Here is a 55,706-nt window from a genome sequence, read left to right on the forward strand (position 1 = left end):
TTATTTTTTTACTGTCCTTCGAGCGAATACCGTTGCGGCCCTGCAAACGCTGCGGATTGTGGCATGGGGCTTATGGCGCAGAATGTGAAATCTTTGTCATGTGGTGATGAAAAAACCGTCATGAAAAGGCCGTAAAAGACGGCCTTTTTTGAGGCTTGAGTGCCCGTGAGTGGTATGACGACTGCTAGAGCGCTGCGCGCTGATCAGGCTGAAGTCGGCTGCGAAAATGCGAAAATTGGTAGGCAACTGCCAGCCACACAAACCACGCAGGCATCACGCAAAGGGCCAGCCGCGTGTCTGGTCGCAGTGCCAGCAGGCAAAGTACAAACGCCATGAACCCAAGTGAAACCCAGGCCATCGGTACGCCACCGGGCATTTTGTAGAGGGATTTTGCGTGCAGCTCCGGTCGTTTTTTACGATAGGCAATGTAGGACGCCAGGATGGTCGACCAGGTAAAAATCACTAGGATCGCCGAAACGGTGGAGACGATGGTAAAGGCCGTCATCACTTCCGGGACTATAAAGAGCAGCAACAAGCCCAGCAACATCAGGAAGGTGGTAAACGCCAGGCTGATAAACGGCACGCTGTGTTTCGACAGGCGCCGGAAGATTCCCGGTGCATCACCCAGGTCCGCCAAACCAAACAGCATCCGACTGGCCGAAAACACCCCGCTGTTGGCCGACGACGCCGCTGACGTCAGCACCACAAAATTCACAATCCCGGCGGCGGCGGGAAAGCCGGCCACCAGGAACAGCTCGACAAACGGACTCTTGCTCGGCGACACCTGCTGCCAGGACGTCACCGCGATGATGCACGCCAGGGCCAGCACGTAGAACAGGATGATCCGCAGCGGAATCGAGTTGATCGCCTTGGGCAGCGTCTTCTCCGGCGAGCGGGTTTCCGCCGCCGCCGTACCGATCAACTCAGTGCCGGCAAACGAAAAGATCGCCATCTGAAACCCGGCAAAGAACCCGAACAAGCCATTAGGAAACGCCGCCTGCTTATCCAGCAAATGGTTGAGGGAAGCCGTGACGCCAGTGGGCGAAACAAACGAGCTGGCAATCAGCACCACGCTCACGCTGATCAAGGTCACCACGGCGATGATCTTGATGATCGCGAACCAGAACTCCACCTCACCAAACAGCCGTACCGTCAGCACATTCAGCGCAAACAGGGTCAGCAGCATGGCGATCGCCGGGATCCAGGCCGGCACATCCGGAAACCAGTACTGGAAAAAGCCCCCGACCACCACCGCATCCCCCACCACCGCTACGCTCCAGCTCAGCCAATACGACCAGCCGAGAAAAAACGCCGCACGCGGCCCCAGATAGGCACCGGCAAAGTCGGCGAAGCTCTTGAAGTTCAGGTTGGATAACAGCAGCTCGCCCATGGCGCGCATCACGAAATACACAAACAGCCCGATGATCATGTAGATCAGGATGATCGAGGTGCCGGACAGCGCAATAATCTTGCCCGAGCCCATAAACAGGCCGGTGCCAATCGCACCGCCCATGGCCATCAGTTGGATATGTCGGTTATTGAGGGTGCGTTGCAAAGCGGGCTTTTCAATAAGCCCGGGCGCGGTTGTTTTCATCACAAAACCTCTTGTTATGTTTTTGAGTTTTGGCAGAAAAAAGTCAGGCGTTTTTTATTGTTGAAATGGCATCGGGATCAGGCTTGTTTGTTCTCGAAACCATGCAGCACGTTGACGGCATTGATGCCGATTTCATCGACCATGTAGCCGCCTTCCATCACAAACAGGGTGGGCACGCCGACGCTGGCGATGATCTCGCCAATGCCCAGGAAGTCGCGGCTTTCGAGGAGGAAATGGCTGATGGGATCGTCCTTGAAGGTGTCGACGCCGAGGGAGATCACCAACACTTCCGGCGAGAACTTTCGCAGTTGGATGCAGGCGTCGAGCAACGCGTCTCTATAGGTGCTCCAACCGGTGTTTTTTACCAGCGGATAGTTGAGGTTGAACCCCTCGCCCGCCCCTGCGCCGTGCTCGGCACTGAAGCCCGAATAGTAGGGATACGACACGGACGGTTCGCCATGCAGCGAGACGAACATCACGTCACTACGGTCGTAGAAAATGTTCTGCGTGCCATTGCCGTGGTGGAAATCCACGTCCAGCACCGCAACACGCTTGGCGCCTTGAGTGATCGCCTGTTGCGCTGCGATGGCCGCGTTATTCAGGTAGCAATAACCGCCCATGTATTCCCGCGCCGCATGGTGGCCCGGTGGACGGCACAGGGCGAAGGCACTGTTGTGGCCTTCATCGATCAACGCCAGGCCGGTGAGCGCGATATCGGCGCTGGTCTTCACCGCTTCCCAGGTGGTGCTGGTGATGGGCGAACCGGCGTCCATTGCGAAGAATCCGAGCTTGCCGTCAATAAATTCCGGCACCTGCTCATTGGCCAAGTCACGCACCGGCCACACCAGCGGCAACGCATCATGGGCCCGGCCGATGGCGGTCCATTCAGCCCAGGCGGTTTCCAGGAAAGACACGTAGCGTTCACTGTGGGCGTTGACGTAACAGGCCCGGTCAAACTTGCGCGGGACGATAATATCGCCCAGGCCCACATGCTTGACCCGGTCACGCACGGTGTCGGCCCGGCTGGGTTGTTCGAAGGACGGCTTGAGCACGCCATCCTTGAGTTCGGTGCCATGGTGCAAACGATGAGAGTCGCTAAAAACAGTCAACATAAAAGACATCCACCCGTGAAAGACAGGTGATTATTTTGTTCTGGCTGCGGTGGGCTTTCTTTGCTTTTACGTGCGCCGATGCTAGCGTAATCGGGTATTTTTACCCCAAAGAGCCGTCATGAAGAAAAATAAAACCAAACAGGTCGCACTTGACGACACCGATCTCGCCATCCTCGCATTGCTGCAGGAAGACGCGAGTATCTCCAACGCCGAACTCAGCGAGCGCCTGTCCCTTAGCCTCACGCCGTGCTGGCGACGGCGTAAGCGACTGGAAGAAGAAGGCGTGATCAAGGACTACCAGGCCAACCTCGATCGGAAGATGCTGGGCCTGGAAATCATGGCGTTTGTGCACGTGCGGTTTGCGGTGCATTCCGACCACACGCCGGAAGATTTTGAAGCAGTGATCAAGGAACTGCCGCAGGTGCAGGCGTGCCACAAGATCACCGGGGATGCGGATTATCTGTTGCAGGTGTTGGCGGAGGATCTGGATGCGTACAGCGATTTTGTGGAGAGCGTGTTGCGGCGACAGTTGGGGATTGCGTCGATTCAGTCGAGTTTGGCGTTAAGGGAGGTCAAGGCGACGAGTCGGGTGGCGATTCCTGGGCGGGTGGGAAAGTGATCCAGTGGGAAATCAGCTTTTGTTTTCTATGCCGGCGACCCTAGGCCAGAGCCGCGATGGATGTGATTGGCCAGCGCTTGCAGGAAACGGTTGAGGCCGCAACCGAGTCGGCAACCCAGCAACACAAAACGACTGTGGCGAGGGGGCTTGTCCCCCGTTGGGCTGCGTAGCAGTCCTGTTTTTGGGGGCGCTTCGCACCCCAGCGGGAGCAAGCTCCCTCGCCACGGGGTAAGTGGTTTTATGCCAGGGCATGATGTTGGACGGATTGCCGGGGCTGCTGCGCAGCCCAACGGGGGACAAGCCCCCTCGCCACAGGTTGTGTGTTGTCCGAAGATATGTGACGGCTAGCGCAGGGATTGCTGCAAAAACTCGCTGATTAAGCTGAGTATCTGTTGCTGAATCTGCGGCTTGGGACGGGCGCCCTTGGCATCCAGGCAGATGAAGCCTTCGCCGGGGTCGCTCTGTTCAATTCGCTCCACCGCGCCCGGCTTGCACAGGGGCAGGAAGCTGAAGTGCGTGGCGTCGCTGATTTCCACGTAGCGCGAAGTCTTCTGCGGCAGGCGTTTGGCCAAGTCGGCCGACTCCAGCGCTGCGGGCAATTCCGGGGACGGCGTGCCCGCCGCAATCACCAGCGTGGGGCGGTTAAGCGCCGCCAGGCTTTCGTCGCTGAAGCCGCGGGCGAAGCCCAGGTCCAGGGAGACGATGGCGGCCACACGCTTGTCGCTCAAGTCCTCGGCCAGGCGCTGTTTGGCCTGCTCCGTGCGACCCACCTCGATCAGGTCGTACGCTTTGCAAGGGGCGATCTCGGGATGCACTTTGCAATCCTCGGTGAAGCGCTGCGGGTCGAAGCGTGCGCCGCCAACTTCCATCGCGGTCCAGCCACCGAGGGAATGCCCCACTACCGCGATCCTGTGGTCGGCCACCGCGCCAAAACGCTTGGGCTGGGCGATCACGGCATCAATCACCCGATGGATATCCAGGGGACGTTTCCATAGCTCGGAGGCCGCAGGCTGGGTGCGGTCCTTGCTGGTGGTGCCGGGGTGGTTGGGTGAGGCGACGATGTAACCCTGCCCGGCCAACGCACTGGCGAGCCACGATTGGTTGATCCAGTTGCCAAAGATGCCGTGGGAGATCACCACCAGCGGATGCTCACCGGCAGCCGGCGTGGCGTCCTTCAAGGCGGGTGCGCCGACAAACACCGGATTGTCAGCAATCAGTTCTGGTGTGCCGGAAGCATGGGTCGGGTACCACACCGCCACCTGCAACGGCCTGCCGTGCTCCGCGTCGGGAATCACTATTTCCTGGAAACCGATCCGAACCTCATTGGCCTGGGCCAGACCGGTTACAACCGTCAACAACAGCGCAGCACACAGCGTTTTCATCCTTGAGTTCCCTAAGTGGCTAAGCGCCATATTCTTGCACAGTATCGACAGCCCTGCGTCCATGACAGTAACCTGCCTCACTGATGAGGAAAGCCACGTATCCAGGGAGCGCAGCATGGGCATTTTTGATCGTCTGTTTGGTGGGCGCTTTACCATGCCGCCGCCCGAGGAAACCAACGCCAGCCATGCCGCAATCATGCGAGAGATGCGCCCTCCCGAATTCGCGCAGCAGAAGCAGGCGCTCAAAACACTGACCCAAACGCTGCTGGCCCGTGCACCGGAAGAGGAAAGCGCCAGGCTGGTCAGGCGAGTGCTGCGCCAGTACGCCGTCCGGCAAGACGCAGCCACGGCACTGTCGTTGGGTTTGCTTGAAGACACCCGCGGACAGAAACTCGACTACCTGACGCTGCTGGCGGTCGATTGGCGTGGGTATGACAGCTTTGAATACCTCGCGCCCTACCTGGCAAGTGCCAGCGGCGTGCAAGAACCTTACGTCTACGTGCATGACGGCAAGTCATCAATGGCTGAGGTGCTGGGCCGTTTCGACCAATGGCTGGCTCGATTCGGCAAGCGTTACGTCCACCTGGACTCGGGAGATGACGACTTCCAGGGCTTTATCATCGATGCTGAACAGGTCGAAGCAACCATTGAGTTGGCGCGTGTAGCGGGTATCAACACCCGTCTCGAGAGCTTCTGATTTCAGGTAACTATCCATGTCCATCACCGATAACCTGCTGGCCTTTACCTTCGCCGCCACACTGCTGACGCTGACTCCAGGGCTGGACACGGCCCTGGTGCTGCGCACTGCAACCGTCGAGGGCAAGCAGCAAGCGCTGCGCGCCACCCTGGGCATCAACGCCGGTTGTTTGTTGTGGGGTGCAGCGGTGGCCTTTGGGCTGGGGGCGCTGATTGCCGTGTCCGAGGTGGCCTTCAACGTCTTGAAGTATTGCGGCGCCGCTTACCTGGCCTGGCTGGGCCTGAACATGCTGATGCGTCCGCGCAGCTCGCTGGCGCCCGTCGAGGCCGACGGAAAACCCGGTGCCAACTGGTTCTTGAAGGGCATGATGGGCAACGTGCTCAACCCCAAGATCGGGATTTTCTACGTGTCTTTCCTGCCGCAGTTCATTCCCCAGGGGCATTCCCTGGTGGCCTGGACGTTCGGCCTGGTGAGCATCCATGTGGTGATCAGCCTGATCTGGGCACTGATACTGATCGGCGCCACGCAGCCACTCGCCGGCGTGCTGCGGCGCGAAAAGGTGATCAAGTGGATGGACCGCACCACCGGCATGATTTTTGTGCTGTTCGCAGTCCGGCTGGCGTTCAGCAAGCGCTGAGGTCAGCGTGTGGCGAGGGGGGCTTGTCCCCGGCTGGGCTGCGCAGCGGCCCCAAAAAAAGGACTGCTACGCAGTCCAACGGGGGACAAGCCCCCTCGCCACAACAAGCCCTCTCACCACAGGTACGGTGTTAGCTTTTAATTGGCCGTATTGGCCCGCGCCGCGTGCAGCTTCTTGTAGCTGTCGACCAACCGCAGATGCCGATCCAGCCCTTCCAGCTTCATGCTCGTCGGCGTCAAACCATAGAACCGCACGCTACCGTTCACCGAACCAATCGCCGCATCCATCCGCTCGTTGCCAAACATCCGGCGGAAATTCACTTCGTAATCCGCCAGTTCCAGATCTTCGTCCAGCTCCATCTCCAACACTGCATTCACGGCCTGGTAGAACAAGCCACGCTCGACCGTGTTGTCGTTGTACTGCTGGAACATCTCCACCAGTTCTTTCGCTTCCTCGAACTGCTGCAAGGCCAGGTAAATCAGCAGCTTCAGTTCCAGAATGGTCAGTTGACCCCACGCCGTGTTGTCATCAAATTCGATGCCGATCAAGGAGGTGATGTCGGTGTAATCGTCCAGCTCACTTTCCACCAGACGCTCAACCAGGCCCTTCAATTCGGCTTCGTCGAGGCGATGCAGGTTCAAGATGTCTTCGCGGAAAAACAGCGCCTTGTTGGTGTTGTCCCAGATCAGATCGTCGATCGGATAGATCTCCGAATAATCCGGCACCAGGATGCGGCAGGCGGTCGCGCCGATGTGCTCGTACACCGCCATGTAGACTTCCTTGCCCATGCCTTCGAGGATGCCGAACAAGGTTGCAGCTTCTTCGGCGTTGGAGTTTTCACCCTGGCCGGAGAAGTCCCATTCGACGAACTCGTAATCCGACTTGGAGCTGAAGAAGCGCCACGACACCACGCCGCTGGAGTCGATGAAGTGCTCGACAAAGTTGTTCGGCTCGGTCACTGCGTGGCCTTCAAACGTCGGCTGCGGCAAGTCGTTCAGGCCTTCGAAGCTGCGGCCTTGCAGCAGTTCCGTCAGGCTGCGTTCCAGCGCCACTTCCAGGCTCGGGTGGGCGCCGAACGAGGCGAATACACCGCCGGTGCGCGGGTTCATCAACGTCACGCACATCACCGGGAATTCGCCGCCCAGGGACGCATCCTTCACCAGTACCGGAAAGCCTTGGGCTTCCAGGCCCTGAATACCGGCGAGGATGCCCGGGAACTTCGCCAGCACTTCCTGCGGCACATCCGGCAGCGCGAATTCGCCTTCGATGATTTCGCGTTTTACCGCGCGCTCGAAAATCTCCGACAGGCACTGCACCTGCGCTTCAGCCAGGGTGTTACCGGCACTCATGCCGTTGCTGAGGTACAGGTTCTCGATCAGGTTGGACGGGAAATACACCACCTCACCATCGGACTGGCGCACGAACGGCAGCGAAACAATGCCGCGCTCTTCATTGCCGGAGTTGGTGTCGTACAGGTGCGAGCCACGCAGCTCGCCGTCGCGGTTGTAGATATGCAGGCAGTGCGCGTCGAGGATTTCCGGCGGCAGTTCGTCTTTACGGCCCGGCTTGAACCAGCGCTCGTCCGGGTAATGCACAAACGCCGCGTTGGCGATGTCTTCACCCCAGAACTGGTCGTTGTAGAAGAAGTTGCAGTTCAGTCGTTCGATAAACTCGCCCAACGCCGACGCCAGCGCGCCTTCCTTGGTCGCGCCCTTGCCGTTGGTAAAGCACATCGGCGAGTGCGCATCGCGAATATGCAGCGACCACACGTTGGGCACGATATTGCGCCACGACGCGATTTCAATCTTCATGCCCAGGCCCGCCAGGATGGCCGACATGTTGGCAATGGTTGTTTCCAGCGGCAGGTCCTTGCCCGCGATGTAGGTGCCTGCATCCGACGCCGCGCTCGGCATCAGCAATGCCTGGGCATCGGCATCCAGGTTTTCCACTTCCTCGATCACAAACTCCGGCCCGGCCTGCACCACTTTTTTCACGGTGCAACGGTCGATGGAACGCAGGATGCCCTGGCGGTCTTTGTCGGAGATGTCCGCCGGCAACTCGACCTGGATCTTGAATATCTGGTTGTAGCGGTTTTCCGGATCGACAATGTTGTTCTGGGACAGGCGAATGTTGTCAGTGGGGATGTTGCGGGTTTCGCAGTACAACTTCACAAAGTAAGCCGCACACAACGCCGACGAAGCCAGGAAGTAATCGAACGGACCCGGGGCCGAGCCATCGCCCTTGTAGCGAATAGGCTGGTCGGCCACCACGGTGAAGTCGTCGAACTTGGCTTCAAGTCGAAGGTTGTCGAGAAAGTTGACCTTGATTTCCATGCGGGTTTACCAGAATAGCGAGCAAAATATGGCCGCCATTATCCGGGTTTCGAGGCGTAAGTCTTGTGCTTTCGGGCTTGTCTGATCGCTGGTGGTTGAGATCAGCTGTGCTGAAAGTCCGCAATCTGCTGCCACATCGCGATCGGGTTGGAGTACATCGGGAAGTGCCCGCACTGGGCAATCGGTGCCAGCCGCACGCCCTGCGCCTGGATATGCGCCAGGTACGACAGGTGTGCATTCTGCTCGCCGTACATGAACAGGCGCGGGCATTCCAGGCCGAGAAACTTGCCCATCAGGTCGGCGTTATCGGACAGCTCGACCATGGACTGGAAAATCCCCCGCACCGCACCGGCGCGCACCTTGTGCCTCAGGCTCGCCGAGTACAGCGCGCTGGCGTAGGCCGGTGCCTGGCGAGTGCGCTCGATAAAAGCGCTGAAGAACGCCTCGGGATCATCTGCCGGGTAGTCGACGATCTGCCGGCTGAGGAAGCAGTCTTCCGGAGCGATATTGCCTTCGATATCGACAAAGCCCAGCACCCTGCCCGGGAACTGGTGCGCCAGCATCAGAGCGGTGAGCCCGCCCATGGAGTGGCCTACCAGATGGAAGCGCTCGATGTTGAAGTGGTCAAGCACTTGCTTGGCGGTTTGCAGCAGGAACGGGATTGAGATCTTCGACAGGTCGCTGCACTGGCTTTCACCGCAACCGGGGGCGTCGTAGGCCACAAACGGGTGACCATCGAATGCAGGTTGCTGGACGATGTCGGCGTAGTCTTCCTTGGTGGAGCCAAAGCCATGCAGGAACACGATTGGCGCCAGGCCGCCCGCGCGGTGGATCGTTGCGATGTTCAACGGCACACCGTCGACCGTCATGGGGAGCTGTGCATGGGTGAACGGTTCGGGTAGGGGCATATGGCTGACTCCTTGAAAAAAACGACCGCGCTAAGCGGATTGGCGGCCCAAAGCCGCCAATCTCAAGGAGATTCAGACCGGTGTAAATTCCTGAGTCAGTAAGGCACTCATAGCCCAATCGTATGATTCAGCGCGTCATGGTCAAGGACAACGCATTACTTCTTAACCGGCGCATCCCAGCACTCCGGGTTACGTGCGCACACGTTGTATTGTCGGTCCATCAAGGCCATACGATTGATATGCGTATCGGCAGCGGCGCGCAACGATTGCTCACTGGTCTTTATGTACTGCGACAGTCTATCGGCCATGCGGGCGTTCCACTGACGCCGCGTCTGCTCATCCAGCGTCGTGGGCGCCGTGGCCATGACTTGCAGCGTGCTGTCGTCGACTCGGCCCAACTCATCACGATAAGTCTGCTCGTACTGCACGCGGGCGGCGTCATGCTGGTGATTGAGGTCGTACTGCATCGCTTCAAGGTTTTGCTTATAGAGTGCCCAGTAACCGTCAGGCAGTGCGCCGCCGTCTGCTTTGCGTAGTTTGGCGATGCGCGCATCGTTATCAGAGGGCGCGAGAACCGGCTTTTGCGCTGAGATCACCACTGGGTCCTTGACGATGATCTGGTCGATCAGCGCAGTACGGACGCTGGTCTGCGCCATCGGCTGGCCCAGGGGTTCAAGATCAAAGGGCGCCGCCGGTGCGACAGCGACCTGAGGGTTTGCACAGCCTGAAAGCAACAGCGCTACGGCGAGATGGGTAAAAACGGGGACGTTACGAAATGGCATAAGCTCTCCATGAGCAGGTCAGGTTCAGGGTTGAAACGTGTTTACTCAATGATCGCCACCGCCTCGGCAAACTGCGCATCGCTGACATCCGCGTTACCGCCAGCACCGCGAAAATCCCGCAACGCCTGCTCAAAATATGCACCCCGGATCTTGCCCTCGGACCCTACAAACGCCAATGCGTCATTCTTGGCTGAAAAAAAACTACCTGGACGTGTGGTCAGTTCCGAAGTCAGCAAGGTGAAGGTGGAGAACTTCAGGCATGACCACCCAAGCGGATCGTCGCCAAAGGAGACACCGTCTTTAGCCTCGGCAACGCTGCAACCGAGCAACAGGCCTAATCCCGCCAACCCGGTCACTCCTCGAAAAATCTTCACGCGCGCTTCCTTCCTTGAAATGGCTAGTTACATCGGGGCGCAAGGCTACCCGTCCCGCCCTGAACACACAACTTAAAGGCGGCTACCCCGCACTCAACCCCCACAACACATCCAGCACATGTTGCGTTGGCCGCTCGATGTCCCCGGCGCGGTGGGCAATCCCCAGTTGGCGCCACAGCAAGGGCTGGATTGGGCGCATCACGATCCGGCTGTCAGGCAAAGGCGTGGACGCCTCATGGGGCAACAACGTAGCGCCATAACCGGCAGCCACCAGGCTTTTGATTGCGTCGTTATAGTTGAGTTGAATACGCGGCGTGGGCTGATGCCCGTCACTGGCGAACCACTCCGAAGTCAGGCGTGAAAGCCGGGTGGTGGTGTCATTCAGAATCAACGGCTGGGCGGCCAGCCAAGCAGGTGTCACCACCTCCGGGCATTCCCGGCGCGCTGGCAAAAACGCCATGACCGGATCCCGCCGCCAGGGCTCGATCCGCAAACCCTTCACTGGCGCCTGCGGCAGCGCCACCAGGCCGATTTCGAGTGCGCCTTCGGCAAGTTTCTTCAGCGTGTCCTGCGAGGTGAGCACTGCAACCTGCACATCGATGGCTGGGTGGTGTTGGCTCAAGGTCTCGAGGGCCTGCGGCAGCAACTGTGCGATGGCCCCGGTGGATGCGCCCAGCCGCACGCGACCGGCCAGGCCCAGCACCTGACGCTCCACGTCTTCAAGCGCCTGTTCCGCATCCGCCAACAACCGGCGTGCGCGCTCCACCAGGGTTTCGCCAATCGCCGAAGGCTGAACCCGCCCACGGGCACGCGATAACAGCTTGCCGCCCACTCGCGACTCAAGATCAGCAATGTGCAGGCTGACGGTGGGTGGCGCCAGGTTGAGCATGCGGGCCGCCTCGGCGAACGAACCAAGGTCGGCAATCGCCACGAGTGTGCGCAGGCGGTCCAGGCTGATTTCGCGCAAGGCTAATTCCTCATTCAGAAAATCTGAATTTCATCGTTTGGAAATTCAACTTTTCCTATCCTAGCGGCTCGCCGAAGATTGGAACACCTGATTTCCTCTGCGAGTGCATCCCATGGCAAATCCTCTTGTATTTATCGACGGCGACCAAGGCACCACCGGGTTGCAGATCCATCAGCGCCTGCGCGACCGCACCGATCTGCAACTGATCACCCTGAGCCCGGAACACCGCAAGGACCCGCAGCAGCGCGCCGAGATGATCAACGCTTGCGACATCGCGATTCTCTGCCTGCCCGACGACGCCGCACGCGACGCCGTCGCGAGCATCCAGAACCCGGCTGTGCGGGTGATCGACGCGAGTTCGGCCCACCGTACTCATCCTGACTGGACCTACGGTTTCGCCGAGATGAGCCCGCAACAGGCGCAACGCATTGCCACGGCGCAGCGGGTCAGCAATCCCGGTTGCTACCCCACCGGAGCGATTGGACTGTTGCGCCCCTTGCTTGAGGCCGGGTTGCTGCCCAAGGATTACCCAACGACCATTCATGCCGTGTCGGGCTATTCCGGCAAGGGCCGCGCCGGGGTGCAGGAGCATGAGGGCGCCGACGCCTCACAAGCGCCCGCCTTCCTGGTGTATGGGCTTGGGCTGGCACACAAGCATGTGCCGGAGATTCAGTTGCAAAGCGGGCTGACGGAGCGGCCGACCTTTGTGCCGGCCTACGGAGCTTTTCGCCAGGGAATCGTATTGACCATCCCGCTGCAACGTCGGTTATTGGCGCCGGGTGTGGATGGCTCGCGGTTGCATGACTGTTTGACTCAGCACTACCGCGATACGAATCACGTCCAGGTGCTGTCGATGCAGGCCGCCAAGGAGCTGACCTACCTTGACCCTCAAGCGCTGAACGGCACGGACGATGTGCGCCTGATCGTGTGTGAAAACCACGAGACGGGCCAGGTCCTGCTGGCGGCGGTGTTCGACAACCTCGGCAAGGGCGCTGCGGGTGCTGCTGTGCAGAACCTGGATTTGATGATCAGGGCAAAACAATAGCGGGCGCCGATTTTTCCGGGGCCCTGCGGTCGTAATCCGTCACGACTGTGCAACAAGCTCGACGTAGCTGGACTCCCCGCCGCCCTCCGCGCCCGACAGCCAACCCCACACGAAGGTCAGAGTGGTATGCCCGGCGTCATCAACGCCTACGGTGCCCCTTGACCAGCCGGCAAGAATCTCGCCCTCGGTAGTCAGGCACTGATACAGCAACTCGATGGTATCGGGGCCTGTAGCGCGCCCGACTTGATTGCCCATGCGAATCCGGCCGCCCTGGTAAGTGCCCCAGATGGCGTCTTCATCGACGTGATATTCAAACACGGTGCCCGTACCGGACAGCCCGTGGGTGTTGCCCGCTACGATAAACCGGCGATTGTTCAGGCGTTCGCTGATTTGGGGAAAGGCGGTTGGCATATGAAGGCGCTTCCTTGGTCGACAGGGTCCGTTCCCTGGGTGGTCAACCTACCGCAAATGGCTTTAACCGGTCATGCAAAACCTGCACAATTCCCGTCGGCTTTAGCGATAAGCTCGACCGCTTGCCCGCAGCGGCTGAAGGCGGCCTTGAATAGATGGAGCGGGATATGAAGGAGCAAGGAGAAAAGCGCATCGTGGTCATTGGCGCAGGCATCGTCGGCGCTTCCCTGGCGTATCACCTTGCCGTCAAAGGCGCTAGCGTGACCCTGCTCGAGGCTGCAGAAGTCGCCTCCGGCGTGACGGCCACTTCATTTGCCTGGATCACCACTTCACACCGAGGGCCGGACCCGATCGCCGCCCTGCGTGGCGAGGCCATCAACGACTATCACCGTCTTGAAACCCAACTGCCGGGCCTGAACATTCGTTGGACAGGCGCCCTGTCTTACGGCGCGAACTCAAGGGCGTTGCAGCAGCCTTCGGCGCACCGGTTGTCGCGCTCGCAGATTCTCGACCTTGAGCCAAACCTGAAAAACCCTCCTGAACATGCCCTGTATGTGGCCGAAGAAGGCGCCCTGGATGCGGTGCACGTCACCCATACGTTGGTCGCTGGCGCCCAGGAGCTGGGCGCGAAGGTACACACACAGACCCGGGTTCTCGGCTTCAAAACCGCGAATGGCCGGGTGACGGGCGTCGAAACCGCCAAGGGCATCATCGATGCCGACGTTGTGGTAATGGCCGCCGGGACAGGCATCTCGACGCTGGCAGACATGCTTGGGGCGACCCTTCCCATACACGCCTCGCCGTCCATTTTCATCCGCTACACCGCGCAATCCAACCTGGTGCAGACACTTATCTCCAGCCCGGAAATGGAAGTCAGGCAAGCGGCCGACGGTACGTTGCTGGCGGCAGAGGATTACCTGGGCGATGCCGTGGAAAACCAGCCGATGGCGATCGCGCTACGCACGGCCAACACCATTCGGCACGAGTTCCATGGCGTTGATTCGATTGAGCCGGAGTTGGCGTGTATCGGCCTCAGGCCCATCCCCGCAGACAACATCCCCATCATCGGTTATCTACCCAACGTCGAGGGCGTGTACATATGTGTGATGCACCCTGGGGTTGCGTTGGCCGCAATAGTGGGACGTCTTGCCAGTGAAGAAATCACTGATGGCAAGACCTCCGCCGCTTTCGGGCCATGCCGTCCTGAAAGGTTTTTTCAACGGTAGGGGCTTGTTGGCACCCGCTCCCGCGTGCGACCTGAAGAAGCCCCTATCCAGATCTCAAGTACCGATAGAGCGTCTGCCGACTGATTTCAAAATCACGCGCCAACTTGGATTTACTTTCTCCTGCACCGGCCCGGTCAATTAAGTTTACAACCTGATTGTCAGACAGTTTCTTCTTGCGACCTCTATAAGTCCCACGATGCTTTGCGCTGGCAATTCCCGCCGCCTGTCTTTCCCTCATCGCAGCGCGCTCGAACTCTGCAATCAGCTCCATTACCGCAATGATGGACTCCACGACTTCAAGACAGTCATGCCGGAACACCAGGTTTTCGTTCAAACACTCCAGCGTGACCTGCTTTTCAATCAACCGGCGAATGATGGTGCACAACTGGTCCGTGTTGGAGGTGAGCGCTGCCATGCTGTCCACCACCACGGTATCCCCGCACTGCAGGTGGCGGAGTAGCCTCTCCAGGCCTGCAGGATTCGCGGCATTGTCTGCCGGCTCATCGCAAAACACGGCATCAAATACATCATCGCTTGTTATTTTCTCTACGGCGATCTCGGGCTCTTGTAGAGCGCGCCGGAAATATTTGATGCGATGCAATCTCATGGTGCCTCCTTGGCAATACTTGTACAGCGTCATTTTATACCTGTACAAACTGTAACTAAATCATCAATTCCTTACACCAACACTTGTAACATTGAACCCACCCAAAATACACAGTTGCAAAGAGTTGAACTTGCCCTATCATTTTGAAGCATGGAATTCTAACAAGCTTTTCGCAAAAAAGTCGATTTCGTATTTCTTGAATGACCCGCGCAATTCAAGCAACCCATATGAGCAACTACTGTTTTATAGCCTCAACAATTGACTTGACCGACTTGACGCGCTGGTATTTATCGATGCAATCAGAGGATGAATGGATGAAGGTCATGGAAAACACCATCGAAATTGATCACCCAACTACCGATCAGCAAAAGATTGACAAGGTAACTCGGAGTATTACGGATCATGGGAACTACCTGCGAAAGCGTTATCCGATCCTGCAGCACCAGGATGCTCTGGGCGCGAGTGTCATGGCGTTTTCCCTGCTAGGGATGGTCATTACGGGAGGGCTCTATATAAAGGGTTTTATCCCCGCATGGACGTGTATTTTGGTCAATGCGCTGCTGACTTCGTTCATTCATGAAATCGAACATGACCTGATTCATCGCCTTTATTTTAGAAAGCAGCCGCTTGCCCATAATGCCATGATGCTCTTCTGCTGGCTGGCTCGGCCGGGAATGCCCAGTCCGTGGCTAAGGCGCAATCTGCACTTTCATCACCATAAGGAGTCCGGAACTGATTCGGATGTCGAGGCCTGGATCACCACGAGCGGCAGCCCTTGGGGAATACTGCGATTATTAAAACTGGTGGACGGATTTGTATTTGGTTTTCTAAATGCGGTTTTTGCCCCGGGATGGGGGCAAAAGGTAAAATTGTTAGGCAAGATTATTCGGCTCAATACACCATTCGGGCTTCTGTATTGGGGGTGCTGGTATGTGTTCCTCGGCTACCACCTGTATGTCTGGTTTGGGTCAATGATTGGGATGGAGGTTCACAGCTCTGCCACGACGCTGGAATTAATGGGCATCATCAATAGCGCAGTAGTTATTCTTATAGCGCCCAATATGATACGGCAGTTCTGCCTATTCTTTATAAGCTCAAATATGCACTACTACGGCGATGTTGCCCCGCGTAACGCATTACAACAAACCCAAGTGATGAACCCTTGGTGGCTGTGGCCGTTCCAGTTGTTCTGTTTTAACTTTGGCAGCACCCACAGCATCCATCACTTCGTGGTGAGAGACCCGTTTTATCTGCGCCAGATGACGGCACCGTATGCTCATAAAGTCATGGCCCAGGCCGGTGTCAGGTTCAATGACTTCGGCACCTACAAGCGAGCGAACCGCTTCTCCATGGAGCACTCCCAAACTCGGTCTCGTGGGTGAAGTCCCCCACGACCATTATCGGTGTTCGGCAAGTATCAAGGGCCGCACTTCAAATAGAGGACATTGAGGTATGAAAGCGCAAGGGATGTGTGCGAAGCCGTTTGAAGCGGTCAAGCAGGCCTTCGAGGACATGTTTGATGATCCGCAGGAACGTGGGGCCGGCCTATGCGTGCAGGTAGGCGCAGAGACAGTTGTCGACCTCTGGGCGGGCATGGCGGATCTGGCAGGCACGAAGCCCTGGACCCGCGATACGCTGGCCAATACCTTTTGCGTTATAAAACCCTATGTCGCGGTGGCCGTCCTGATGTTGGTCGAGGACGGCAAATTGGAGCTGGATGCGCCCGTGGCCCGTTACTGGCCTGAATTCGCCCAGAGCGGGAAAGCACGGGTCACCTTGCGCCAAGTGATGAACCACACCGCAGGCCTGCCGGCGCTGCGAGCACCCGACCATAACCCCATGATGTATGACTGGGAACATATGCTGCGGGTCCTGGAAGCCGAGCCGCTTTGGTGGGAAGCGGGAACAGACCTGGGGTACGGCACCACCACGTTTGGCTGGATTCTCGGTGAATTGATTCGTCGGGTGGACGGGCGAGATCCTTGTGTGTTTATCCACGAAGAGATTCTGGATCCCCATGAGTTGGACGTGCACCTTGGCGTGGACGCAGAACACTTTCATCGTATCGCGCGTTTCGACAGTGCCACGGGACGGGTCGGTGATCCTTACTCGCAGGCATTGCGAACCGTGGTGAAAAACGAGCCGTCACATATCGCGACACTCGCCTTCACCAATCCCGGAATGGTGCCAAGACGAACCAGTGACCCGCGCTGGTGGGCCTACCGGCAACCCGCCGTGTGTGGACACGGTTCGGCTCACGGCTTGGCCGGTTTCTACAGCGCACTGATGGCGGGAAACTTTATCGGTCCCGAACTGCTTAGTGAGTTCACTCGAGAGCACAGTCACGGCATGGATCGGGTATGGATGCGCCCCATGCGTTATGGATTGGGTTGCATGCTGGAGCAGCAACGAGACCCGACGGCTTCCCATGCGATGGGCCCAAACACCTTCGGCCATATCGGGCTTGGCGGCCCGATCAGTTTCGCCGATCCCGAAAGGCAAGTGAGCTTTGGCTTTGTCACCACCACCTCGGGCAGCCATTCGATGATTGATCCCCGTCCCGGCCTGCTTTCATCCCTTGTCTATGCGGCTCTTTGAAGGTAAGGGGCGGATCTATGCATCTGAGGCTTTCAACAGTGCGCAAGATTGCATAATGCAACGCAGCAGGTTTATGGCAAGATGCGGCCTTGTGCCACCCACCTGTTGAACCTGCAGAATTAGGCTTTAATTGCCGATATGGATTCACCCAGGAAACTAATCGACTACGGAGCGCGGATGCGCCGTTACAAGCCTTAACTGAATGGGTAATCACTTGCCGCGATTTTCAATTTACAGCGGGACGGTTCTAGCCGGGTACTCGGCACTCGATGAGGGCGACCCTCCTATGGGTGTCGCATTCGGCAGATTCGAGCCAGTCGATGGATACCGATTGATCCAAAACGAGTGCCGTACGAACCACCGTGATCAGTCGGCTCTGGGGCTTTCGGTTCAAACCGAAACGGGCCAAGTCATTCAGTGTGCAGGCGTTAGTATCCTGGATTACTCGGAAGCGCTTCTACCTGACTTAATTGAGGTTAACGTTCTTGGCATTTCCCACCCCCCTTATGGTGAGCTGTTTCCTGAACAGGTCGCCCGATATGCAAGGCAACTAAGCTAAGCCAGTTATTCACCGGTACCTTGCAACCAGCTTCCGGTCACAAGTGACTGATGGCAAACCGAAACCTATCCCTCCCGGCTCACAATGAGCCGTTGGTTTATGAACGAGGGTGGGTAAAACGACGACATGATTTATTTATAAATAAATTCATACGCCTCAATATAAGAACCTATCTTGTTTGAATGAGCAGTCACCCACACTGCATTCATGCCTTTCTTTCTTTGATCGTTGAGTTCCGACTGAGTGGTACAAAGCTCAACCCAGCGCTCAGTCTTTAAATCCTTAATCCGCAGACCCGCCTCACAACGACTGAACTTTCCAACGTAGGGCCCCGGAGTATCCAGCTCGTAAGGTGACGCATACTGAACAATGTCGCCGGGCAACAGGTACGTAACGACGTCATAACTGTGTAAGGACAAAATCAGACCCAGGCAAAAACCACCAAAAAAAGATTCTCCAACACGGTTCGGGTTTCTTACAGCCGGACGATAGTAGGTGGCCCTTGCAGCAAAAAAGAGTCCAACCAGACAACCAACGACTATATAGGTCGTCCACTCGGGAATCGATGGCATTAAAACCGTTCGCATTCCAATACGAGCGGCCCAGAGCATATAAGCAATCCATGCTCCAAATACCAGACACACCACCAACAACAAGGTTCTTTTCTTTGATTTGTTTTCAAATGAAGGATATTCCATTCCCTGCCTACTCTATTTTTAAATTCCCGGGAAAAGCACTTCGTGCTTCACGCCAACTTCCTTTACCCGATTGGCATGCCGGGCATATTAACGAATGAGCGTCACGGGTAACGGCCTATTTATCCGCGACTCACAGACATGGGCAGAGCGCCATCGGTTCTACCCATTAGCGCAAATTGTTCAACCGCCTCACATCCCTTATCCTCGTGGCCTTACCTGCCAACGCCCGCCGGAGCCCTCATGGACCTCGCCACCCTAACCCTCTTCCTCCCGGCCTGCTTCGCCCTGAACATGGCGCCCGGCCCGAACAACCTGCTGTCCGTGAGCAACTCCACCCGCTACGGCTACCGTACTTCGTGCCTGGCGGGCGTCGGGCGCTTGCTGGCCTTCGCCGGGATGATCGCCCTCGCGTCCGCCGGGCTGGCGGTGGTGTTGCAAACTTCAGAATTGCTGTTCTACGGGATCAAGATCCTGGGCGCCGCGTATCTGTTTTATCTGGCGTATCAACTGTGGCGGGCCAACCCGCAAGCGGAGGCTGAGTCGACAGCGCCCAAGGCCGGTTTGTGGGCATTGGCAAGACAGGAGTTCCTGGTGGCCGCCGGCAATCCCAAGGCAATCCTGATTTTTACCGCCTTCCTACCGCAATTCGTCGACCCGGCACAGCCGATCACACCGCAATTCGCCCTGCTGGGTGTGATGTTCCTGGCCCTGGAATGGATCGCCATCAGCGCCTACGCCTATATGGGTTTGCATATGCGCCGCTGGTTTTCGCAGGCTCGGGGCAAGCGGATTTTCAACCGCTGCTGTGCGGGGTTGTTGTCGGCCGCCGCGACGGTGTTGCTGATGGCACGCAGAGCCTGAAAAAGAGGATAAAGGATGAGTTTCACCGTCAATGTAAGGGTGGCAGTCGTAGCAGATGCACCCGCCATCCAGGCGATTTATGCACCCATGGTTGAACGCACGGCGATCTCTTTCGAGCAGGAAGCTCCGAGCATCGAAGAGATGGCCCAGCGGATCACTACCACGCTGGATCTTTATCCCTACCTGGTAGCCGAGCGCGACGGTCAGGTCGTGGGCTACGCCTATGCCAGCCCGCATCGCGCCCGGCAAGCGTATCGCTGGTCGGTGGATGTCACGGTGTATATCGATCCTGCGGCACATCGCAACGGAATCGGCCGAGCGTTATACCAACAGTTATTGCCCCTGCTCGTGCGCCAGGGCTACCACGCGGCCTATGCCGGGATCGCCCTGCCGAACGCCGGGAGTGTGGGGTTGCATGAAGCGTTGGGCTTCACGCATATCGGGACGTATCCTGAAGTCGGATTCAAGCATGGTCAGTGGCATGACGTAGGTTATTGGCGCAAGGCACTGGATGGATCAACACCGCCCAGGTCGATCATTCCATTCAACGAGTTGCCGGGGAAATAGGTTGGGCGGTGACGAGTTTGTGATCCTGCTTAACAACACCTCGAACGAGCGCACCGTCGCGCTGGGCCGCGTCGGCTTGATTGAACAAAGTGATGCGGCGCTGTATGAATCCAAGCGTGGCGGACGCGTTCAGCCGCTCAACCTTTAAGCGCCGCCTCAATCCCCGCGACATCGATCTTGGTCATCCCCATCATCGCCTCAAACGCCCGCTTGGCCGCTGCCGGATCGGGATGGGTGATCGCCGTGCTCAGCACCCTCGGGGTAATCTGCCACCTCACACCCCATTTATCCTGACACCAGCCGCAGACATTTTCCTGGCCGCCATGGCTGACAATTGCGTGCCACAAGCGATCGGTTTCCGCCTGATCGTCGGTGGCCACCTGGAACGAGAATGCCTCGTTGTGCTGCACGCCAGAGCCGCCGTTCAGGCCAAGGCAAGGAATGCCCATGACCGTGAATTCCACGGTCAACACATCGCCCTGCTTGCCCGCCGGGTAATCCCCGGGCGCGTGATGGACAGCGGTCACCGCACTGTCCGGGAAGGTCTTGGCGTAGAAGTTGGCAGCGTCCAGTGCGCTGCCGTCGTACCAAAGGCACACCGTGTTTTTGCTGAGCATGAGTGTTCTCCAGCGTGGAGGTTCGGACTTGCAGTGTAGTACCGCTACCGACAAGAATGCGTTCGCGTCCTGGCACGCCCCCCGCTTTAACCCCACGGTGCAGATAATGAGTAACGGTGTAAGGATCGACCCGCGAACACTCCCGGTCCCGCAATCCATCAGCCCCGAGGCCCAGGCGATGCTGCGTCGCTCGGTGAATGACGAGGGCGTGCCGCTGAACAGCCTGTACGCCATGCCCGCCGCCGATGACCACGATGGCTGGCGTCGCATGCAAGCCGCCGTCGCCCAAAACTACGCCGCGTCACAGGTGGGGCAAGCGGCGAGCCTGCGCGCCCTCGTCGAGACGATCACCGTCGCAAGCGCCACCGTGTACCGGGCAACCCCAGCCGACGGCGCCGAGTTCGCTTATATCGACCTGCACGGCGGCGCCCTGGTGTTCGGTGGCGGCGAAAACGCCCGCCTCGCCGCCGGCAGACATGCCGACCTGCATGGCATGACCTGCTACGGCGTGGACTACCGCATGCCGCCTGACTATCCGTACCCGGCGGCACTCGATGACTGCATGGCCACCTACCGGCACGTACTGGCGCACCACACCCCGGACAAGATCGTGATCGGCGGCCGCTCGGCCGGAGGCAACCTTGCCGCCGCAACGGTGCTGCGGGCCCGCGACGAAGGCTTGCCGCTGCCGGCCGCGCTGGTATTGCTGTCACCCGAAGTGGACCTGACCGAATCGGGCGACAGCTTCCAGGTCAACCGCACCGTCGACGTGGTGCTGCCCAACCCGCTGATGAGCACCAACCTGCTGTACGCCGCCGGCGCGGAGTTGTCTCACCCGTACCTGTCGCCATTGTTCGGAGATTTCGCAAAGGGCTTCCCGCCGACGTTCGTGCAAAGCGGCACCCGTGACCTGTTCCTCTCCAACGCCGTGCGCCTGCATCGCGCGCTGCGAAGGGCCGAGGTGCCGGTGGATCTGCATATTTTTGAAGCGATGCCCCACGGCGGTTTCATGGGCGCGCCGGAAGACGCAGAACTGTCGGCGGAACAGGTGCGTTTTGTGCGCCACTGGTTGAACCGCGCCTGATCGCTGCGAGTTGACACACCCTGTAATAATCCATAAAGATGAGCGTCTTATTCAGGGTGTGTCCTCAATGTCTGCAACGACCTTCAACTTTTCCGTCATTGGCTTGATTGCCAAGGCGCAAGGTTGCGTTGCGCACGCCCTCAAATCGAAGAAACAGTCGCTCATGTGACCGGGGCGCGCTGTCCCGTCAGATGAGCTGACAGGACATTGAGCGCGAAGGCCCCCTCCTCTTGCTTACTTCCCTCTGCCCTTCTGACGGTGACGAAATCGGTCAACCATCAGGAGAAAGCGCATGTCATCATTTCAAGGTATCTGGGTTCCCGTGGTTACACCGTTTCATAACGGCGCCATCGACTTCATTGGCTTGCGCCGCCTGGTCTGCCATCTGCTGGAAGAAGGCGTGGCCGGGATCATGGTCTGTACCACCACCGGCGAAGCTGCCTCGTTGAGCCGCCATGAGCAGTTGGCGATGCTGGATGCAGTACTAGAACTGGTACCGGCGCAGCAAGTGGTGATGGGTCTGGCCGGGTATAACCAGATTGAGCTGTTGCAGTTCCAGGCCGAAATCCTGAAGCGCCCGGTGGCCGGCTTGCTGGTGCCGCCGCCGAGCTACATACGCCCGTCCCAGGCGGGCCTTGAGGCGTTCTTCCGCACCGTGGCCGATGCCTCCAGTGTGCCGATCATTCTGTATGACATTCCCTATCGCACCGGCATTGCCTTCGAACAGGCGACGCTGCTGAACATCGTTGCCCATGAACGGATCGTCGCGATCAAGGATTGCGGCGGCAACCTGGCCAACACCCTGGCGTTGTTGGCCAGTGGGAAGGTTGATGTGTTGTGTGGCGAGGATGTGCAGATATTCAACGCACTGTGCCTGGGAGCGACCGGTGCGATTGCCGCGTCGGCGCATGTGCGGACCGAGGATTTTGTGACGCTGCATCGGCAGGTTCGGGATAACCAATTGATGGCGGCTCGTAAGACGTTTTTCGGTTTGCTGCCGTTGATTCACACAATGTTCGTGGAGCCCAATCCGGCGCCGGTGAAGGCGGCACTGGCGATGGAAGGGTTGATCGGCAGTGAGTTGCGGGCGCCGATGCTGGCGGCGAGTGAGACGGTGGTGAATCAATTGCAGCAAGTCTTGGCCACGCTCGAATAACCTGTGGCGAGGGAGCTTGCTCCCGCTGGGGTGCGAAGCGCCCCCAAAACCAGACACCCCATTTTATCTGCCGAAAAGAGGTGTCTGGACTAGGGCTGCTGCGCAGCCCAGCGGGAGCAAGCTCCCTCGCCACAGGGGTGCGGTTTATCCTCTCGCCACCGCCAATCTGTGCAACGTGATCTTGCGCACTTCCTGCTTGCTCACCTCAATGTGGGTCTTGAGCAGTTGCTGCGCCTGGTCGCTTTGCCGTTGCAAGATCGCATCGAGGATTCTTCCGTGCTCCTCATACGTCGCCGCAATTCGCGATTGCTGAGTGAAATCCAGCCGCCGAATGATGCGGATTTTCTCGGTAATCTCGTAATGCATGCGCGCCATTTCTGCGTTGCCCGTGGCCTGCACCAGCCCGCAGTGGAACGCCTCATCCAGCGCCGAAACGAGCTGAGCGTCATCCAGCCGGGCACTTTCGTCCACCTGCCAAATCGCCTCAAGCCCTTCAAGGCCCTGCTCCGCCATGCCACACAAGCGATTGACGGCGGCTAACTCCAGCACGATCCGAACGTCGTAAAGCTCTTCGAAATAGTTGAAGTCGAACGGCCGCACCTGCCAGCCGCTCCTGAAAAAAACTTCCAGGTACCCTTCCCGCGCCAGCCGATACAGCGCCTGGCGCACCGGCGTGCGGCTGGCCTGCATGCGTTCGGCCACGTCACCTTCGCTGAAGCGATCACCCGGTAACAAACGAAAGTCGAAGATGTCGTCCTTCAACTGCTGGTAGACCCGCTCTGCCAGGCTGTCCGGGCGTTCGCTGGGTTTTCTCGTGGTTGAGAGCTGCATGCCTATTTCCTGCTCGCCATGTAGGCGCGCCAGCCGCCGAATTCGGTGATGTCGGTGGCGCCTGCCAGGGCCCAGGGCTCGCAGATAAACCCTTTCACACTGCGCCCGTCCGCCAGGGTCAGGTTGCCGATGCCCAGTGGCGCGGGAATCTCCGCGACGAACTCGCCAAAGCGAGCGATGGGCATGTCCCACAGCTCGACGATGATCGCGCTGCCCGAATCGTCCTTGACCAGCCCAGGCTTGGGCGGAACCGTGCCAGGCAGTGCATGCAAGCGGTAGTGGCTCGCCGTCAGGGTTTGCTCCACAAGCACAGCGTTGCGGGTGGTCAGTTGGAAATTCAGCGGCATCCCGGTGAGGTGCGCACCCACCACCGCCACCCGCACGCTGCCCGGAGCCTGCCGTGCAGGGGCCGGTTGTGGCAGGTGGCGTCCGGTGGCGCCCAACGGCAGATCGAGGCCGGCCTGCCAGCGTTTGCCCAGGTGCGCCAGGGCCGTGTCGTGCCAGGCAGGCGCGATAAGCGTGACGCCGCACGGCAGGCCATCGCTGCGCAGCCCGGCGGGCACGGCCAGCGCCGAGAGATCGGCCAGGTTGGTGAAGTTGGTGTAGAAGCCAAACTGCGAGTTGTACAGCACCGGCTCCAAGGCCATTTCCGCCAGGGTACGAATCGTCGGCGAGGTCGGCACCAGCAAGGCGTCGAAACCGGCCAGGCTGTCGTTGATGCGTCGGCTCAGTTCGGCGCGCAGGTATTCGGCTTTATAGGCATCGCAGGCGCTGTACTGGTGGCCGTTTTCAACGATGCCGCGCACCACCGGGTTGATTGCTCCGGGGTTGCTGGCGAGCATGCCTTCCAGCGCCACCGTACGCTCCGCGACCCAGGAGCCGTAATAGAGTTGCTCGGCGAGTTGCTGGAACGGGCTGAAATCCACCTCCGTTATCTCGGCACCGAGTGCCTGAAACCTGAGCAGCGCCTGTTCGAACACGGCCTGGTTCTGCGCGTCGCCAAAAAACTCCAGGCTGGCCGGCACCGCCAGCTTGATTGTGGCGCCGACCGCTACGGGAGCGGTGTTGGGGTTGACGCGTGAATAGGCGTCGCTGGCGTCGTAAGCAGCAGCGACGCCCGCAACCGTCTCGGCATCTTCAACCGTCAGCGCAAACACCGAAATACAGTCCACAGTACGGCACGCAGGCACCAACCCGGAGTTAGACAAACGCCCCTTGGTCGGCTTCAACCCGACGATATTGTTGAAGCCCGCCGGCACCCGGCCGGAACCGGCGGTGTCGGTGCCCAGGGAGAACGCTACCAGGCCACGGGCAACCACCGACGCAGAACCTGAGCTGGAGCCGCCGCTGACGTAATCCGGATTGAAACTGTTGCCCACTGCACCGTAGGGCGAGCGCGTACCGACTAGGCCGGTGGCGAACTGATCCAGGTTGGTCTTGCCCATCAGGATCGCCCCGGCCGCCCGCAGCCGGGCCACCACCGTGGCATCCGCCGCAGCGCGATAGGCAAACTCCGGACACGCCGCCGTGGTCTCCCAACCCGCCGCATCGATGTTGTCCTTGATGGCAAACGGCACGCCATACAACGGCAGCTTGTCGATATCGCCACCGACCGCCGCAAGCCGCTCGGCCAGTTGCGCCAACTGGTCACGCAGTTGCTGCGGCTGCACCCGGCTGATCCAGGCGTTGTCCTCGGCGGGAAACGTGCCCGCGAGGGTCAACAGGATTTCGGGGGTCAGCGCCTGGCTGCGGTAAGCGGCCTGCCATTCGCCAAGGGTCCAGCCAAGTTGTTCGTTGCGCATTGAGGATTCCATCTTGTATCCAAGTTTGGATTTCTTTTAGCAAGCGCTGGGCCAATCAGCTGCAAGCCAATGAATACGTGGCGTTGGCAGAAAACCGCCGGATTGGCCGCCCTCAACCGTGCTCCGTGATGAAGCAGCAATGCGCCAAAAAAAGACATTCAGGCGGCCGCGCGGTTGCGAGCGGGTCGATACCGGCCTATGTTCGAAACCATGCTTTAAAAACTGCTGTCCATCCCATACGCCCATTCCGTAGCCAGGTGACGACATGCCCACCGCTTCCCGCCCCGCCGTGCTCGAACTGATCGGCAACACCCCGCTGGTGCGGGTCAGCCGCTTCGATACCGGCCCATGCACGCTGTTCCTCAAGCTTGAATCCCAGAACCCCGGCGGCTCGATCAAGGACCGCATCGGCCTGGCCATGATCGACGCCGCCGAACGCGACGGCCGCCTGCGCCCCGGTGGCACCATCATCGAAGCCACCGCCGGCAATACTGGCCTCGGCCTGGCGCTGGTGGGTCGCGCCAAAGGTTACCGTGTGGTGTTGGTTGTGCCGGACAAGATGTCCACCGAAAAGGTCTTGCACCTGAAAGCCATGGGCGCCGAGGTGCACATCACCCGCTCCGACGTCGGCAAGGGCCACCCCGAGTATTACCAGGACGTCGCCGCGCGGCTGGCCAAGGACATTCCCGATTCGTTCTTCGCCGACCAGTTCAACAACCCGGCCAATCCCCTGGCCCACGAGACCAGCACTGCGCCGGAAATCTGGGCTCAGACCCAGCATGATCTCGACGCCATCGTGGTCGGCGTCGGCTCGGCCGGCACCCTCACCGGCCTGACCCGTTTCTTCAAGCGCGTACAACCCGACCTGGCCATGGTGCTGGCCGATCCGGTCGGCTCGGTAATGGCTGAGTACAGCCGCAGCGGCACCATGACCGAACCCGGCTCATGGGCCGTGGAAGGGATCGGCGAAGACTTCATCCCCTCCATCGCCGACCTCTCCAGCGTGCGCCACGCCTATTCCATCAGCGACGAAGAAAGCTTCGACCACGCCCGCCAACTGCTGCGGGCCGAAGGCATTCTCGGCGGCTCTTCAACCGGCACCCTGCTCGCCGCCGCCCTGCACTATTGCCGCGAACAGACCGAGCCCAAGCGCGTCGTCACCTTCGTCTGCGACACCGGTACCCGCTACCTGTCGAAGGTCTACAACGACCAATGGATGAACGACGCCGGCCTGCTGCAATACAAACACTACGGCGACCTGCGCGACCTGATCGCCCGCCGTTTCGAGGACGGCAGAGTGATCAGCGTCGGCCCCGACGACAGCCTGCTCACCGCCTTCCAGCGTATGCGCCTGGCGGACGTGTCGCAATTGCCGGTGCTGGTGGACGGCCAAAAACTGGTGGGGGTGCTCGACGAGTCAGATGTATTGCTCGGCCTGCATCAGAACGCCGCGCACTTTTCCATGACCGTGGCCAGCGCCATGACCAACGCCCTGCACACCCTTGCGCCCAGCGCCAGCCTTGCGCAATTGCAGGCCGAACTGGATCGCGGACTGGTGGCAATCATTGCTGACGCGTCGGGCTTTCACGGCCTGATCACCCGCGTCGACCTGCTTAATCACCTACGGAGATCCCTTGCATGACCCAGCACGATAAGAGCGCCTTCGCCACCCGCGTGATCCATGCCGGGCAATCCCCCGACCCGACCACCGGGGCGCTGATGCCGCCGATCTACGCCAACTCCACCTACCTGCAGGAAAGCCCCGGCGTTCACAAAGGCTTCGACTACGGGCGCTCCCATAACCCGACGCGCTTCGCCCTGGAACGCTGCGTGGCCGACCTGGAAGGCGGCACCCAGGCCTTCGCGTTCGCCTCCGGCCTGGCGGCGATTTCCACCGTGCTGGAACTGCTCGACGCCGGTTCCCACGTGGTCTCCGGCAACGACTTGTACGGCGGCACCTTCCGCCTGTTCGACAAAGTTCGCCAACGCAGCGCCGGGCATCGTTTCAGCTTCGTCGACCTGACCGACCTGTCGGCTTTCGAAGCCGCGTTGCAGGACGACACGCGGATGGTCTGGGTCGAAACCCCGAGCAACCCGCTGCTGAGCCTGACCGACCTCAGTGCCATCTCCCGTATCTGCAAAGCCCGGGGCATCATCTGCGTGGCCGACAACACCTTCGCCAGCCCATGGATCCAGCGCCCGCTGGAACTGGGTTTCGACATCGTGGTGCACTCCACCACCAAGTACCTCAACGGCCACTCCGATGTGATTGGCGGTATTGCCGTGGTGGGCCAGAATCCTGAGCTGGCCGAGCGCGTGGGCTTCCTGCAAAACTCCGTGGGTGCGATTGCCGGGCCGTTTGACGCGTTCCTGACCCTGCGTGGGGTGAAGACATTGGCGCTGCGCATGGAGCGCCATTGCAGCAATGCGCTGGAGCTGGCGACATGGCTGGAGCACCAGCCGCAGGTGGCACGGGTTTACTACCCCGGCCTGGCATCGCATCCGCAGCATGAGCTGGCACGCCGGCAAATGCGTGGGTTTGGCGGGATGATTTCGGTGGACCTGAAAAGCGACCTGGCGGGTGCGACGCGCTTCCTGGAAAGCGTGAAGATCTTTGCGTTGGCTGAAAGCCTGGGGGGCGTTGAAAGTTTGATCGAACACCCGGCGATCATGACCCATGCGAGCATTCCGGCAGCGACGCGGGCGCAGTTGGGGATTGGAGATGGGTTGGTGCGGTTGTCGGTGGGAGTTGAGGACGTGGAAGACCTGCGGGCGGATCTGGCGCAGGCGTTGGCGCGGATCTAAAAAAACTGCCTCCCTGTAGGAGCGAGCTTGCTCGCGAAGGTCGCTAACGATGACGCTCGCACCCTGTTTCAACGCGGCGCCCTCCGGTTCTTCGCGAGCAAGCTCGCTCCTACAGTGGGTTGTCATCGCCACATGAATCTCAATCCAATGGCACCCGCAAGTCCCAATAAACAGATCAGGCCCACGCCATAAGCGACCGTACGCCATGGCTGGCGGCCGCTCAGCTACATCACCGTATGCATCACCCGCGCGACGGTGAACGTGCAGAACAGCCAAGTCGTGGCAACGCCGGTCGCCTCCACTGCAATGCACAGCCCACCCAAAACGAAAAACAACGGAATATTTTCCAGGTCATTGGCCCAGGCTCTCGCGGCCCGGGAGACTTGCGGTAATTCCCGGGGATTCGCATCGCGATGGAAGAAACCGGCGTCCTCGGGGTTGGTGAATGCACGGTATCTGAGCCGAAAGAAACCCTGGTAACAGGAGATCGCCAGCATCTTCAAGAACAGCACCAGCACGCACAGCGCATAAACCTCCATCACCGGCCCCTTGAAGGTTCGCGGAACCCGTTGACCACGATATACAGCAGCGGCCCGATGGATACGAAAACCGCCGTTACCAGTAAATAGGGCAACACCGACGCCAGGGATTTGCCCCTGGCCCGCGCATCCCGGTACATCCATACGCCCGCCAAGGCCGCCATCAGATACAAGTCAATCACCACCTGGGCAGTGTCCGGCCTCGATATCAATTCAAGTCCGAACGCCATGAGCGATTGATCGGCGATAAGCATCGTGATCAATGTGTACAGGGCAAAAGCCAACAACCCGGCCAGGGCAATCCAGGGTCTGCGCATGTTCTCCTCCTTGGAGACAACGGTTCGGGAAGCTGCACATTAGTGATAACGTCGCTCCCCTCTCAATGACCTCAAAGGTCATCGACACCATCGACCCGCCCGGCCAGAGTCAGCCTATGAGCAGCCAACCCTTCCCCCGCGCCAACCCCGACACCAGCGCCGGCATGCAACTGCGCGTGCTGCGTCGGCACGCCAGATTGAGCCAGCTGGAACTGGCGCTGATCACCGGGGTTTCCCAACGCCACCTGAGCTGCATCGAGACCGGGCGCGCCAAGCCGAGCCCGGGCACCCTGCATAATTTGCTGATGGCGCTGGAGGTTCCGCTGGAGCAATGCAACAGCGTGTTCCTCGCCGCCGGCTTCGCCCCGCGTTATGAGGCAACCCCGCTTTCCTCGCCGTCGATGGAGGCCATTCGCGAGGCGATCAGCCATGTGCTCCATGCGAATAATCCTGCGCCGGCGATCGTGCTGGGCAGCCACTGGGAAGTGCTCGCCGCCAACGCCAGTACGCAGGTGCTGTTCGAGCTGGTGGGGATCAAGCCGGAGGCGGCTGATGGATTGAATTTGCTGGTCACCCTGCTTCAGCCTGGCGGCCTGGGTGATCATTTGATCAACGCTGAAGAAATCCGCACCATCGCCTGGCAACGGGCGACGCGCGAGGCGTTGGGCAATCCCGAACTTGCCAGGCTTCTGGACAGCCTGCCGGCACCGCAAAGTACCGAAGCCTTGGTCAATGAACCGCCGCCACTGGTGCTGACACGGGTCAACTCGCGTGAAGGTGAGCTGAACTTCATGTCGACCTTCACCACCTTCGGCATGCCTCAGGACATTACGGTAACGTCGTTGCGCATCGAGCATTTGATTCCGGCAGATGCGCAGACGTGGCAGGTGATGACCGCCGCGTATGAGCGGTCATTGGTGAGGTAGAAAGCCGCGTCGGGGCCATTAGTTATTTGTCGTATTTTGCCCGCCATAGCTATTGGCGCGGCTCTTGGAGGAGGAGCCGTTGCTGTATTGGGTGTCTTGCCCGCCGTAGCTATTGGAGCGGCTCTTGGCTGAGGTGCCGTCGCTGTATTGRGTGTCTTGCCCACCATAGCTGTTGGAACGGGTCTTGGCCGAGGTGCCGTCGCCGTATTGGATATCCTGCCCGCCATAACTATTGGAGCGGCTCTTGGAGGAAGTACCATCGCTGTATTGGGTGTCTTGCCCACCGTAGCTATTGGCGCGACTCTTGGAAGAGGTGCCATTGTCGTATTCGCAATCGGACCCACCATAACTGTTCGCCCTGCACGTCTCGGCAACCGCTTGGTAAAGCGGCGCAGCCAACAAAACCGTGCCCAGCAAAACGACCTTAAGCTTCATGTTAATTCCTTGTAGGGGTGGCGATACGCTATTACAGACTGGAGATTCTGAACTTAGTTTCCAACGTTCTGAAATGCGCTCGCGCGAGCCGACGTGGCAACCCTTTGCCAGCCCCGGCAACTCCTGGCCTGCGCCCTGCCCCGGCAATACCACCCAGCCCACGCCGCACAGAGCATGCAGCACATGGCCCGGGTTTTGCTCTGTTGCTGCTACCAATAAGGGAGCGGCACCATGATAGGAAGCACGATAAGTCTGTTAGCGCTGGGACAGAGGGCTTTTACACAATCCATGGAAAACGGCACCCTGCGGGCCGGGAGGATTGAAGTCACCAACGCCACGCCCGAGATCAAGGCCACGCTGGAAGCCAGCTATCAGGAGCAAGTGCGCTCGACCGCGCAAACCGTTGCCACCGCCAGGGCCAGCCCTTCCTGGGCGACCTTCGACGATAAAAGCAACGACGTCGAACTGCCCGATGTTCAGTCACTCAGCAAAAGCGACGCCACCCATGTGGCCAATGGTCTTCAGTACCTGCTCGATATCGGGCGCCTGGACGGCAGGACTGTCACCGCGAAAAATGGCGACCAGTCGACCGATAACATCGCGGTCTACAAGGACTGGCTCCAGGCCCACATCGGCGTTGATGTACAGGCCTGAGACGGCTCACACCATCGGCACGGCAATCAGCAAGATCGCCGTGCCATGGGTGGCCGTCGCCGCCACCACGCCGTAACGCATCCGCACCAGCCCGAAGGCCACGCCTTCAATCAGGGTAAAGGCCAACACTGGCCAGCCCAGTTGCGTCACGCTCAACGCCAGAAATGAATGGCACGCGGCGAACGCCAACCCGCTGAGCAACGCCGCACGCAGCGGCGTAACGTGCTGTTCGAGATAACCCTGCAAGAAGCCGCGAAACAACACCTCTTCCAGCGCATTGGCGCAGTAGGCAAGCACTAGCATGCCCATCATCCAGGTCCAGTAAGCCGCGATCGCCGCCGGTTCGATGCCTTGATACAGCCGCAATGGCAAGCCAATCAAACAACCGGCCACCAGCCCCACTGCCAGGCCTGCACCGCGATTACCCTTGAACAGCACCGTCAGTTGCCATAACTCCGGAGCCAGGCGCGCGAGCAGTGCAATCAGCCCAAGGGACAAGCCGCCGAGCGCAGCCAGCACGAAGGGGTTGGCCGTAAACTGGATCTGCACCTCAGTGCTCAGCGACCACATGCCCAGCGGCGTCATCGCATCGCGCATCAGCACGAACGCCAACAGCAGAACAACGATGCGCACGCCCGGCATTGTTTTCGGGGTGAGGCCGAACCACAGGCCAAACAGGATCAGCCCTGGCAGCAGATAAATCCCATAGTGAATCAGCACTGTAAAAGCGTCGGCGATCACTCGGCGTCAGCCCTGTGCCACAGCGATCATGTCGACTTCCACGGCGGCACCCTTGGGCAGTTGCAGCACGCCCACCGAGGTGCGCGTGTGAGAACCGGCAGCCCCCAGGATCTCGTTCAACAGGTCTGACGCACCGTTGGCCACTTCGCTTTGCTGGTCAAAGTCATCCGCACTGCGCACGTACACATTGATCTTCAGGATCGCCTTGACCTGATCCAGGGAGCCCAGTGCCTGCTTGAGCAAGCCCAGGCAACGCAGCGCGCTGACGCCGGCGGCGATTTGGGCGTCGGCCAGGCTGAGGCTTTCGCCGACCTTGCCGGGCAACACGATCGTGTCACCCACCCGCGGGATCTGGCCGCTGATGTAAACATGGTTGCCGTCCCTCAGCAGCGGCGTGTAGTTACCGCCGATCTTGAACTCGTTGAGTTGATAACCCAGGCGCACCATGGCCGCCGCGTACTTTTGATCTGGTGTCATTTTGTTGTTGTCCTCACTGGCTGTTGCGAATCCACACCATGAAGTCGCCGGCCACAGCATAGCCATGTGCCATTTCCACGGGAAGTGCCGACCGTTATTTCACCAGTGATACGACGACCAATACTGGCAAGCAGCGCTTATATTCGGGCAATTTACAAATTTCACTTTCCTTGATCCCGCGAAATACGGCATGGTTGTACGACGACTCAGGCATACCTCCTGATTCGTCCAAGTACCCACAACAACAAGGAAACACCCATGCAAAACGTCAAGGTTCTGATTGGTTTTCTGTGCCTGTTCAGCGGTTATGCAGCGGCCGCCGCGCCTGCCGCAGCCGACAAGGATGTAGCCGTCGCGGTCGATCACCTGACCCAAGCCATGCTGCACAAGGACATCCCGCAGCTGCAGGCCCTCACCGCGAACAACCTCACCTACGGCCATTCCAGCGGCAAGGTCCAGAACAAGCAGGAATTTATCGCCGACATTGAAACCGGCAGAAGCGGTTTCAAGACCCTGGAAATGCAGAAACAGACCATCACCCTCAATGGCGACACCGCCTTGGTGCGCAACCACTTTTCCGCCCAGGCGGTGAACAGCGGCGTCGAGGTGCCCACCGAAATTGAAAACTTCCAGGTCTGGCAGAAGCAGAAAGGCAAGTGGCTGCTGATTGGGCGTCAGGCGTACAAATTCTGATAACACACGAATGCTTCTCCTGTGGCGAGGGAGCTTGCTCCCGCTGGGCTGCGCAGCGGCCCCAAAATCTTTGGGAGCGCTGCGCACTCCAGCGGGAGCAAGCTCCCTCGCCACGATTAGCTCGATCTAGTACGCCTCCACCGCCCAGCGCACTTTCAGCAGCGCCTCGCGCAACACCTCCCGGTCCACCGACCCCAGCGCCACTCGCAAGGCATGGGGCACGTGGGCCGAGACGGCAAACGGCTCGGCGGTGGACACCGAGATATTCTGCCGTGCCAGCGCCATGGTGATCTGGTCGGCGCGGGCATCTTCCGGCAAGGGCAGCCACAGAAAATACGAAGACGGATGGCGGATCACATTCAACCCTGCCAACACCTCATCGGCCACCGCCTGGCGCGCCTGGGCGTCTTCACGCTTTCGCGCTTCCAGCTGCAGCACCGTGCCGTCGTCGATCCACGCGGCAGCCACCGCAGTCATCACCCCCGGAGTGTTCCAGGTGGTGGCCATGACCGTACGTTCCAGCGCCGCCATCCACTGCTGCGGAGCAGCCACGAACCCCACCCGCAGGCCAGTGGCAACGCTCTTGGACAGCCCCGACACATACACCGTGCGCTCCGGTGCCAGCTCGGCCACAGGCGGCGGCGCGTCCTCGGCTAAAAACGCGTAGGCCGCGTCCTCAATCACAATCAGATCGTGCCTGCGGGCAATCGCCACCAGGTGCTCGCGCTGCTCCCTGCTCATCACCCAGCCCAACGGATTATGCAGGGTCGGCATGCTGTACACGGCGCGTACCGGGCGCCGGGCGCAGAGTTTTTCGAGGAAGACCAAGTCTGGGCCCGTCGCGGTCACCGGGATTGCAACGATTTCCAGGTGCAACGTCTCGGCCAGCACCTTGAACCCGGAATAGGTCAATGCATCCACCGCCACCACATCGCCGGGCTTGAGCAGCGACATCATGGTCACCGCCAGCCCGTGCTGGGCACCGCTGACGATCAGTACCTGCTCGGCCTGCACCGTCAACCCACGACTCGCCAAGTGGCGCGCCACCGCCGCCCGCTCGTGCAACCGACCGGCGTGGGGCTGGTAGCGCAGCAGTGCGGCCAGATCGCCGGACAACGCCAGTTGACGCAACGCAGTGCGCAGCAGGTCAGTCTGGCCCGGCAGCGATGGGTAGTTGAAGTTGAGATCGATCATGCCCGCCGCCACCGCGATCTGGCCTACGCCCTGCCCCGGCGACAACGCGATTTCCCGCACAAAGGTCCCGCGCCCGGTTTCACCGCTGACCAGGCCCATGGCCTCAAGTTCGGTGTACACCCGGCTGGCCGTGACCAGCGCCAGGCCGTGGCTGGCGGCCAACTGGCGGTGAGTCGGCAAACGGGTGCCCGCCGACAGGGTGCCGGAGCGGATATCCCGGGCGAAGGTGTCCACCAGTGTCTTGTAGCGGGCGCGAGGCATAGGCGATGTATCCATGACAATTTTTTGATTGTCTTAATGGTGAATCATAGGATGCGGGAGACGCAACTTATCCTTATCGAGCCAACACCCATGGAACGCACCACGCACCTGAACACCCAGGAACACAACCCCAGCGGCTGGATCAATGGCTTGATCGGCGTGGTGATCTTCAGCGGCTCGCTGCCCGCCACACGCCTGGCGGTGCTGGAATTTGATCCGGTGTTCCTGACCGTCGCCCGCGCCACCATCGCCGCCCTGCTGGGCCTGTGCCTGCTGTGGCTGTTCAAGGAAAAGCGCCCGGCCCGCAGCCAGTTGTTGCCCTTGGCAATCGTCGCGCTGGGCGTGGTGATCGGCTTCCCGCTACTCACCGCCCTGGCCTTGCAGTACGTCACCAGCGCCCACTCCATCGTGTTTGTCGGCCTGCTGCCGCTGACCACCGCCGTGTTCGGCGTGGTGCGTGGCGGCGAGCGGCCCAAGCCGGTGTTCTGGCTGTTTTCGATCCTGGGCAGCCTGCTGGTGGTGGGCTACGCCATCGCCCAGGGCCTGAGCGCCGCGCCCGCCGGGGATTTGCTGATGCTGCTGGCGATACTGGCGTGCGGCCTGGGTTATGCCGAAGGGGCCAAACTTTCGCGCACCCTGGGTGGCTGGCAGGTGATCTGCTGGGCGCTGGTGATCTCGCTGCCGATTGTGGCGCCTCTGACGGCGATCCTCGCGCCAAGCTCTTTCGTTAACATCAGCCTGCCGGCCTGGCTGAGCCTGGCCTATGTGTCGCTGTTCAGCATGCTGATCGGGTTTGTGTTCTGGTACCGCGGGCTGGCCCAGGGCGGTATCGCCGCCGTCGGGCAATTGCAGTTGCTGCAACCGTTTTTCGGCCTGGCACTGGCCGCCACGCTGCTGCATGAACCGGTGAGCCTGGGCATGCTGGTGGTGACGGTCGCGGTAATTGCGTGTGTGGCGGGGGCCAAGAAGTTTGCCCGCTAGCCATCAGCGCTCAGGCGCAACCATCTTGAACTTGATGACAATCACATTGGACACCACGCTGTCCGCCCACTCCCCTGCGCCGATCTTGAAGTCGTCGCGCTTGAGCACCAGCTCGCCATCGAACACACCAATGCCGCTCTGCTCCTTGAGCGCCACCTTGACCTCCACCGGCCGGGTCTGGCCCTTGAGGGTCAGGTTGCCGCTGAACAGGTAGCGGTTGCCACCCAGGTCAGTGATGTGGGTCGAGGTAAAGGTGCCCAACGGGTAAGTCGTCATGTCGAACCAGCCGGGCTTGGGCAGTTCGGTGTTGGCGTCGTCGCTGCCGGCATTGATGCTCGGCAGCTGGATGGTCAGTACGGTGCTGGCGGCGGCCGGGTTTTGCGTGTCGAAATTCAGGGTCGCCGAATAGGTGCCAAACGTGCCGTACACCTGCTGGCCCATCTGGTCATAGGTAAAGCTAAGGGTGCTGGCCGCCGGATTCACGTCGGTGTATTCCACGGCATACGCGTTGGACAAGGTGCCGAGGGTAAGGAAGGCCGCTAGCAATCGAGGTTTCATGGGATTCTCAACCGGGAATGAACACGCTGTGCACTGCTAACAGCGTAGGTGCTGGATTTATTCACGTGCCTGGCATTAGGCTCGTGCCCCGACGGAACTCAAACAACAAGGAGCCACGATGCCCGCGCTTTCCCTGCAAGACACCACCGCCCCCGAAGGCGTCTGTTATGGCTGCGGCAGCCGCAACCCCCACGGGCTGCACATCAAGAGCCGCTGGGACGCCGACGGCATCCACGTGATCGCCGAGCACCAACCCGACGCCCAATACTGCGGCTGGCCAGACCTGGTCTACGGCGGCTTGATCGCAATGCTGGTGGACTGTCACTCGAACTGGACCGCCATGGCCTACCACTACCGGGCCGAGCAACGCGAACCCGGCAGCCTGCCGCGTATCGACTGCGTGACCGGCAACCTCGGGATCAAATTCATCAAGCCGACCCCGATGGGCGTACCGCTGACCTTGCGCGCAAAAGTCGAAGGTGACGTGGGCCGCAAAAGCCGCGTGGTGTGTGAGGTGTACGCCGATGGCGTGCTGACGGCCATTGGCGATTCGGTCTTCGTGCGGGTCGACACCGGGCAGTTGGCAGCCGCAGCCCATGGCCGGGAAGCCTGATACTGGTCTACATTCAGTCCCACCGCTAATCGAGGACGCTACCGATGACTCGTCTGACCGCCAAAGATTTCGCCCCTGAACTGCTGGAGCTTTACGACGGCTACGCCCACGGCAAGATCAACCGCCGGGAGTTTCTCGACCGCGCGGCGCTGTTCACCTTTGGCGGGCTCACGGCCTCGGCCCTGCTCGCCGCCCTGAGCCCCAACTACGCCCTGGCCGAACAGGTGAAATTCACCGACCCGGAGATCGTCGCCGACTACATCACCTACCCGTCACCCAAGGGCAACGGCACGGTACGCGGCTACCTGGTGCGCCCGGCCAAAGCCAGCGGCAAGGTGCCGGCGGTGGTGGTGGTGCATGAGAACCGTGGGTTGAACCCATATATCGAAGACGTCGCCCGCCGGTTGGCCAAGGCCGGGTTTATTGCCCTGGCACCGGATGGCTTGACCTCCGTGGGCGGCTATCCCGGCAACGATGAGAAAGGTGTAGAGCTGCAGCAGAAAGTCGATCCCGAAAAGCTGATGAACGACTTTTTCGCGGCCATCGAATGGTTGATGCACCACGATGCAAGCACCGGCAAGGTGGGGATCACCGGGTTCTGTTATGGCGGTGGCGTGACGAATGCGGCGGCGGTGGCGTATCCGGAATTGGGTGCGGCGGTGTCGTTTTATGGGCGCCAGCCGGAAGCCAAGGACGTGCCACGGATCAAGGCGCCGATCATGCTGCATTACGGTGAGCTGGATACGCGGATCAATGAGGGCTGGCCGGCGTATGAGCAGGCGTTGAAGGCCGCGGGTACAACGTATGAGGCGTTTATCTACAAGGGCGCCAACCATGGCTTTCACAATGATTCGACGCCGAGGTATGACGAGGCGGCGGCGAATCTGGCGTGGGAGCGGACCTTGGGTTGGTTCCGCAAATACCTGGCCTGATGCCAACCTCATTGTAGGAGCGAGCTTGCTCGCGAAGAACGTCAACGATAACGCAGCGTATCTGGTTTATCGCAGCGCTCTCGGTTTTTTCGCGAGCAAGCTCGCTCCTACAGTGGGATCGTCATCAGTGCTCCAACGCATACCGCCGACAGTGGTTGAGATACCCTTCCTCATGGTTCCCCACCAACTGCACCACACTGGTCCACAACCACGACGGCGCATCCAGCTGCTTCGACCGGTTCTCCTGCAACACCGCCATCCAGTCCTTGCGCGTATCCCGGTCCATCTGCCGTGCATGCGCCACGCCGACCACCCGCGCCAGGTACCCGGCCGCGTGCATTGCATCAATCTCGCTCAACTCATCCAGTTCCAGCTTCATGTCCTGGGGCAACAACTCGCGGACAAAAAACCCGTGATCCAGAAACCGCGTCGCCAGCATCCGCTCCCCCAACGCCGGTGACAGGTGCCTGGCGCCATCCACCACTCGCCGTCCGTTATCCCGAGGCATTTTCGCCCGTGCCGCACGCGGTGCCGCCGCACCCACCGCTTGCTTGATATCGAGCAGGCAGTATTCCTGATCGTCCTGGTTCCCTACCCCCAACAACACTGCATACCGCAACAACCCAAGGGAGCTGCAACCCTTGACCCAATAAGCGGAGTCCAGCAGCTCGACCTGGTCATCGTTGGACCGGCCTTTAAGCGAAGTCACCAGCCGGTGGATATCATCCGAGGCGCACAACGTTTCAAGGGCCGACTTTTCCGCCCGCGACAACGACCAGAAATGCTTGCCCATCGGAATCGTCGGCCGGGTGTTTTCAATACGTTCGCGGGCCAGATTCTTCCAGGTACGCTCCACCGCACTGCGCATTCCGGCCTTGACCTGGGATGGACGCGGCGGCGCCTCGTCAGGCTTGTCCTTAAACGCCTGCGCGTAGCCCACCATCATCTCTTCAAGCATGCGGGCGGTGGTCACCCCCGGCAGGTCCGAACCCCGGGCGGCGGTGGCCAGGGACAGCGCCAGGCGCACCAAGTCATGGGTGGGGTTACCGATCACCGCCTGGTCAAGGTCACGGATATGCATGTCGATCCGGCCCTTGGTATCGCCCGTGGGCCCGAGGTTACCGGCGTGGCAGTCGCCGCAGATCCAGATCGCCGGCCCATGGGGCAAGCGCCGCCCGCGCTGGCTGTGCAGCCACTCATAAAACTGAACCGTACTGCCCCGCACGTAGGCGTGGGCGGAGCGCGCCATCTTCAGGTTGCGCAGTTGTGTGAGGTGGGGCATTCGCGAAGAGGGACGCGGCGTTTTCATAGAGGTACTCGTCGTGGAGATACGGTAGAGGCTGGGCCGCGACAAATGTTTCATTTTGTTTCAGAGGTTTCCATTAATGAGCCACATCGGCGCCATCACTGCCGGGGTTACACTCGGCGTCGGCGTGCCGCAGTGGTTGTTTTCGCTGCGCACGCGCCTTAACAATGGCACCGCCGCCTTCTCCGATGTTTTGCCACCTTCAAGGAGCTTCCCGATGTTTGAACAGGCCAGTTGGCTCAATCAACCCCAGCACTGGAGCCGAGAAGGCGAGCGTCTCAAGGTGCGCACCGACGCCAGTACCGATTTCTGGCGTGAAACCCACTATGGTTTTATTCGCGATAACGGGCATTTCCTGTTTGTCGAAACCGACGGCGACTTTACCGCTCAGGTCAAAATCCACAGTGAATTCACCCACCTGTATGACCAGGCCGGGTTGATGGTACGAGTGGATGAAGCGCGTTGGGTGAAGATCGGTGCGGAACTGTCCGACGGCGCGACGCTGCTGAGCAGCGTATTGACCGATGGCGTGTCGGACTGGGCTACCGGCGTGTTCCCGGGTGATCCCGAAGCCTTCTGGATTCGCGTCACCGTGGCCAAGGGTGTGTTGCGCGTGCAGGTATCAGTGGATGGCGCGAGCTGGCCGTTGGTGCGCCTGGCGCCGTTCCCGGTGGCGCTGTCGTATCAGGTCGGGCCTTATTGCTGCACGCCAGAGCGTGGCGGGCTGGAGGTGGAGTTTTCCGAACTGTGGGTGGGGGCGCCCAACGGTAAATCCCTGCACGACCTGTCCTGACTAACGCCGGCTGCTCACCACTTCACGCAACCACACCTTGAACGCCAGCATCGCCGGTGTCTCGGCTCGCGACTGCAAGCGCGTCAGCCAATAACTGCCGGTGGTGATGCCCACCTCGAACGGCTGCCGGATCACATCCGTCGCCAACTGTCGGCTGAACATCATCGCCGGTGCCAGGGCCACGCCCGCCCCTTGCAGCGCCGCCTCCATCATCGCCAGGGATGAATCAAACACAATGCTGCGCGGCACCAGCGTATCGGCTGGCAAGCCGGCGGCCTGGAACCATTGCGTCCACTCATCCGCGCGGTAGGAGCGCAGCAACGTGTGCTTCAACAGGTCCGCCGGCGTCTGCAATTGCCGAGCGAGTTGCGGCACGCACAACACCGTCAGCGGCGCTTCCAGCAACTGGCACGCCTCGGTGCCGTGCCACGCGCCGGCACCAAAACGAATCGCGTAATCCAGGCCTTCGGCAGCCACATCGACCCGGTTGTTGTTGGTGGACAGGCGCAAGTCGATAAACGGGTAGCGCGCCTGGAAGTCCGCAAGCCGCGGCAACAGCCAGCCCACCGCAAAGGTGCCCACCGCGCCCACCGTCAAGACTTCGCGGTAATGCCCAGCTTCAAACTGGCCTAAAGTTTGAGCAATCCGGTCGAAGGATTCGCGCAGTACCGGCAGCAAGGTCTCGCCTTCGCTGGTGAGCATCAGGCCCCGGGGCAAGCGTTTGAACAGCGTGACATTGAGCTGCGCCTCCAGGCTTTTCACCTGGTGACTGACCGCCGCCTGGGTGACGCACAATTCAATCGCCGCCCGGGTAAAACTCAAATGCCGCGCGGAAGCCTCGAAGGCCCGCAGTGCGTTGAGAGGCAAATGGGAACGGAGCATGGCTTGACCTTAATTTTTCTAATGGCTGTTGCGAGATATCATCGTTTGCCGCCGGATCACAAACTGCCTAAATTTGCGGCGCCTGCGCAGGCAACGGTATTCACCCGATCACCTTCATGGAAGTCACGTCATCATGTACCCATCCATTTTCCCAACCGTGCGCAACACCACGATATTCGCCTTATTGCTCGGCGCCGGCAACTGCATGGCCGCCACCGATATTCGCCAGATAGTCGACAGTACCGTCGAACCCCTGATGCAGCAACAGGACATCCCCGGCCTGTCGGTCGCGGTGATACAGAACGGCAAGGCGCAATACTTTAACTACGGCGTCGCCAACAAGGACAGCCAGCAGCCGGTCACCGAAAACACCCTGTTTGAAATCGGCTCGGTGAGCAAGACCTTCACCGCCACCCTCGCAGGCTATGCCCTGGCCAACGGCAAGCTGAAACTGTCAGACCCGGCCAGCCAATACCTGCCGGCATTGCGCGGCGACAAGTTTGACCACATCAGCCTGCTCAACCTCGGCACCTACACCGCGGGTGGCTTGCCGCTGCAATTCCCCGATGAGTCCGATAACACCGGCAAGATGATCAGCTACTACCAGCACTGGAAACCGGCTTTTGCACCCGGCACCCAACGCCTCTACTCCAACCCGAGTATCGGCCTGTTCGGCCACCTGGCGGCGCAAAGCCTGGGCCAGCCGTTTAACCGCGTGATGGAGCAGACCGTGCTGCCGAAACTCGGCCTCAAGCACACCTTTATCAGCGTGCCCGAGACGCAAATGAGCCTGTACGCCCAGGGTTACGACAAGGCCGGCAAACCGGTGCGCGTCAGTCCTGGCGCCCTGGACGCCGAGGCTTACGGCATCAAGACCAGCACCTCGGACCTGATTCACTACGTTGAAGTGAACATGCACCCGGCGAAGCTGGAAAAGCCGCTGCAACAGGCGATTGCCGCGACCCACACCGGGTACTACACGGTTGATGGCATGACCCAGGGCCTCGGCTGGGAGATGTACCCCTACCCGATCAAAGTGGATGCCCTGGTGGAAGGCAACTCGACACAAATGGCCATGGAGCCCCACAAGGTCAATTGGCTGACACCACCGCAGGCACCCCACGCCGACACGCTGGTGAACAAGACAGGCTCGACCGGTGGCTTTGGGGCGTACGTGGCTTATATACCGGGTAAAGACCTGGGGGTGGTGATCCTGGCGAACAAAAACTACCCGAATGCCGAACGGGTGAAGGCGGCCCATACGATCCTGAGTGCGATGGACCAATAGCGTCTGCCCTGTAGGAGCGAGCTTGCTCGCGAAAAACCGTCAAACAACGCGTTCATTCAGGATGCACGCGTCATCGTTGACGACCATCGCGAGCAAGCTCGCTCCTACAGAAAGCCACAGGTGCTTACATCCCCAACCAGTGCGGCAAGGCCAGCGAGATGAACGGCAGGTAGGTCACCATGATCAGGAACACCAGCAAAATCATCAGCCACGGCAACGCCGCGCGGATGGTCTGCCCCAGGGTCAGCCCGGTCACCGCCGAGGTCACAAACAGGTTCAGCCCCACCGGTGGGTGCACCAGGCCAATCTCCATGTTGACCACCATCACAATCCCCAGGTGAATCGGGTCGATCCCCAGCTTCATCGCAATCGGGAAGAAGATCGGCGCCAGGATCAGCACGATCGCCGACGGCTCCATAAAGCTGCCCGCCACCAACAACACCACGTTGACCATGATCAAAAAGCCAATCGGCGTCAGCCCTTCGGAGATCACCCAAGCAGTGATTTCCTGGGGGATTTGCTCCGTGGTCAGCACGTGGGCGAAGAGCATGGCGTTGGCGATGATAAACATCAGCATGATCGCCAGGCGCCCGGACTCCAGCAGCACCTTGGGGCAATCCTTGATCTTCATGTCCTTGTAGACAAACAGCGCGACAAACGCTGAGTACACCGCCGCCACCGCCGCCGCTTCGGTCGGGGTGAACATGCCGCTGTAGATGCCGCCAAGGATGATCACCAACAGCAACAAGCCCCAGAATGCCCGGCGCGCGCAGGTCAGCCACTCGCGAAAGGTCGCCCGAGGCTGGGCCGGCAGCTTCTTGATGCGCGCGACGATGTAGATCGCGACCATCAACATCAAGCCCAGCAGCAGGCCAGGAATCACCCCGGCCATAAACAGCTTGCCTACCGACGTTTCAGTCGCCGCCGAGTACACCACCATCACAATCGACGGCGGAATCAGGATGCCCAGGGTACCGGCGTTGCAGATGATCCCGGCGCCGAATTCCTTCGGATAGCCCGAGCGCACCATGCCCGCCACGGCAATCGAACCCACCGCCGCCACGGTTGCAGGCGATGAGCCCGACAGCGCGGCAAACAGCATGCACGCCAACACCGCCGCAATTGCCAGGCCGCCACGGATATGCCCGACGCAGGCGTTGGCAAAGTCGATCAACCGTTGCGCCACGCCGCCGGTGGTCATGAACGCACCCGACAACAGGAAGAACGGAATCGCCAGGAAGGTGTAGGCGTCCGAGGTTTCAAACAGCTTGATCGCCAGGGAACTCACCGAGTCCGGGCTGAACATCAGGATCGACACCGCGCCCGACAACCCCAGGGAAATCGCGATGGGCACACCGAGGAACATGAACACGAACAGCAGCAAAAACAAACACAGAACGGCCATCAGTGACGCTCCTCATGGCTGCCGGCCAACTTGCTGGCTTCACCGGCTTCGTCGGCCAGGCCCAGCCCGGTTTGGCGGTGGGTGAAGATGCGGTAGAAAATTTCCAGGTAGCGGATGAACACCAAGGCAAAACCGACGGGCACAATCACCACGATGTCGCCGACGTCGATGCCGAACTTGTCGAGGTCTTCGGCGCCGATGCCGGCGGTCATCACCGCGCTCAGCCACTTGTAGCTGGCGACCATGAACAACCCGGCGTAGGCCAGGCAGCACAGGCAAGCGAGCATGCCCAGCAGGCGCTGCACACGGCGCGGGGTCAGCTTGACCAAGGCGTCTACGCCGAGGTGGCCGGCGGTGCGTACGCCGTAGGAAATACCGAAGAAAATCAGCCAGCCGAACATGGCCTTGGTCAGCGCCACGCTCCAGGTCATGTCCTGGGCCCAGCCCATGGTGTGGTCACCCAGGGCGTTGAAGAAACCGCTGCTCCACGCCCACTTATCAGCGAGGGCAAAGAACAGGGTGTAGATGTTGTTGAGCATGACGTAGACAAAAGTCACCAGGGTCATGGCGGCCAGCAGGATGGCGATAAAGCCTTCCTCCAGGTGCTCCCAGATGCGCCTTAGCGTTTGCATGGCAAAACCTCGCGAAGCGGAGATAGGTGTGTGCAAGGCTTGGAGGCGGGAACCGGATCAAAATGTGGGAGCGGGCTTGCTCGCGAAGAGGGTGTGTCAGTCACTGAATGCATAAACTGAAAGACCGCATTCGCGAGCAAGCCCGCTCCCACATTTTGATCTCGGTGCCCTCCAAATTACTGGTTCGACGCGTCGGCCGCCTTGATCAGGTCGGCACCGATTTCACCTTCGAACTTCTGCCACACCGGGCGCATGGCTTCGCGCCAGAGCTGGCGTTGCTCGGGGGTCAGTTCGATGATTTCGCTGGTCTTCGCGTCGATGATCTTCTGCTTGGCCGACTGGTTCAGCGCTTCGGCCTGCTTGTTCACCTCGACGGTGACTTCAACCATGACCTGGTCGAGGGTGGTGCGCACATCCGGCGGCAGGCCGTTCCAGAACTTGGCGTTGGTGATCACCATGTAGTCGATCAGGCCATGGTTGGATTCGGTGAAGTACTTCTGCACTTCGTTGACCTTCTGGCTTTCATAGTTCGACCAGGTGTTCTCGGTGCCGTTGACGGTGCCGGTCTGCAAGCCCTGGTACACCTCGGCGAAGCTCATCTTGCGCGGGTTGGCGCGGATCGCCTTGAACTGCTCTTCCAGCACGCTGGAGGCCTGCACGCGGAACTTCAGGCCACGGGCATCCTTGGGCTCACGCAATGCCTTGTTCGATGACAGTTGCTTGAGGCCGTTGTGCCAATAAGCCAGGCCGAGGATGTTCTTGTCTTGCATGGAGGTCAGCAACGCCTTGCCCTGGGCGGCCTGGAAACGGTCCACCGCCGCCAGGTCGTTGAACAGGAACGGCAGGTCGTAGATCTGTACTTGCTTGGTGTATTGCTCAAACTTGGCCAGGGATGGCGCCAGCATCTGCACGTCGCCCAGCAGCAGCGCTTCCATTTCCTTGCCGTCGCCGAACAGTGAGGAGTTGGGGTACACCTCGACTTTCACCCGACCGGGCAGGCGCTCTTCAGCGAGCTTCTTGAACAGCAATGCGCCCTGACCTTTCGGGGTGTTTTCAGCGACGACGTGGGCGAACTTGATCACAATGGGGTCGGCCGCCTGGGCCAGGCCCGCGGCAAACAAGGTGGCGGCGCAGAACAGCGCCCGAGAAAGCTTGAGCATGGAAAATCACCTTCTTATTGTTGTGTTATAGGGCAAGGTGCCTGATGTCACGCGTATAGAGAATTTCGAATTTTAGATACCTGCGTTCGGCGTGGACGAACGCCGACTTCTCAAATAACAGAGATCCAATGTGGGAGCGGGCTTGCTCGCGAAAGCGGTGTGCCAGTCACCAGATGCACTGGCTGACCCACCGCTTTCGCGAGCAAGTCGAACCGTCGCACCGCCGCTCCCACATTTCTACGGTTGCGCGGCTAATAATCGTTGGGCCCGCAGCAGCACCGGTGCATCCACCATTTGCCCATCCAGTTGATAGGCCCCTGCCCCATGGGCACCGGCGTCCACCACCCGTTTGGCCCACGCCAGGTCTTCGGTGCTGGGGGCCAACGCCTGGTGAATCACCGCCACTTGCTTGGGATGGATACACAGCGCGCCGGCAAAGCCCATTTCATAGGCATGCCGAATCGCGCGGCGCAGGCCTTCGGGGTCGTCGATGGCCGGGTGCACGCCATCCAGTGGCGCCACCAGCCCGGCGGCGCGGGAATGCACGATCAAGGCAAGGCGGGCCTGGTCCAGGGCAAATTGCGCGGCAGGGGAGCCGCTGCTCAGGTTCAAGTCCAGCGCCAGGTCCAGGCCGCCGAATGACAAGCGCTCCACCAACGGTGCATGGGCGATTTCCGCCACCGCCAGCAAGCCCCGCGCACTTTCGATAATCGGCCAAATGGCCTTGCCCGTGGCAGCTACCACCGCCACCTGGGCCGCGCTTTCAACCTTGGGCAGCAACACCCCCGCCACCCCGGCGTGGGCCTGACAGAACGCTACATCGGCAAAATGCTCGGGGTGCTCCGGCGCATTGATCCGCACCCACACCCGTGCATCCGGCGTTGCCTGCAAAAACACCCCGAGGTTGTCCCGTGCCTGACGCTTGAGCGGCTCTTCCACCGCGTCTTCAAAATCCACAATCACCGCATCGGCACCACTGGCCAAGGCCTTGGCAAAACGTTCCGGCCGGCTGCCCGGTACAAACAGCGCAGAGCGCACAAGAGAAGTTGGCATCGCTCAATTCCTTATCAGATAACGCCGCGTGCACGCAGGCTGTCGATGGCTTCAGCGGAGTAACCCAACTGGTCCAGAATTCCCTGGCTGTGCTGCCCCAGCCCCGGCACCGCGTCCATGCGCGGGGTAAACGCGGCATTGCGCGCCGGCGGCAGCAACGACGGCAACTTGCCCGCCGGGCTGTCGACTTCCCGCCAGCTGTTGCGGGCCTTGAGCTGCGGGTGGTCCCACACGCCTTGCATATCGTTGACCCGGGCGCTGGCGATTTGCGCGTCTTCCAGGCGCTGGATCACGGCCTCGGCACTCATCTGCGCGAAGCGGTCGACGATGATCTGGCGCAGCACGTCGCGGTTTTCCGAGCGTTTGAAGTTGGCCGAGAAACGGCCGTCGGTGGCGAGCTCTGGCGTGAGCAGCACCTTGTCGCAAAACGCCGCCCACTCCCGTTCGTTCTGCAAACCGAGCATTACCGTGCCGCCGTCGCCGGTGGGAAACGGCCCATAGGGGTAGATCGTGGAATGCGCCGCACCCGCGCGCGGTGGCTGGGGCGCGCCGTCGAAGGCGTAATACATCGGGTAGCCCATCCACTCCACCAGGCTTTCCAGCATGCTGACGTCAATGCGACTGCCCTGCCCGGTCTTGCCCCGCAGCAGCAGCGCCGAGAGGATGCCGCTGTAGGCATACATCCCGGCGGAGATATCGGCGATGGAACAACCGGCCTTGGCCATCTGGTCCTCGCCCGGGCCGCCGGTAACCGAGAGAAAGCCGCCTTCACTCTGGATCAGCAGGTCGTAGGCTTTCTTTTTCTCGTAAGGCCCACCCTCACCGTATCCGGAGATATCGCAGACGATCAGCCGCGGGAAGCGCTCATGCAGCGCTTCGAATGACAGACCCATGCGCGCCGCGGCGCCCGGTGCCAGGTTCTGCACCAGCACGTCGGCGTCGGCCAGCAGGGTTTCCAGGATGTCCCCGGCATCGTCGTGCTTGAGGTCCAGGGTCAGGCTTTCCTTGGAGCGGTTGGTCCACACAAAATGCGACGCCAGGCCGCGCACGCGCTCGTCGTAGCCTCGGGCAAAGTCACCGGCGCCCGGGCGTTCGATCTTGATCACACGGGCGCCCAGGTCGGCCAACTGGCGGGTGCAAAACGGTGCGGCAATCGCGTGTTCCAGGCTGACGACGGTGATGCCGTCCAGCGGTCGTTGATTAGCTGTCATGACGACTCCTTAAAGCCAGTGAGCCAGGGACGTGGCGTTGCGTAGGTCCCAAACCTTTTCGATCAGCCCAGTGGTTTGCGCGGGCGTGCGGGCGCCGCTGAATTGGGTCAGGCGCTGGAATTTTTCGGCCAGCTCTGCACGGTTCAGGGTGTTGCCGGGATCGCCCTTGGGCTCGTCGATGGCGCCGTGCAGCACGCGGCCGTCGACCGTGGTGACAATCACCCGGCCCAGCCAGCGCTGGGGATAGGCCCCGTCGACCTCGGCGTCGAGGGTCATGCTGACCTTTTCACGAAACGCCGCCACGTCTGCGTCGTTGAGCGCCAGTTCATGAAATTCAGTCAGCCCGGCCTTGCCGTGCACGGCAATCAACCCCAGCACGGTGCCCATGGAAAACTTGGCCTGGTGCACGGTCTGCGGCAGCGTTACCCGGCCCAATACGTCGATGGCACCTTGGTGAACGCGGGTTTCCACACGGGTGATGTGCTCATGGCTGATGCCCTCGCGCTGCATCAGGTCCAGCAGCGCATCGGCGGCCGGATGGGTGTGGCGGCACGAAGCGTGGAACTTGAACGAGGTTTCCAGCAGCGCCCAACGGCTTCCGAGGCGATCCGACAGTTTGCTTGGGTCTGCGTCGGTGGACATGCCGGCCGCCATCCCCTGATCACCTTCCAGAATATTGCGCGCACCGGTCAGCCCGTCCGCCGTCAAATACGCGGCCAACAAACCATCGGCGGCCGCCTTGGCGGTGTGCAGTTGCTTGGAGTCGGCGGCATCCCGCAGGAACTCCCAAAGACCGGCCGCCTGAGTGCCTGCACTGCCCAGCAGATTGATGAATTGCTCTTGATTGAAGTCGAGCAATTTACCCACCGCGACAGCCGCCGCGAGGGTACCGACGGTGGCCGTGGTGTGGAAGATTCGGTAGTGGGAACGGCCCATGAATTCACCGATGCGAATCCCGGCCTCGTAACCGGCCACCGAAGCCAGCAGCAGTTCGCGACCGGACTTGCCAAGGTCTTGCGCTGCCGCGAAGGCAGCCGGAAAGACCACGGTGGCTGGGTGCAAGACGGAGCTATTGTGCAAGTCATCCTGCTCCACGAGGTGCGACGATGCGCCGTTCACCAGCGCGGCGAAATAGGCACTGCTGCTGCCCCCGTTGACGATGATCTGCGCCGGGCCATTGGCCGGGCCCATCGCGCGGGCATAACGCTCGAACAGCGGGATCGGATGTGCGCCTTGGCTGGCCAGCGCCGAGGCGAGCCAGTCGAGGAACAGGTCTTCGGTGCGGGCGAGTACGTCGTCCGGCAATTGCTCGTAACTCAACTCGGCGAGGAACCGGCACAGCGCTTGGGTATGGCTCATGGTCGGGCCCTCAGAAGCTGCGTGGCAGTTCGAGCAAATGCTCGGCCACGTAGGACAGGATCAGGTTGGTGGAAATCGGCGCGACCTGGTACAGGCGGGTCTCGCGGAACTTGCGCTCCACGTCGTATTCACAGGCAAACCCGAAGCCGCCGTGGGTTTGCAGGCAGGCGTTGGCGGCTTCCCAGGAAGCCTTGGCCGCCAGGTACTTGGCCATGTTCGCGCTGGCCCCGGCGTTGGCGCCGCTGTCGTATTCCTCACAGGCACGCCAGCGCATCAAGTCGGCCGCTTCGATCTCGATATGCGCTTCGGCAATCGGGAACTGCACGCCCTGGTTCTGCCCGATGGGCCGGCCAAACACCACGCGGTCACGGGCATAGGCGCTGGCTTTCTCGATAAACCAGCGGCCGTCACCAATGCACTCGGCGGCAATCAGGGTGCGCTCGGCATTCAGGCCGTCGAGGATGTAGCGGAAACCCTTGCCCTCCTCGCCAATCAGGCTGTCGAGGGGCAATTCCAGGTTGTCGAAGAACAGTTCGTTGGTCTCGTGGTTGACCATGTTGGCGATGGGCTGCACGGTCAGGCCATTGCCGATGGCTTCCCGCAGGTCCACCAGGAAGATCGACATGCCTTCGGATTTTTTCTTCACCTCGGCCAGCGGCGTGGTGCGGGCCAGCAGGATCATCAGGTCGGAATGCTGCACCCGCGAGATCCAGACTTTCTGGCCGTTGACCACGTACTTGTCGCCACGCTTGACGGCGGTGGTCTTGATCTTGGTGGTGTCAGTGCCGGTGGTGGGCTCGGTCACGGCCATCGACTGCAGGCGCAGTTCGCCGCTGGCGAGCTTTGGCAGGTAGAAGCTCTTTTGCGCTTCGCTGCCGTGGCGCAGCAAGGTGAACATGTTGTACATCTGGCCATGGACGGTGCCGGAGTTGCCGCCGCAGCGGTTCACTTCCTCAAGAATCACCGAGGCTTCCGCCAGCCCAAGCCCCGAGCCGCCGTAGGCTTCCGGGATCATCGCCGACAGCCAGCCGGCGTCGGTCAGGGCCTTGACAAAGGCTTCCGGGAAACCTTTTTCCTCATCGACCTTGCGCCAGTAGGCAGCGTCGAATTCGGCGCAGAGTGCGCGGACGCCTTCGCGGATGGCATTCAGTTCTTCGTTGTCATTCGGGTTCATTAACGGCTCTCCGCCTGTTGTTCTTGGAGGTTTATTCGAAATGCAGTTCGGCGCGCTGGGCCAGGCCGTCAGCGTTGCCCGCCCACAGTTCGGCGACGCCCGGCGCGGTGATGCGCCCACCGACTTCAAAGCGTTGCGGGGCAATCAATGGCCGCACGCCGCGATACGAGAAACGGCGCAACGTGGCCACAGGATTTGCGCGGCAAAATGCGCGCAGGCTCAAAGTGGCGATCAGCGGCCCGTGCACCACCAGCCCCGAATAACCTTCGGTGCCGGTGACATAGGGGTAGTCGTAGTGAATGCGGTGGCCGTTGAAGGTCACGGCGCTGTAGCGGAACAACAGGGTTGGCGTCGGGTCGACCGCTTCGCGCCAGTCACCTTCGGGTAATACATCACCACTGCCCTGCTTGGGCGGCGTGGGTTCGCGATAGACGATGTCCTGTTCCTCGCGGATGGCCAGGCGGCCGTCCTGGGAGTAGTCGTGGCGTACGGTGACGAACAGCAGCGAGCCGGTGCGGCCGGTTTTTTCTTCCACTTGAGTGATGGTCGAAACGCGGGTGGCGGACTCACCGGCACGCAACCCATGGAAAAACTCGATACGCCCGCCGGCCCACATGCGATTGCGGTTATCCGCCGGCGGCAGGAACCCGCCACGGGCCGGATGGCCGTCACCGCCCAGGGCGGATTCGGGCAGCGGGTCCTGGAAAAAGCACCATTGCCACAAAGGCGGAACCGCCTCGCCATCTGCCGGTGCCGCTTCGCCAAAGGTGGCGGCGATGCGTTTGAGCAGGTTGTGGCTCAAGTGGTCGTGGGCTGTTTCGCTACGGCCGATCCAGTCTGTGGCGCTCATCAGGTGCATGTCCTCGGGCAGGGAATCTGAGCCGGATCATGCTGGGCCTTGGCCGTTCTGAGAATTTGCATTTCAATAAAGCAGCGTTCGGCTATGCTGAACGCCGCTGACCTGTCCGAACAGAGCACAGCCCCCGAATTGATCATGAGGCTTTCTGTGGTGATGGCGCGTGCCTGTGGCGAGGGGGCTTGTCCCCCGTTGGAGTGCGAAGCGCTCCCGCTTTTTTTGGGCCCGCTACGCAGGCCAACGGGGGACAAGCCCCCTCGCCACAAGAGTTCGTCCACCTGGAGCCTTGCATGCACTTTGATCTGGCTGACTTACGCCTGTTTATCCATATCGCCGAATCCCCCAGCCTGACCCAGGGCGCCAGGCGCGCGTTCCTCTCGCCGGCCGCCGCCAGTGCGCGGATCAAAGCCCTGGAAGGCCAGCTCGACACGCGCCTGCTGTATCGCGACAGCCGTGGCGTGGAAATCACCCCGGCGGGCGAACGGCTGGTGCACCACGCGCGGTTGATCATGCGCCAGGTGGATTACCTGAAGAGTGAGTTCACCCAATACGGCATCGATTCGGCCGGGCATATCCGCATTTTTGCCAACACCACCGCCGTGACCGAGTTTCTCCCGGAAGTGCTGGCTGGCTTTCTTTCAGCGCGTCCTGGCGTCACCGTGGACCTTCAGGAGCGTCTGTCACGAGACATCGTGCGAGGCGTGCTCGACGGTACCAGCGACATGGGCATCATCGCCGGGCCCGTGGAAGCATCGGGGCTACAGGTGCTGCATTTCAGCACCGACCACCTGGTGCTGACGGTACCCGTGGGGCATCCGCTGGCGAGCCTGCCTTCGGTGACGTTGGAGCAAACCCTCGCCTACCAACATATCGGTTTGCATGACGGCAGCACGTTGCTGAGTTTCCTGCGTGAGCATGTGGAGCGGTTGGGCAAGCACCTGTCGTTGCGGATCCAGATGTCGAGTTTCGAGGCGATCTGCCGGATGGTCGAGGCTGGCGTCGGGATCGGCATCATTCCAGAGTCGGCGGCGGTGCGCCACAGCCGGACCATGCAGTTGGTGACGGTCAAGCTGGATGAGGTTTGGGCGGTACGCGAGCGCAGTATTCTGGTGCGGGAACTGGAGGCGTTGCCCGGCACCATTCGTGCGTTGATAGCCACGTTGATGCCGCAGACGGTCAGTTAAGGGTGATGTTGCGCTGGCTGCCATTGGCAACGTTGATATGGGACAGGCGGCCTTGTTCATCGAACAGCAGCCAGTCATCGCCCTGTTGACGCACATTGGCGTCATCGAGTGGCCACGTCCAAGCAGCGCAGAGACGGTCGCTGGCGCGGTGAATCATATGCCAACGGCTCTGGTTGTCTGCGACGGCATAATGGAACAGCAGCCACTCCGGCTCCAGATGGACGCTCACCGGGTATTCCTCGATCAGTTCGGCCGCGGCGCCCGGCAAACGATAGCCCCGGTGATTACCGGCAACGTTGACCACCAGAATCAGTTCCTCGGCGTACAGGTCCTTGATCCAGCACTCGGTGATCATGCTGACCGCGCAAAGCAACTGGTTGTGGTCCGGATTGATGGCCGGCACAACCTCGCGCCCCATCAGGCGCCGCTCCGGCAACCGGTAATGCCAGCGCTCGATGCCCACCCCCGGCACAGAAAACAGCCATAAGTATTCGTTGCACTCATCGCTCTGCAGTCGGTGGACCCGGCCAGGCAGATCACTCACGTGCCATAGGGTGGCAAACCCTCGATCAACATCCACCACCCGCATCTGTTTCTCACGGCCGATACTCCAGGCGGTGCCATCGAAGACTTTGGCAAACACGTCCACTACCAGCACCCCAAGGTCCGTGGCGGTACGATTGACCAGGTCCAACTTGCTGATCCGCCAGGCGTCATTACGCCGAATCAGCACCAGCGCCACTTGCCGGCCGTGGGCCAGGACAATCTCCTGCGCCGGCACGGCGAAATGGAACAGCGTGTTGCCAAACTCATCAATTACCACCGCGCCGGCTTCACCGAGGGCCAACAGGTAGCGGCTATCTTCAAGCGCAACCGCATCGCGGATCCCTCGATTGCCTCGGGCAGGGACCCACCACTCCTGGGTCTCGCCCGCCTGGCTCAGGGGGACGACAGCAGAGCGCTTCAACGCCTGGCCGGGCAGGTCCGCCAAGAGCAATTTGTCCTTGCTCATTTTCACCAGCGCCTGCAACTGCTGGTGGGTCAAGCCACCCTCGCCGCCGAGCTGGTCCGCCACGATCGCATGCACCGTCGCCCCTGTGAGCCAGGCCAGCGCACCCGCCTCGGCCTTATGGGCCAACAGCGCCTGGGCAAGGGCCGCGCGTTCACGGCCGCGCTGCGGATCATTGCGCAATTGCTCGACCCATGGCCCGTAGGCATGCAGCGTCTCAGGCAGCAGGATGGCGCGCTTGACCAGCGCATCAATCGCCAACCGCCCGCCTGCCGCTTCGGCATTCAGCAGCCATTGCGCCGCTCGCCCACGCTCGGCAGGCAAACTCCAGATCACTTCCACGGCTTGCAGCCACAGGCCTTTTTCGGTCAGCGATTGCGCCCATTCAAGACGCAAGCGGTTGGCGCTTTCAGGCGACTTGGCCTGAAGTGCCAACACCGCATCGCCGAACGCGTTATCCCGGCGCGCTACCGACAAGGCCTGCTCCCACTGCTCTGCCAGGCACAGCAAGCGCACGATCACGGCAGCGGGCATGTCCCAGGCAAGGGCAAGGTCGGCGGCCTGCTGATAGCGACCGTGTTTTTCCAGGTAATCAAGCGCTTCCTGGCGCACTTTCAGCAATTCCGCCAGCACAAACACCGCTTCCTCGATGCGCCCTTCACGGTCCAGTCGCGTGAAAGTCTGGCGGTAGACCAGCCGCAAGTGGGCCTCCAGGCCCTCCTCGAACAGCATCGCGCGCCGGGGCCCGCTTTGCTCGCTCAGGCGCAGGTCCTGCCGGCGCTCCGGGGTGCCGAACATCTGCTCGCTACTGCCGTGCTCGCCGCCCAGCGGGATGGCGTGGCGCAGGGCTTCGGCAAAGTCGCCGTCTTCGAACATCTCCAGCATGCGTTGCATATAGGCGGCCTGACGCTTGCCGTACAACGCCGAAAGCTTTGAATGCTGGGTCAGGCGGGTCAGCCAGCGGCGCCAGGCGGCAGGTTTGTGCCCCACCGGCGTGGCACGCGGTGCGATACCTTGGGCCGCTTTTGCTGGGGGCGGCGCCGCCACGCCAGGCGAGCCACGACGCAAAAACTTGTTCAAGCCCATCAGCAGCGCGGTAAAGACAATCGCGCCCACCAGCGTGCCTAGGATCACCCCGCTGAAGTCCTCGCGGACGGGGGGCGGCAACGGAGAGAAAGCCTGCTGCTTGCCATAGCTGGCCATCCAGATCAGTGCCCCCACCAAGGCAAAGGTGGCGCCGAGTTTCAAGGCGGGAAACGAGACAGGCTCCGTGGGATTCCATGCGCTTTTGCCGGGAGCCGTGGCTCTGGCGGCAGGCTGTTGGGGAGCGGCGCGCTGACGTTCAATCAAGGCCTGCATGACCCCTTCCCGCTCCGGACTGACTGCCCCCAACGGCCCGCCGATGATGGTCCGCACGTCGGTGACCCGCGCCTCCAACACCGGCTCGGCCAGGGTGGCGTTGCAGTCGTAGGTGTCGAGCAGCGCATAGCCGCTGATATCGAGCCACTGCCCCGGCGACAACGCCTGGGCATCGCGCAACAGCAAGGCCTGCACCTGACTGCCACGCACCAGCCACACATCCGCCGCCGGCAGGGTGTGCAGTTCTTCCGGGGCCAGCAGCGCCGAACACAAACCAGCACCCTGGCGAATCAGCGGCCAACCCGCGAGGGTTTCGCATTGCACCGACAATGCAGTGCAGAAGCGCAACAAGTCACCTTCGGCAAACCGGTAGGCACCGGCACCTAACTGCCAGTGTTCGAGGATCAAGCGTTCGCGCTCTGACGCGTCGAAGCGTTCACAGGAGAACCACAGCCCTTCAATCTGTTGGTGGCCGGCCAGTACCGGGCGGCGAATCAACGCCTCATTGCGTTCAAGCATCGCCGCCTTCCTTGGTGTGTTCGGGCTCTTTGTCGCATGTGACCTGCAGGCGCAAGTCACCGGACGCCACGTGATACACCAGCAGTTCGCGGGAGCTGGTGAGGACCGCAAGCAGACCACTCATGGGGCAAAAGCTGTACCGGGAAATAACATCCGAGGTGGTGAAAAGCAGTTTCTGCTGCCCGTTGCTGTAAAGGCCGATAGCGCGCTGGCCGGCGTTGACCAGCAGCAGTGACGGTTGGTCCTTGCCCACGTCCAGCAGCAAGCCGATGGCTTTCCAGCCAGAGGCCAGGTCGATGTATTCCTTGATGACCGGCACAGTTTTGGGAGTGATCACCTGCCAGCTTTCATTCCCACTCTTGGACGTGAGCAGCGCGCAGCCGCCGAAATGACGCCGCCACAACGAGTTGCCGGCAAACAGCACCTGGCTCACGCCTTCTGCCACACTCAGCGCGTAACTCTCAGTCCTGGCCTCATCTGCCGCCGCCGACTGTGCAAACAATCGCCCGCCGGCGTTACGGACATAGGCCAGTGTAAATTGATCGACCCTGGCCAGGCCCAAAACGCCGCTGGCAAGTTCATGGGTCTGGCGCGGCTTTGAACGGTCCAGCGCCTTGGCCCGGTCCGACTCCCAGTAAGCCAGCCGGCCCTGGCTATCGAGCAAGTAAACGCGCTCGGCGTTGGGATTGCGCAGCCAGGCGGCAGGCAGAAACGTCGCGGTACCCGGCGGCAGCAGCAGTTGTTCGCGACTTGGTTTTTTTACCGGGGCCAGGCCGGGAATATTCCAGAAAGCCAAGGCCTCCTCGCTGCTCAACACCGCGCCGAGTTCGCGACTCAGGAAGGTCACCGCCAGCGCATGCTGATAAGAGGACCAGAGTTGAGTGCGTACACTCAAAGGCTTTTTCTGATTCGGCGACGGCAGC

55 protein-coding genes and 2 pseudogenes (1 of these 57 only partly in view) are annotated in these 55,706 nt (G+C 60.7%); 24 read left to right on the forward strand and 33 right to left on the reverse strand.

The window, feature by feature from the left end; all coding sequences use genetic code 11:
- Window positions 1-184 precede the first annotated feature (184 nt).
- Both AU074_RS04340 and AU074_RS04345 read right to left on the reverse strand, forming a co-directional pair.
- Window positions 185-1,594, reverse strand: a complete 1,410-nt coding sequence (locus AU074_RS04340; RefSeq protein WP_076013655.1) for an amino acid permease — start codon at window positions 1,592-1,594, stop codon at window positions 185-187.
- Between the two features lie 77 nt (window positions 1,595-1,671).
- The gene (locus tag AU074_RS04345; protein WP_076013656.1) at window positions 1,672-2,706 is read right to left on the reverse strand and encodes a histone deacetylase family protein; all 1,035 of its coding nucleotides are present in this window, start codon (window positions 2,704-2,706) and stop codon (window positions 1,672-1,674) included.
- Between the two features lie 118 nt (window positions 2,707-2,824).
- Here AU074_RS04345 and AU074_RS04350 point away from each other — a divergent pair, with 118 nt between their 5' ends.
- Complete coding sequence (locus AU074_RS04350; protein WP_017475545.1) at window positions 2,825-3,325, forward strand: Lrp/AsnC family transcriptional regulator; 501 nt, start codon at window positions 2,825-2,827, stop codon at window positions 3,323-3,325.
- Window positions 3,326-3,669: 344 nt separating this feature from the next.
- Here the strand turns inward: AU074_RS04350 and AU074_RS04355 are convergent, their stop codons facing one another.
- Window positions 3,670-4,707 (reverse strand): alpha/beta fold hydrolase, encoded by a 1,038-nt coding sequence (locus AU074_RS04355; protein WP_076013657.1) that lies wholly within the window; start codon window positions 4,705-4,707, stop codon window positions 3,670-3,672.
- 115 nt (window positions 4,708-4,822) lie between these two features.
- Here AU074_RS04355 and AU074_RS04360 point away from each other — a divergent pair, with 115 nt between their 5' ends.
- Window positions 4,823-5,404 carry a hypothetical protein gene (locus AU074_RS04360; RefSeq protein WP_076013658.1) on the forward strand — a complete coding sequence of 194 codons (582 nt, stop codon included), beginning with the start codon at window positions 4,823-4,825 and terminating at the stop codon, window positions 5,402-5,404.
- Window positions 5,405-5,420: 16 nt separating this feature from the next.
- Window positions 5,421-6,041, forward strand: coding sequence for a LysE family translocator (locus AU074_RS04365; protein WP_076013659.1), 621 nt, complete (start codon window positions 5,421-5,423; stop codon window positions 6,039-6,041).
- 137 nt (window positions 6,042-6,178) lie between these two features.
- Here AU074_RS04365 and AU074_RS04370 read toward each other — a convergent pair whose 3' ends face one another.
- The 5 genes from AU074_RS04370 to AU074_RS04390 form a co-directional block, all read right to left on the reverse strand.
- Complete coding sequence (locus AU074_RS04370; protein ID WP_076013660.1) at window positions 6,179-8,374, reverse strand: OsmC domain/YcaO domain-containing protein; 2,196 nt, start codon at window positions 8,372-8,374, stop codon at window positions 6,179-6,181.
- A gap of 101 nt (window positions 8,375-8,475) precedes the next feature.
- Entirely contained in the window at window positions 8,476-9,282 is an 807-nt protein-coding gene (locus tag AU074_RS04375) for an alpha/beta fold hydrolase (protein ID WP_076013661.1), read from the reverse strand.
- Window positions 9,283-9,437: 155 nt separating this feature from the next.
- On the reverse strand, window positions 9,438-10,064 hold the full coding sequence (locus AU074_RS04380) for a hypothetical protein (RefSeq protein ID WP_076013662.1): 627 nt from the start codon (window positions 10,062-10,064) through the stop codon (window positions 9,438-9,440).
- Window positions 10,065-10,105: 41 nt separating this feature from the next.
- Window positions 10,106-10,438, reverse strand: coding sequence for a DUF2388 domain-containing protein (locus AU074_RS04385; protein WP_076013663.1), 333 nt, complete (start codon window positions 10,436-10,438; stop codon window positions 10,106-10,108).
- An 82-nt stretch (window positions 10,439-10,520) separates the two neighbouring features.
- Entirely contained in the window at window positions 10,521-11,405 is an 885-nt protein-coding gene (locus tag AU074_RS04390; RefSeq protein ID WP_076013664.1) for a LysR family transcriptional regulator, read from the reverse strand.
- A gap of 112 nt (window positions 11,406-11,517) precedes the next feature.
- Here AU074_RS04390 and argC point away from each other — a divergent pair, with 112 nt between their 5' ends.
- Window positions 11,518-12,450 carry an N-acetyl-gamma-glutamyl-phosphate reductase gene (argC, locus tag AU074_RS04395; protein WP_076013665.1) on the forward strand — a complete coding sequence of 311 codons (933 nt, stop codon included), beginning with the start codon at window positions 11,518-11,520 and terminating at the stop codon, window positions 12,448-12,450.
- 39 nt (window positions 12,451-12,489) lie between these two features.
- On the opposite strand, the gene AU074_RS04400 is transcribed toward argC, so the two are convergent.
- Window positions 12,490-12,861, reverse strand: a complete 372-nt coding sequence (locus tag AU074_RS04400; protein ID WP_076013666.1) for a hypothetical protein — start codon at window positions 12,859-12,861, stop codon at window positions 12,490-12,492.
- A 167-nt stretch (window positions 12,862-13,028) separates the two neighbouring features.
- Here AU074_RS04400 and AU074_RS04405 point away from each other — a divergent pair, with 167 nt between their 5' ends.
- Complete coding sequence (locus AU074_RS04405; protein WP_076013667.1) at window positions 13,029-14,087, forward strand: FAD-binding oxidoreductase; 1,059 nt, start codon at window positions 13,029-13,031, stop codon at window positions 14,085-14,087.
- A 43-nt stretch (window positions 14,088-14,130) separates the two neighbouring features.
- Here AU074_RS04405 and AU074_RS04410 read toward each other — a convergent pair whose 3' ends face one another.
- Window positions 14,131-14,694, reverse strand: a complete 564-nt coding sequence (locus tag AU074_RS04410) for a recombinase family protein (protein WP_076013668.1) — start codon at window positions 14,692-14,694, stop codon at window positions 14,131-14,133.
- Between the two features lie 314 nt (window positions 14,695-15,008).
- On the opposite strand from AU074_RS04410, the gene AU074_RS04415 reads away from it, so the two are divergent.
- Complete coding sequence (locus AU074_RS04415; RefSeq protein WP_076013722.1) at window positions 15,009-16,076, forward strand: fatty acid desaturase; 1,068 nt, start codon at window positions 15,009-15,011, stop codon at window positions 16,074-16,076.
- Between the two features lie 70 nt (window positions 16,077-16,146).
- A complete protein-coding gene (locus AU074_RS04420) occupies window positions 16,147-17,292 on the forward strand; it encodes a serine hydrolase domain-containing protein (protein ID WP_076013669.1) in 1,146 nt (381 codons plus the stop codon).
- 690 nt (window positions 17,293-17,982) lie between these two features.
- Here the strand turns inward: AU074_RS04420 and AU074_RS04430 are convergent.
- On the reverse strand, window positions 17,983-18,549 hold the full coding sequence (locus tag AU074_RS04430; protein ID WP_076013670.1) for a hypothetical protein: 567 nt from the start codon (window positions 18,547-18,549) through the stop codon (window positions 17,983-17,985).
- A 240-nt stretch (window positions 18,550-18,789) separates the two neighbouring features.
- On the opposite strand from AU074_RS04430, the gene AU074_RS04435 reads away from it, so the two are divergent.
- Genes AU074_RS04435 through AU074_RS32995 form a run of 3 tightly spaced genes read left to right on the forward strand, consistent with a single transcriptional unit; the run spans window position 18,790 to window position 20,125 of the window.
- Complete coding sequence (locus tag AU074_RS04435) at window positions 18,790-19,410, forward strand: LysE family translocator (RefSeq protein ID WP_076013671.1); 621 nt, start codon at window positions 18,790-18,792, stop codon at window positions 19,408-19,410.
- 15 nt (window positions 19,411-19,425) lie between these two features.
- A complete protein-coding gene (locus tag AU074_RS04440) occupies window positions 19,426-19,977 on the forward strand; it encodes an arsinothricin resistance N-acetyltransferase ArsN1 family B (protein ID WP_076013672.1) in 552 nt (183 codons plus the stop codon).
- Between the two features lies 1 nt (window position 19,978).
- Window positions 19,979-20,125 carry a hypothetical protein gene (locus AU074_RS32995; RefSeq protein WP_167664673.1) on the forward strand — a complete coding sequence of 49 codons (147 nt, stop codon included), beginning with the start codon at window positions 19,979-19,981 and terminating at the stop codon, window positions 20,123-20,125.
- On the opposite strand, the gene AU074_RS04445 is transcribed toward AU074_RS32995, so the two are convergent.
- Window positions 20,115-20,594, reverse strand: a complete 480-nt coding sequence (locus AU074_RS04445) for a VOC family protein (RefSeq protein WP_076013673.1) — start codon at window positions 20,592-20,594, stop codon at window positions 20,115-20,117. The two genes, AU074_RS32995 and AU074_RS04445, sit on opposite strands and share 11 nt — an antisense overlap.
- A 106-nt stretch (window positions 20,595-20,700) precedes the next feature.
- On the opposite strand from AU074_RS04445, the gene AU074_RS04450 reads away from it, so the two are divergent.
- Both AU074_RS04450 and dapA read left to right on the forward strand, forming a co-directional pair.
- Window positions 20,701-21,678: an alpha/beta hydrolase gene (locus AU074_RS04450; protein WP_076013674.1), complete on the forward strand. Its 978-nt coding sequence runs from the start codon at window positions 20,701-20,703 to the stop codon at window positions 21,676-21,678.
- A gap of 292 nt (window positions 21,679-21,970) precedes the next feature.
- Window positions 21,971-22,834 (forward strand): 4-hydroxy-tetrahydrodipicolinate synthase, encoded by an 864-nt coding sequence (dapA, locus tag AU074_RS04455; RefSeq protein WP_076013675.1) that lies wholly within the window; start codon window positions 21,971-21,973, stop codon window positions 22,832-22,834.
- Window positions 22,835-22,978: 144 nt separating this feature from the next.
- Here the strand turns inward: dapA and AU074_RS04460 are convergent, their stop codons facing one another.
- Both AU074_RS04460 and atzF read right to left on the reverse strand, forming a co-directional pair.
- Window positions 22,979-23,665, reverse strand: coding sequence for a GntR family transcriptional regulator (locus AU074_RS04460; protein ID WP_076013676.1), 687 nt, complete (start codon window positions 23,663-23,665; stop codon window positions 22,979-22,981).
- Between the two features lie 2 nt (window positions 23,666-23,667).
- Window positions 23,668-25,467 carry an allophanate hydrolase gene (gene atzF / locus AU074_RS04465; protein ID WP_143503533.1) on the reverse strand — a complete coding sequence of 600 codons (1,800 nt, stop codon included), beginning with the start codon at window positions 25,465-25,467 and terminating at the stop codon, window positions 23,668-23,670.
- Between the two features lie 265 nt (window positions 25,468-25,732).
- Between atzF and AU074_RS04470 the strand changes: the two genes are divergently transcribed.
- The 3 genes and pseudogenes from AU074_RS04470 to AU074_RS34370 form a co-directional block, all read left to right on the forward strand.
- Window positions 25,733-27,109 (forward strand): cystathionine beta-synthase, encoded by a 1,377-nt coding sequence (locus AU074_RS04470; RefSeq protein WP_076013678.1) that lies wholly within the window; start codon window positions 25,733-25,735, stop codon window positions 27,107-27,109.
- Window positions 27,106-28,272, forward strand: coding sequence for a cystathionine gamma-synthase (locus tag AU074_RS04475; protein ID WP_076013679.1), 1,167 nt, complete (start codon window positions 27,106-27,108; stop codon window positions 28,270-28,272). Before AU074_RS04470 ends, AU074_RS04475 begins: the two co-directional genes overlap by 4 nt.
- A gap of 27 nt (window positions 28,273-28,299) precedes the next feature.
- Window positions 28,300-28,395, forward strand: a pseudogene (locus tag AU074_RS34370) (outer membrane lipoprotein carrier protein LolA); the annotation flags it as partial.
- Here the strand turns inward: AU074_RS34370 and AU074_RS04480 are convergent.
- Both AU074_RS04480 and AU074_RS04485 read right to left on the reverse strand, forming a co-directional pair.
- Window positions 28,395-28,811, reverse strand: a pseudogene (locus tag AU074_RS04480) (MAPEG family protein). The pseudogenes AU074_RS34370 and AU074_RS04480 sit on opposite strands and share 1 nt — an antisense overlap.
- Entirely contained in the window at window positions 28,811-29,128 is a 318-nt protein-coding gene (locus AU074_RS04485) for a DUF2834 domain-containing protein (RefSeq protein ID WP_076013680.1), read from the reverse strand. The pseudogene AU074_RS04480 and the gene AU074_RS04485 overlap by 1 nt, the downstream one beginning before the upstream one ends.
- 116 nt (window positions 29,129-29,244) lie before the next feature.
- Here AU074_RS04485 and AU074_RS04490 point away from each other — a divergent pair, with 116 nt between their 5' ends.
- Complete coding sequence (locus AU074_RS04490; RefSeq protein ID WP_076013724.1) at window positions 29,245-30,054, forward strand: helix-turn-helix domain-containing protein; 810 nt, start codon at window positions 29,245-29,247, stop codon at window positions 30,052-30,054.
- Window positions 30,055-30,072: 18 nt separating this feature from the next.
- On the opposite strand, the gene AU074_RS04495 is transcribed toward AU074_RS04490, so the two are convergent.
- Window positions 30,073-30,489 carry a hypothetical protein gene (locus AU074_RS04495; protein ID WP_003215097.1) on the reverse strand — a complete coding sequence of 139 codons (417 nt, stop codon included), beginning with the start codon at window positions 30,487-30,489 and terminating at the stop codon, window positions 30,073-30,075.
- A gap of 288 nt (window positions 30,490-30,777) precedes the next feature.
- On the opposite strand from AU074_RS04495, the gene AU074_RS04500 reads away from it, so the two are divergent.
- A complete protein-coding gene (locus AU074_RS04500; RefSeq protein ID WP_076013681.1) occupies window positions 30,778-31,143 on the forward strand; it encodes a hypothetical protein in 366 nt (121 codons plus the stop codon).
- Between the two features lie 6 nt (window positions 31,144-31,149).
- On the opposite strand, the gene AU074_RS04505 is transcribed toward AU074_RS04500, so the two are convergent.
- Entirely contained in the window at window positions 31,150-31,884 is a 735-nt protein-coding gene (locus tag AU074_RS04505) for a CPBP family intramembrane glutamic endopeptidase (protein ID WP_076013682.1), read from the reverse strand.
- Between the two features lie 6 nt (window positions 31,885-31,890).
- Complete coding sequence (locus AU074_RS04510) at window positions 31,891-32,361, reverse strand: RidA family protein (RefSeq protein ID WP_017475185.1); 471 nt, start codon at window positions 32,359-32,361, stop codon at window positions 31,891-31,893.
- 258 nt (window positions 32,362-32,619) lie between these two features.
- On the opposite strand from AU074_RS04510, the gene AU074_RS04515 reads away from it, so the two are divergent.
- Window positions 32,620-33,054, forward strand: a complete 435-nt coding sequence (locus AU074_RS04515; RefSeq protein ID WP_076013683.1) for a nuclear transport factor 2 family protein — start codon at window positions 32,620-32,622, stop codon at window positions 33,052-33,054.
- A 126-nt stretch (window positions 33,055-33,180) separates the two neighbouring features.
- Here AU074_RS04515 and AU074_RS04520 read toward each other — a convergent pair whose 3' ends face one another.
- Window positions 33,181-34,509, reverse strand: a complete 1,329-nt coding sequence (locus tag AU074_RS04520; RefSeq protein WP_076013684.1) for a PLP-dependent aminotransferase family protein — start codon at window positions 34,507-34,509, stop codon at window positions 33,181-33,183.
- 90 nt (window positions 34,510-34,599) lie between these two features.
- On the opposite strand from AU074_RS04520, the gene AU074_RS04525 reads away from it, so the two are divergent.
- A complete protein-coding gene (locus AU074_RS04525; protein ID WP_076013685.1) occupies window positions 34,600-35,490 on the forward strand; it encodes a DMT family transporter in 891 nt (296 codons plus the stop codon).
- 3 nt (window positions 35,491-35,493) lie between these two features.
- Here the strand turns inward: AU074_RS04525 and AU074_RS04530 are convergent, their stop codons facing one another.
- Window positions 35,494-36,048 carry a YceI family protein gene (locus tag AU074_RS04530; RefSeq protein ID WP_076013686.1) on the reverse strand — a complete coding sequence of 185 codons (555 nt, stop codon included), beginning with the start codon at window positions 36,046-36,048 and terminating at the stop codon, window positions 35,494-35,496.
- A 118-nt stretch (window positions 36,049-36,166) separates the two neighbouring features.
- Here AU074_RS04530 and AU074_RS04535 point away from each other — a divergent pair, with 118 nt between their 5' ends.
- Window positions 36,167-36,661, forward strand: coding sequence for a PaaI family thioesterase (locus tag AU074_RS04535; RefSeq protein WP_063029646.1), 495 nt, complete (start codon window positions 36,167-36,169; stop codon window positions 36,659-36,661).
- A gap of 44 nt (window positions 36,662-36,705) precedes the next feature.
- On the forward strand, window positions 36,706-37,593 hold the full coding sequence (gene yghX, locus AU074_RS04540; RefSeq protein ID WP_076013687.1) for a YghX family hydrolase: 888 nt from the start codon (window positions 36,706-36,708) through the stop codon (window positions 37,591-37,593).
- A 124-nt stretch (window positions 37,594-37,717) separates the two neighbouring features.
- On the opposite strand, the gene AU074_RS04545 is transcribed toward yghX, so the two are convergent.
- Complete coding sequence (locus tag AU074_RS04545) at window positions 37,718-38,902, reverse strand: DUF2252 domain-containing protein (protein ID WP_076013688.1); 1,185 nt, start codon at window positions 38,900-38,902, stop codon at window positions 37,718-37,720.
- A 214-nt stretch (window positions 38,903-39,116) separates the two neighbouring features.
- On the opposite strand from AU074_RS04545, the gene AU074_RS04550 reads away from it, so the two are divergent.
- Window positions 39,117-39,692 (forward strand): DUF1349 domain-containing protein, encoded by a 576-nt coding sequence (locus AU074_RS04550; RefSeq protein ID WP_076013689.1) that lies wholly within the window; start codon window positions 39,117-39,119, stop codon window positions 39,690-39,692.
- Here AU074_RS04550 and AU074_RS04555 read toward each other — a convergent pair whose 3' ends face one another.
- Window positions 39,693-40,574 (reverse strand): LysR family transcriptional regulator, encoded by an 882-nt coding sequence (locus tag AU074_RS04555; protein ID WP_076013690.1) that lies wholly within the window; start codon window positions 40,572-40,574, stop codon window positions 39,693-39,695. It lies immediately after the preceding gene.
- A gap of 133 nt (window positions 40,575-40,707) precedes the next feature.
- Between AU074_RS04555 and ampC the strand changes: the two genes are divergently transcribed.
- Complete coding sequence (gene ampC, locus AU074_RS04560) at window positions 40,708-41,862, forward strand: class C beta-lactamase (RefSeq protein WP_076013691.1); 1,155 nt, start codon at window positions 40,708-40,710, stop codon at window positions 41,860-41,862.
- Between the two features lie 124 nt (window positions 41,863-41,986).
- Here ampC and dctM read toward each other — a convergent pair whose 3' ends face one another.
- From dctM to AU074_RS04600, 8 genes are all read right to left on the reverse strand, one after another.
- Window positions 41,987-43,267: a C4-dicarboxylate TRAP transporter large permease protein DctM gene (gene dctM, locus AU074_RS04565; protein ID WP_010169752.1), complete on the reverse strand. Its 1,281-nt coding sequence runs from the start codon at window positions 43,265-43,267 to the stop codon at window positions 41,987-41,989.
- The gene (locus AU074_RS04570) at window positions 43,267-43,899 is read right to left on the reverse strand and encodes a TRAP transporter small permease (protein WP_076013692.1); all 633 of its coding nucleotides are present in this window, start codon (window positions 43,897-43,899) and stop codon (window positions 43,267-43,269) included. The genes dctM and AU074_RS04570 overlap by 1 nt, the downstream gene beginning before the upstream one ends.
- 176 nt (window positions 43,900-44,075) lie before the next feature.
- Window positions 44,076-45,059 carry a TRAP transporter substrate-binding protein gene (locus tag AU074_RS04575; RefSeq protein WP_076013693.1) on the reverse strand — a complete coding sequence of 328 codons (984 nt, stop codon included), beginning with the start codon at window positions 45,057-45,059 and terminating at the stop codon, window positions 44,076-44,078.
- Between the two features lie 237 nt (window positions 45,060-45,296).
- Complete coding sequence (locus tag AU074_RS04580) at window positions 45,297-46,112, reverse strand: CoA ester lyase (RefSeq protein ID WP_076013694.1); 816 nt, start codon at window positions 46,110-46,112, stop codon at window positions 45,297-45,299.
- A gap of 14 nt (window positions 46,113-46,126) precedes the next feature.
- Window positions 46,127-47,323: a CaiB/BaiF CoA-transferase family protein gene (locus AU074_RS04585; RefSeq protein WP_076013695.1), complete on the reverse strand. Its 1,197-nt coding sequence runs from the start codon at window positions 47,321-47,323 to the stop codon at window positions 46,127-46,129.
- A 9-nt stretch (window positions 47,324-47,332) separates the two neighbouring features.
- The gene (locus tag AU074_RS04590; protein ID WP_076013696.1) at window positions 47,333-48,682 is read right to left on the reverse strand and encodes an MmgE/PrpD family protein; all 1,350 of its coding nucleotides are present in this window, start codon (window positions 48,680-48,682) and stop codon (window positions 47,333-47,335) included.
- Between the two features lie 10 nt (window positions 48,683-48,692).
- Window positions 48,693-49,856 carry an acyl-CoA dehydrogenase family protein gene (locus AU074_RS04595; RefSeq protein ID WP_076013697.1) on the reverse strand — a complete coding sequence of 388 codons (1,164 nt, stop codon included), beginning with the start codon at window positions 49,854-49,856 and terminating at the stop codon, window positions 48,693-48,695.
- A 31-nt stretch (window positions 49,857-49,887) separates the two neighbouring features.
- The gene (locus AU074_RS04600; protein WP_076013725.1) at window positions 49,888-50,706 is read right to left on the reverse strand and encodes a MaoC family dehydratase N-terminal domain-containing protein; all 819 of its coding nucleotides are present in this window, start codon (window positions 50,704-50,706) and stop codon (window positions 49,888-49,890) included.
- A 296-nt stretch (window positions 50,707-51,002) separates the two neighbouring features.
- Between AU074_RS04600 and AU074_RS04605 the strand changes: the two genes are divergently transcribed.
- The gene (locus AU074_RS04605; protein WP_076013698.1) at window positions 51,003-51,896 is read left to right on the forward strand and encodes a LysR family transcriptional regulator; all 894 of its coding nucleotides are present in this window, start codon (window positions 51,003-51,005) and stop codon (window positions 51,894-51,896) included.
- Here AU074_RS04605 and AU074_RS04610 read toward each other — a convergent pair.
- Together AU074_RS04610 and AU074_RS04615 are read right to left on the reverse strand one after the other, a co-directional pair.
- Window positions 51,889-54,783, reverse strand: a complete 2,895-nt coding sequence (locus tag AU074_RS04610; RefSeq protein ID WP_076013699.1) for a bpX6 domain-containing protein — start codon at window positions 54,781-54,783, stop codon at window positions 51,889-51,891. The two genes, AU074_RS04605 and AU074_RS04610, sit on opposite strands and share 8 nt — an antisense overlap.
- On the reverse strand, window positions 54,776-55,706 hold the 3' portion of the coding sequence (locus tag AU074_RS04615) for a hypothetical protein (RefSeq protein ID WP_076013700.1). Its footprint extends 902 nt past the window's final position; 931 of the gene's 1,833 nt are visible here — the last part of the coding sequence; its start codon lies off the right edge, out of view — the gene reads right to left on this strand; its stop codon occupies window positions 54,776-54,778. The genes AU074_RS04610 and AU074_RS04615 overlap by 8 nt, the downstream gene beginning before the upstream one ends.

This window comes from Pseudomonas sp. ATCC PTA-122608 (assembly GCF_001952855.1).
GTDB lineage: Bacteria > Pseudomonadota > Gammaproteobacteria > Pseudomonadales > Pseudomonadaceae > Aquipseudomonas.

Bases quoted from the DNA above. Each gene is read 5' to 3' on its own strand.
- AU074_RS04355 (WP_076013657.1), bottom strand. From the start codon at position 4,707: ATGAAAACGCTGTGTGCTGCGCTGTTGTTGACGGTTGTAACCGGTCTG.
- AU074_RS04515 (WP_076013683.1), top strand. From the start codon at position 32,620: ATGCAAAACGTCAAGGTTCTGATTGGTTTTCTGTGCCTGTTCAGCGGT.
- AU074_RS04575 (WP_076013693.1), bottom strand. From the start codon at position 45,059: ATGCTCAAGCTTTCTCGGGCGCTGTTCTGCGCCGCCACCTTGTTTGCC.
- AU074_RS04525 (WP_076013685.1), top strand. From the start codon at position 34,600: ATGGAACGCACCACGCACCTGAACACCCAGGAACACAACCCCAGCGGC.
- AU074_RS04430 (WP_076013670.1), bottom strand. From the start codon at position 18,549: ATGGAATATCCTTCATTTGAAAACAAATCAAAGAAAAGAACCTTGTTG.
- AU074_RS04510 (WP_017475185.1), bottom strand. From the start codon at position 32,361: ATGACACCAGATCAAAAGTACGCGGCGGCCATGGTGCGCCTGGGTTAT.
- dapA (WP_076013675.1), top strand. From the start codon at position 21,971: ATGTCATCATTTCAAGGTATCTGGGTTCCCGTGGTTACACCGTTTCAT.
- dctM (WP_010169752.1), bottom strand. From the start codon at position 43,267: ATGGCCGTTCTGTGTTTGTTTTTGCTGCTGTTCGTGTTCATGTTCCTC.
- AU074_RS04420 (WP_076013669.1), top strand. From the start codon at position 16,147: ATGAAAGCGCAAGGGATGTGTGCGAAGCCGTTTGAAGCGGTCAAGCAG.
- AU074_RS04340 (WP_076013655.1), bottom strand. From the start codon at position 1,594: ATGAAAACAACCGCGCCCGGGCTTATTGAAAAGCCCGCTTTGCAACGC.
- atzF (WP_143503533.1), bottom strand. From the start codon at position 25,467: ATGCGCAACGAACAACTTGGCTGGACCCTTGGCGAATGGCAGGCCGCT.
- AU074_RS04605 (WP_076013698.1), top strand. From the start codon at position 51,003: ATGCACTTTGATCTGGCTGACTTACGCCTGTTTATCCATATCGCCGAA.
- AU074_RS04405 (WP_076013667.1), top strand. From the start codon at position 13,029: ATGAAGGAGCAAGGAGAAAAGCGCATCGTGGTCATTGGCGCAGGCATC.
- AU074_RS04445 (WP_076013673.1), bottom strand. From the start codon at position 20,594: ATGCTCAGCAAAAACACGGTGTGCCTTTGGTACGACGGCAGCGCACTG.
- AU074_RS04545 (WP_076013688.1), bottom strand. From the start codon at position 38,902: ATGAAAACGCCGCGTCCCTCTTCGCGAATGCCCCACCTCACACAACTG.
- AU074_RS04365 (WP_076013659.1), top strand. From the start codon at position 5,421: ATGTCCATCACCGATAACCTGCTGGCCTTTACCTTCGCCGCCACACTG.
- AU074_RS04400 (WP_076013666.1), bottom strand. From the start codon at position 12,861: ATGCCAACCGCCTTTCCCCAAATCAGCGAACGCCTGAACAATCGCCGG.
- AU074_RS04470 (WP_076013678.1), top strand. From the start codon at position 25,733: ATGCCCACCGCTTCCCGCCCCGCCGTGCTCGAACTGATCGGCAACACC.
- AU074_RS04450 (WP_076013674.1), top strand. From the start codon at position 20,701: ATGAGTAACGGTGTAAGGATCGACCCGCGAACACTCCCGGTCCCGCAA.
- AU074_RS04585 (WP_076013695.1), bottom strand. From the start codon at position 47,323: ATGACAGCTAATCAACGACCGCTGGACGGCATCACCGTCGTCAGCCTG.
- AU074_RS04460 (WP_076013676.1), bottom strand. From the start codon at position 23,665: ATGCAGCTCTCAACCACGAGAAAACCCAGCGAACGCCCGGACAGCCTG.
- AU074_RS04580 (WP_076013694.1), bottom strand. From the start codon at position 46,112: ATGCCAACTTCTCTTGTGCGCTCTGCGCTGTTTGTACCGGGCAGCCGG.
- AU074_RS04595 (WP_076013697.1), bottom strand. From the start codon at position 49,856: ATGAACCCGAATGACAACGAAGAACTGAATGCCATCCGCGAAGGCGTC.
- argC (WP_076013665.1), top strand. From the start codon at position 11,518: ATGGCAAATCCTCTTGTATTTATCGACGGCGACCAAGGCACCACCGGG.
- AU074_RS04360 (WP_076013658.1), top strand. From the start codon at position 4,823: ATGGGCATTTTTGATCGTCTGTTTGGTGGGCGCTTTACCATGCCGCCG.
- AU074_RS04500 (WP_076013681.1), top strand. From the start codon at position 30,778: ATGGAAAACGGCACCCTGCGGGCCGGGAGGATTGAAGTCACCAACGCC.
- AU074_RS04610 (WP_076013699.1), bottom strand. From the start codon at position 54,783: ATGCTTGAACGCAATGAGGCGTTGATTCGCCGCCCGGTACTGGCCGGC.
- AU074_RS04435 (WP_076013671.1), top strand. From the start codon at position 18,790: ATGGACCTCGCCACCCTAACCCTCTTCCTCCCGGCCTGCTTCGCCCTG.
- AU074_RS04520 (WP_076013684.1), bottom strand. From the start codon at position 34,509: ATGCCTCGCGCCCGCTACAAGACACTGGTGGACACCTTCGCCCGGGAT.
- AU074_RS04350 (WP_017475545.1), top strand. From the start codon at position 2,825: ATGAAGAAAAATAAAACCAAACAGGTCGCACTTGACGACACCGATCTC.
- AU074_RS04490 (WP_076013724.1), top strand. From the start codon at position 29,245: ATGAGCAGCCAACCCTTCCCCCGCGCCAACCCCGACACCAGCGCCGGC.
- AU074_RS04370 (WP_076013660.1), bottom strand. From the start codon at position 8,374: ATGGAAATCAAGGTCAACTTTCTCGACAACCTTCGACTTGAAGCCAAG.
- AU074_RS04415 (WP_076013722.1), top strand. From the start codon at position 15,009: ATGAAGGTCATGGAAAACACCATCGAAATTGATCACCCAACTACCGAT.
- AU074_RS04440 (WP_076013672.1), top strand. From the start codon at position 19,426: ATGAGTTTCACCGTCAATGTAAGGGTGGCAGTCGTAGCAGATGCACCC.
- AU074_RS04550 (WP_076013689.1), top strand. From the start codon at position 39,117: ATGTTTGAACAGGCCAGTTGGCTCAATCAACCCCAGCACTGGAGCCGA.
- AU074_RS04475 (WP_076013679.1), top strand. From the start codon at position 27,106: ATGACCCAGCACGATAAGAGCGCCTTCGCCACCCGCGTGATCCATGCC.
- yghX (WP_076013687.1), top strand. From the start codon at position 36,706: ATGACTCGTCTGACCGCCAAAGATTTCGCCCCTGAACTGCTGGAGCTT.
- AU074_RS04375 (WP_076013661.1), bottom strand. From the start codon at position 9,282: ATGCCCCTACCCGAACCGTTCACCCATGCACAGCTCCCCATGACGGTC.
- AU074_RS04410 (WP_076013668.1), bottom strand. From the start codon at position 14,694: ATGAGATTGCATCGCATCAAATATTTCCGGCGCGCTCTACAAGAGCCC.
- AU074_RS04535 (WP_063029646.1), top strand. From the start codon at position 36,167: ATGCCCGCGCTTTCCCTGCAAGACACCACCGCCCCCGAAGGCGTCTGT.
- AU074_RS04530 (WP_076013686.1), bottom strand. From the start codon at position 36,048: ATGAAACCTCGATTGCTAGCGGCCTTCCTTACCCTCGGCACCTTGTCC.
- ampC (WP_076013691.1), top strand. From the start codon at position 40,708: ATGTACCCATCCATTTTCCCAACCGTGCGCAACACCACGATATTCGCC.
- AU074_RS04485 (WP_076013680.1), bottom strand. From the start codon at position 29,128: ATGCGCAGACCCTGGATTGCCCTGGCCGGGTTGTTGGCTTTTGCCCTG.
- AU074_RS04380 (WP_076013662.1), bottom strand. From the start codon at position 10,064: ATGCCATTTCGTAACGTCCCCGTTTTTACCCATCTCGCCGTAGCGCTG.
- AU074_RS04570 (WP_076013692.1), bottom strand. From the start codon at position 43,899: ATGCAAACGCTAAGGCGCATCTGGGAGCACCTGGAGGAAGGCTTTATC.
- AU074_RS04590 (WP_076013696.1), bottom strand. From the start codon at position 48,682: ATGAGCCATACCCAAGCGCTGTGCCGGTTCCTCGCCGAGTTGAGTTAC.
- AU074_RS04345 (WP_076013656.1), bottom strand. From the start codon at position 2,706: ATGTTGACTGTTTTTAGCGACTCTCATCGTTTGCACCATGGCACCGAA.
- AU074_RS04555 (WP_076013690.1), bottom strand. From the start codon at position 40,574: ATGCTCCGTTCCCATTTGCCTCTCAACGCACTGCGGGCCTTCGAGGCT.
- AU074_RS04600 (WP_076013725.1), bottom strand. From the start codon at position 50,706: ATGAGCGCCACAGACTGGATCGGCCGTAGCGAAACAGCCCACGACCAC.